Raw genomic sequence first — 57,671 nt, 5'->3', positions numbered from 1 at the left:
AAAAAGATATTACAGTTGTTGAAAATGCCGCTGTTAAATGTAGTTATTTAATGATGAATAATCAAAAAGTTGAACTTGAAAAAAGAAAATTAATTGCTCAAGCTTTAGATATTGAAAAAATAATTACTCAACTGGAATTACCAGTTAAACCTTTAAAAACTTTTATCCCCGAAGGAGAAAAAGGTCATAATCCAAATATTTCATATGCTTATAATACAAACACACAAGAAGTTAAAAACCAAGTTAGTCAACTCCCAAATAAACAAATTAAATTCGGGTTTTCTGCTAAGGAAACTCCAGAAGTAGCAAACAAAATAAAAGAACAACTACAAGAAGTAGGTTTTGAAGTAACATTAGACATACCAGAATTTAATACATTCAAAACAAATTTAAAAAAAGGAGATTATGACATTTTGTTTATGAGTGATATGCATGAAATGGCATACGGTCATAAAGTTTTAACAGATTATATGACGCCAAAAAACGAGGGGGATTCTACCCAAGGAACTTGGACTCATATTTCAGGAGACCAAACACTAAAAGATCTTTTAGAACAATCTCAAACAAATATAGATTTAGGTACTTACGTACAAAAAATTCAACAAATTCAAACTCATTTAGACCAAAATAAATATGTTGTTCCTTTTTATCAACAAAACATATATTTCTTAACAAGCAAAAAAGTCCAAGGTCTTACATGCGATCCTTTTACAAGAACTGATTTTACCCAAGTTAAAGTAAGTAAATAAAATTTTATTCATAATAAAAATAATTTTATTTTCAAAACACAAACAAAAAAGGAAATAAAAAAATGAATTTTAAACAATTATTACAAAAATATAAAAAACAATTAGTTATAGGAACAGCAGTTATTTTATTTGTTGTAATGGGTTTTGTAGTCTACAAAAAGCTTTTTAAAACAACTCCCCCAAGAAATAATTTTGTAGTAGCAATGCCAAATGATATTGTAGGTTATGACCCAGGAAATAAAGATCACACTCAAAACGCACAAGGAGATAGATTGTTTTACTGCATCCACTCTGCTTTAATTTCTACAAATGAAAATGGCGATGTTTTGCCTCAAGTAGCTACATCATGGGATAAAGTGGAAAATGAAGATGCCATTATTTTTACTCTAAGAGATGATGTTTTATTTCACAACGGTAAAAAATTAACTGCAAAAGATGTCAAATTTTCTTTTGAAAGAGCAAAAGGAAAACAACACGATGAATATGAAAATATTGAATCAGTTGAAGAATTAGAAGGCGGCACAAAAGTAAAACTAAATCTTAAAGCATTCCCTGCTTTTGCCTATGAAAGCATCGCTAAGCAAAGAATAATAAGCCAAGAAGCAGTTAAACAAGACCAAACAAAAGATCAATTAGAAGGACTTAAGGTTGGTTCAGGTCCTTATCAATTAGTTTCATGGGATTCTTCTGAAAAAGTAATAAATTTAAAACTTTTTGATAAATATTTTGACAAAGAAAAAATAAAAAACAGCCAAAAAGAAATCGTTTTTAAAACCATTTCTAATCAGGATACAGCTTTATTACAGTTAAGCGCAGGGACTGTGGATGCTGTCTTAGACTTTCCAGTAAATAAAGTAGCCGATGCAAAAAAACAAAAAGATATTACAGTTGTTGAAAATGCCGCTGTTAAATGTAGTTATTTAATGATGAATAATCAAAAAGTTGAACTTGAAAAAAGAAAATTAATTGCTCAAGCTTTAGATATTGAAAAAATAATTACTCAACTGGAATTACCAGTTAAACCTTTAAAAACTTTTATCCCCGAAGGAGAAAAAGGTCATAATCCAAATATTTCATATGCTTATAATACAAACACACAAGAAGTTAAAAACCAAGTTAGTCAACTCCCAAATAAACAAATTAAATTCGGGTTTTCTGCTAAGGAAACTCCAGAAGTAGCAAACAAAATAAAAGAACAACTACAAGAAGTAGGTTTTGAAGTAACATTAGACATACCAGAATTTAATACATTCAAAACAAATTTAAAAAAAGGAGATTATGACATTTTGTTTATGAGTGATATGCATGAAATGGCATACGGTCATAAAGTTTTAACAGATTATATGACGCCAAAAAACGAGGGGGATTCTACCCAAGGAACTTGGACTCATATTTCAGGAGACCAAACACTAAAAGATCTTTTAGAACAATCTCAAACAAATATAGATTTAGGTACTTACGTACAAAAAATTCAACAAATTCAAACTCATTTAGACCAAAATAAATATGTTGTTCCTTTTTATCAACAAAACATATATTTCTTAACAAGCAAAAAAGTCCAAGGTCTTACATGCGATCCTTTTACAAGAACTGATTTTACCCAAGTTAAAGTAAGTAAATAAAATTTTATTCATAATAAAAATAATTTTATTTTCAAAACACAAACAAAAAAGGAAATAAAAAAATGAATTTTAAACAATTATTACAAAAATATAAAAAACAATTAGTTATAGGAACAGCAGTTATTTTATTTGTTGTAATGGGTTTTGTAGTCTACAAAAAGCTTTTTAAAACAACTCCCCCAAGAAATAATTTTGTAGTAGCAATGCCAAATGATATTGTAGGTTATGACCCAGGAAATAAAGATCACACTCAAAACGCACAAGGAGATAGATTGTTTTACTGCATCCACTCTGCTTTAATTTCTACAAATGAAAATGGCGATGTTTTGCCTCAAGTAGCTACATCATGGGATAAAGTGGAAAATGAAGATGCCATTATTTTTACTCTAAGAGATGATGTTTTATTTCACAACGGTAAAAAATTAACTGCAAAAGATGTCAAATTTTCTTTTGAAAGAGCAAAAGGAAAACAACACGATGAATATGAAAATATTGAATCAGTTGAAGAATTAGAAGGCGGCACAAAAGTAAAACTAAATCTTAAAGCATTCCCTGCTTTTGCCTATGAAAGCATCGCTAAGCAAAGAATAATAAGCCAAGAAGCAGTTAAACAAGACCAAACAAAAGATCAATTAGAAGGACTTAAGGTTGGTTCAGGTCCTTATCAATTAGTTTCATGGGATTCTTCTGAAAAAGTAATAAATTTAAAACTTTTTGATAAATATTTTGACAAAGAAAAAATAAAAAACAGCCAAAAAGAAATCGTTTTTAAAACCATTTCTAATCAGGATACAGCTTTATTACAGTTAAGCGCAGGGACTGTGGATGCTGTCTTAGACTTTCCAGTAAATAAAGTAGCCGATGCAAAAAAACAAAAAGATATTACAGTTGTTGAAAATGCCGCTGTTAAATGTAGTTATTTAATGATGAATAATCAAAAAGTTGAACTTGAAAAAAGAAAATTAATTGCTCAAGCTTTAGATATTGAAAAAATAATTACTCAACTGGAATTACCAGTTAAACCTTTAAAAACTTTTATCCCCGAAGGAGAAAAAGGTCATAATCCAAATATTTCATATGCTTATAATACAAACACACAAGAAGTTAAAAACCAAGTTAGTCAACTCCCAAATAAACAAATTAAATTCGGGTTTTCTGCTAAGGAAACTCCAGAAGTAGCAAACAAAATAAAAGAACAACTACAAGAAGTAGGTTTTGAAGTAACATTAGACATACCAGAATTTAATACATTCAAAACAAATTTAAAAAAAGGAGATTATGACATTTTGTTTATGAGTGATATGCATGAAATGGCATACGGTCATAAAGTTTTAACAGATTATATGACACCAAAAAACGAGGGGGATTCTACCCAAGGAACTTGGACTCATATTTCAGGAGACCAAACACTAAAAGATCTTTTAGAACAATCTCAAACAAATATAGATTTAGGTACTTACGTACAAAAAATTCAACAAATTCAAACTCATTTAGACCAAAATAAATATGTTGTTCCTTTTTATCAACAAAACATATATTTCTTAACAAGCAAAAAAGTCCAAGGTCTTACATGCGATCCTTTTACAAGAACTGATTTTACCCAAGTTAAAGTAAGTAAATAAAATTTTATTCATAATAAAAATAATTTTATTTTCAAAACACAAACAAAAAAGGAAATAAAAAAATGAATTTTAAACAATTATTACAAAAATATAAAAAACAATTAGTTATAGGAACAGCAGTTATTTTATTTGTTGTAATGGGTTTTGTAGTCTACAAAAAGCTTTTTAAAACAACTCCCCCAAGAAATAATTTTGTAGTAGCAATGCCAAATGATATTGTAGGTTATGACCCAGGAAATAAAGATCACACTCAAAACGCACAAGGAGATAGATTGTTTTACTGCATCCACTCTGCTTTAATTTCTACAAATGAAAATGGCGATGTTTTGCCTCAAGTAGCTACATCATGGGATAAAGTGGAAAATGAAGATGCCATTATTTTTACTCTAAGAGATGATGTTTTATTTCACAACGGTAAAAAATTAACTGCAAAAGATGTCAAATTTTCTTTTGAAAGAGCAAAAGGAAAACAACACGATGAATATGAAAATATTGAATCAGTTGAAGAATTAGAAGGCGGCACAAAAGTAAAACTAAATCTTAAAGCATTCCCTGCTTTTGCCTATGAAAGCATCGCTAAGCAAAGAATAATAAGCCAAGAAGCAGTTAAACAAGACCAAACAAAAGATCAATTAGAAGGACTTAAGGTTGGTTCAGGTCCTTATCAATTAGTTTCATGGGATTCTTCTGAAAAAGTAATAAATTTAAAACTTTTTGATAAATATTTTGACAAAGAAAAAATAAAAAACAGCCAAAAAGAAATCGTTTTTAAAACCATTTCTAATCAGGATACAGCTTTATTACAGTTAAGCGCAGGGACTGTGGATGCTGTCTTAGACTTTCCAGTAAATAAAGTAGCCGATGCAAAAAAACAAAAAGATATTACAGTTGTTGAAAATGCCGCTGTTAAATGTAGTTATTTAATGATGAATAATCAAAAAGTTGAACTTGAAAAAAGAAAATTAATTGCTCAAGCTTTAGATATTGAAAAAATAATTACTCAACTGGAATTACCAGTTAAACCTTTAAAAACTTTTATCCCCGAAGGAGAAAAAGGTCATAATCCAAATATTTCATATGCTTATAATACAAACACACAAGAAGTTAAAAACCAAGTTAGTCAACTCCCAAATAAACAAATTAAATTCGGGTTTTCTGCTAAGGAAACTCCAGAAGTAGCAAACAAAATAAAAGAACAACTACAAGAAGTAGGTTTTGAAGTAACATTAGACATACCAGAATTTAATACATTCAAAACAAATTTAAAAAAAGGAGATTATGACATTTTGTTTATGAGTGATATGCATGAAATGGCATACGGTCATAAAGTTTTAACAGATTATATGACGCCAAAAAACGAGGGGGATTCTACCCAAGGAACTTGGACTCATATTTCAGGAGACCAAACACTAAAAGATCTTTTAGAACAATCTCAAACAAATATAGATTTAGGTACTTACGTACAAAAAATTCAACAAATTCAAACTCATTTAGACCAAAATAAATATGTTGTTCCTTTTTATCAACAAAACATATATTTCTTAACAAGCAAAAAAGTCCAAGGTCTTACATGCGATCCTTTTACAAGAACTGATTTTACCCAAGTTAAAGTAAGTAAATAAAATTTTATTCATAATAAAAATAATTTTATTTTCAAAACACAAACAAAAAAGGAAATAAAAAAATGAATTTTAAACAATTATTACAAAAATATAAAAAACAATTAGTTATAGGAACAGCAGTTATTTTATTTGTTGTAATGGGTTTTGTAGTCTACAAAAAGCTTTTTAAAACAACTCCCCCAAGAAATAATTTTGTAGTAGCAATGCCAAATGATATTGTAGGTTATGACCCAGGAAATAAAGATCACACTCAAAACGCACAAGGAGATAGATTGTTTTACTGCATCCACTCTGCTTTAATTTCTACAAATGAAAATGGCGATGTTTTGCCTCAAGTAGCTACATCATGGGATAAAGTGGAAAATGAAGATGCCATTATTTTTACTCTAAGAGATGATGTTTTATTTCACAACGGTAAAAAATTAACTGCAAAAGATGTCAAATTTTCTTTTGAAAGAGCAAAAGGAAAACAACACGATGAATATGAAAATATTGAATCAGTTGAAGAATTAGAAGGCGGCACAAAAGTAAAACTAAATCTTAAAGCATTCCCTGCTTTTGCCTATGAAAGCATCGCTAAGCAAAGAATAATAAGCCAAGAAGCAGTTAAACAAGACCAAACAAAAGATCAATTAGAAGGACTTAAGGTTGGTTCAGGTCCTTATCAATTAGTTTCATGGGATTCTTCTGAAAAAGTAATAAATTTAAAACTTTTTGATAAATATTTTGACAAAGAAAAAATAAAAAACAGCCAAAAAGAAATCGTTTTTAAAACCATTTCTAATCAGGATACAGCTTTATTACAGTTAAGCGCAGGGACTGTGGATGCTGTCTTAGACTTTCCAGTAAATAAAGTAGCCGATGCAAAAAAACAAAAAGATATTACAGTTGTTGAAAATGCCGCTGTTAAATGTAGTTATTTAATGATGAATAATCAAAAAGTTGAACTTGAAAAAAGAAAATTAATTGCTCAAGCTTTAGATATTGAAAAAATAATTACTCAACTGGAATTACCAGTTAAACCTTTAAAAACTTTTATCCCCGAAGGAGAAAAAGGTCATAATCCAAATATTTCATATGCTTATAATACAAACACACAAGAAGTTAAAAACCAAGTTAGTCAACTCCCAAATAAACAAATTAAATTCGGGTTTTCTGCTAAGGAAACTCCAGAAGTAGCAAACAAAATAAAAGAACAACTACAAGAAGTAGGTTTTGAAGTAACATTAGACATACCAGAATTTAATACATTCAAAACAAATTTAAAAAAAGGAGATTATGACATTTTGTTTATGAGTGATATGCATGAAATGGCATACGGTCATAAAGTTTTAACAGATTATATGACGCCAAAAAACGAGGGGGATTCTACCCAAGGAACTTGGACTCATATTTCAGGAGACCAAACACTAAAAGATCTTTTAGAACAATCTCAAACAAATATAGATTTAGGTACTTACGTACAAAAAATTCAACAAATTCAAACTCATTTAGACCAAAATAAATATGTTGTTCCTTTTTATCAACAAAACATATATTTCTTAACAAGCAAAAAAGTCCAAGGTCTTACATGCGATCCTTTTACAAGAACTGATTTTACCCAAGTTAAAGTAAGTAAATAAAATTTTATTCATAATAAAAATAATTTTATTTTCAAAACACAAACAAAAAAGGAAATAAAAAAATGAATTTTAAACAATTATTACAAAAATATAAAAAACAATTAGTTATAGGAACAGCAGTTATTTTATTTGTTGTAATGGGTTTTGTAGTCTACAAAAAGCTTTTTAAAACAACTCCCCCAAGAAATAATTTTGTAGTAGCAATGCCAAATGATATTGTAGGTTATGACCCAGGAAATAAAGATCACACTCAAAACGCACAAGGAGATAGATTGTTTTACTGCATCCACTCTGCTTTAATTTCTACAAATGAAAATGGCGATGTTTTGCCTCAAGTAGCTACATCATGGGATAAAGTGGAAAATGAAGATGCCATTATTTTTACTCTAAGAGATGATGTTTTATTTCACAACGGTAAAAAATTAACTGCAAAAGATGTCAAATTTTCTTTTGAAAGAGCAAAAGGAAAACAACACGATGAATATGAAAATATTGAATCAGTTGAAGAATTAGAAGGCGGCACAAAAGTAAAAGCATTCCCTGCTTTTGCCTATGAAAGCATCGCTAAGCAAAGAATAATAAGCCAAGAAGCAGTTAAACAAGACCAAACAAAAGATCAATTAGAAGGACTTAAGGTTGGTTCAGGTCCTTATCAATTAGTTTCATGGGATTCTTCTGAAAAAGTAATAAATTTAAAACTTTTTGATAAATATTTTGACAAAGAAAAAATAAAAAACAGCCAAAAAGAAATCGTTTTTAAAACCATTTCTAATCAGGATACAGCTTTATTACAGTTAAGCGCAGGGACTGTGGATGCTGTCTTAGACTTTCCAGTAAATAAAGTAGCCGATGCAAAAAAACAAAAAGATATTACAGTTGTTGAAAATGCCGCTGTTAAATGTAGTTATTTAATGATGAATAATCAAAAAGTTGAACTTGAAAAAAGAAAATTAATTGCTCAAGCTTTAGATATTGAAAAAATAATTACTCAACTGGAATTACCAGTTAAACCTTTAAAAACTTTTATCCCCGAAGGAGAAAAAGGTCATAATCCAAATATTTCATATGCTTATAATACAAACACACAAGAAGTTAAAAACCAAGTTAGTCAACTCCCAAATAAACAAATTAAATTCGGGTTTTCTGCTAAGGAAACTCCAGAAGTAGCAAACAAAATAAAAGAACAACTACAAGAAGTAGGTTTTGAAGTAACATTAGACATACCAGAATTTAATACATTCAAAACAAATTTAAAAAAAGGAGATTATGACATTTTGTTTATGAGTGATATGCATGAAATGGCATACGGTCATAAAGTTTTAACAGATTATATGACGCCAAAAAACGAGGGGGATTCTACCCAAGGAACTTGGACTCATATTTCAGGAGACCAAACACTAAAAGATCTTTTAGAACAATCTCAAACAAATATAGATTTAGGTACTTACGTACAAAAAATTCAACAAATTCAAACTCATTTAGACCAAAAGAAATATGTTGTTCCTTTTTATCAACAAAACATATATTTCTTAACAAGCAAAAAAGTCCAAGGTCTTACATGCGATCCTTTTACAAGAACTGATTTTACAAAAGTCCAATTAAATAAATAAAATATTCAATAAATAATAAATAGATTTATAATTAAATAATTAGGAAAGTAAAAACAAAGCAAAATGAATGAAAAAAAATAAATAAATATATATATAAGTGTTGGAGCTTTAACAGTTATAATTTTAATCATTTTGTGGTGGCAGTTATTCCCAAGCAAAAAACATCAAGACGATAAAGACACAATTAAAATAGCTGTTATATCAGATATCCAAGGATTTGATATTACTTCTCCAGAAAACACTTTTTCTACTTATTCTAATAGATATTTGCGTTTAGTTCATGACACTTTATTAGAAGAAAAAGAAGGTAAAATCATAAGTAAATTAGCTAAATTAGTTGAAAGTGATGCAAATCAAAACCAAGACAAAACTTTATTAAAGTTTGAACTTAGAGATGATATTTTATTTCACAATGGCGTAAATATAACAACTGATGATGTTATATTTACAATCGAAAGAGGACACAAAAATAAACATCCTCAGTTTGAAGAAATCAAAGCAATCAAAAGAATAAACAACATAGAATTTGAAATCGAATTAAAAGAAAAAACGCCTTATTGGCACTTTACTTTTTGTAATTTTATCAGAATCCTAAATAAAAAAGCTGTAGAAGAAAACGAAGAAAAAGGATTACAAATTGGCACTGGACCTTATAAATTAGTTGAATATAAATCAAATGATGAAATCAAAATGGAAAAATTTAATAATTATTACAATAAAGGCACAATTAAAGACAGTCCTAAAACAATCATTTTCAAAATTAATAAAAATAATGATACTAATTTACAACAAGTAGAAAATGGTTCTTTAGACGCTTGTCTGGATTATCCATCTCATAAAATTCAAATTATAAAAAATAAATTAAGCCATAGTGTTGAAGTAGTTGAAAATAAAGATGTTTCAGCTAGATATTTATACATTAATAAAGCTAAAACCTCTCTAGAAACAAGAGAAGCTATTTCTTGGTCGTTAGATATTGAAAAAATAATATCTGATTTGGAAATCCCTGCTCAAAAATTAAAAACTTTTTTGCCAGAAACCTTGAAAGGATTCGATAAAGAATTAGATGCTTATCCAACAAACTTTTTACAAGCTAAAAAATATGTCCAAAAACTAGATAAAACTGCTAAAAAACTTAAAATAGGATGCAGTACAAAATCTGAGTATCTTTTTGAACATAAAATAATAGAACAACTAAGAAAAGTTGGTTTTATAATAGAATTTGCTCCTATGGATTTTAAAGCTTTATTAACAGAAACCAAAAAAGATAACTCTTCTTACAATATGATTTTTTTAGGTGAAAACTATGAATCAAAATGGGGGCATAAAGTTTTACGTGATTATTTTTTAACTAACAACAATCCCAATAATTTTTGTCATATTGATAATGATGATAAAAGCCATATAGAAAATAAATTATTACAAGTTGAAAAAGAAACAAGTGAAGAAAAATATACTAATTTATTAAAAGAAATAAGCCAATATATACATAAAGAATTTTATGTTATTCCTTTATATAGTTATCCTAATTATGTAATTACTTCCAAAAATATCAAACAAGGTTTTAAATCAGATCTTTTCTCACATTTTGATTTTACAAAAATCATAAAAAAATAATGGGTTTTGATTAATACATTTATAAAAAAATTTAATATTAAAAAAATGGTTAATTTTGTTATAGAAAACAAATATGTTTTTTAATACATCAATTAAAAATTAACCTATAATTTTTTATATTATTTAAATCACCCAATAAAAATTCATAAATGAAATATTCTAAATTTTTGAGGTAAATTTCGTTGATAAAATATATTTTTAAAAAAAGTTTATACACTATAACATTATTTATAACAGTCATATTTATCAGTTTTTTTACTATGAAAATGATACCAGGTGATCCTGTTGATGCTATGTTTGAAAAAGGACTTACTCCTGAACTAAGAAAATTAAAGGAAAAGGAATTAGGATTAGATAAACCTTTAAAAACTCAATTTATAAATTATTTCAAAAATATTTTTATAGGAGATTTTGGAAAATCTTATTATGGCACAAAAGAGCCAGTTTTCAACCTTTTTACAAAAGCTTTTACTAATACCTTTAAATTGGCTTTTTTAAGTTGTTTTTTTGGTTCTTTATTAGGGATTTTTTTAGGAGCATTATCAGCTTTTTATGAAGGGTCCAAAAAAAGCTTTATACTAGATTTTTATTCTATTATCATCATTTCTTCTCCTAGTTTTATCATTGGCATCTTATTGCAACTTACATTAGGTCATTATTTAAGATTATTCCCAGTAGCTGATTTTGATACTCCTAAACATGTGGTTTTGCCTATTTTAACTCTTTCTTTATTAATATCGGGTTCTGTTTTTAAAACTACTAAAACAAGCATGGAAGAATGTTTGTCACAACCATATATCAAAACGGCCTATTCTAAAGGATTGTCTAAAAAAAATATTATTTTTAAGCACGCTTTAAAAAATGCTTTAATTCCTGTTGTAGCACACATCGGTTTACTTCTAAGTTTTTTAATCGGTGGTTCTATTATTACAGAAAATATTTTCGAAATAAAAGGGGTAGGTGTTTTAATAAAACATGCATTTGATAATAGAAATTATCCTGTTATTCAATGTTGTATTATTTTACTCGCTTTATTTATAGCTATTTGGAATTTATTTCTAGACTTAGTGTATGCTTGGTTAGATCCCAAAATTAAACAAAAGGGATAAATATGCAAAAAGGATACAATCATTTATTATGAAAAAAAACTTTAAACCATTTCTTTTTTTCCAAAAAAAATTAAAATATTGGGCAAAAAATAAAAATATTTTATTTGGTTCTTTATTTTTAACTATCTTATTTTTGGCTGTTTATTTAATTCCTTTTACTCCTTTATATAAAAATCCTGATGCATCATCTCATTATAAACGTTTACAAAACATTAGTTTAAAACATCTCATGGGAACAGATTCTACTGGACATGATTTATTTAATAGAATGTTAAAAGGAACTAAAAAATCTTTAACTATAGGTTTTTGTTCTATTATGATAGCTAGTATAATAGGAACGTTATTAGGAATTATTTCAGGTTATTTCAAAAATATTTTTGATAATATCATTAATTTTATATGTGATATTTTAGTAGTTTTTCCTGATGTTATTTTAGCTATTTTAATTATGTTTTTTTTGAAAGACAACAAAAAATTATCATTAATAATTGCTCTAAGTATTTCTAATGCTCCTACTTTTATTCGAATCATAAGAGCAAATACCATGAAAATTAGGCAAAAAGGTTTTATCAAAGCTTCTAAAGCTTTAGGATCAAATGAATTTTGTATAATTTTCAAACATGTTTTGCCTCATCTATGGTCTATTATTATCACAAGAATAACAATAGGTATGGCAACAGTTATTTTAACAATATCGGGGTTAAGTTTTGTTGGATTAGGTCTCGATCCTACAATTCCTGAATGGGGCAATATTTTAAATGCTAGTAGAAGTGATATTAGATTCTATCCTCATTTATTTTTTGGACCTTTTATCATTATTTTATTAACTAGTTTATCTTTTAATTTAATAGGTAAAGGTTTGATCCAAATTTTTAATCCAAAAGATGCAAATTAGAAAATAAAATATTTGCAAACTTACACACCATTAAAATCGCAATAAACAAAATAATAATTTATTAAAAATTAAAGTTTGATTTATACTTAAATCAAACTATTTTTTTCAACTTTAATAAAAAAACAAAGCTTTTTTCAAAAATTAACCTCTCATAAACCCATCGCAAAAAACATTTGTTTACAAATAATATAAATAACTAAGGAATCCTTATATGTCAATTAATTATCAAAAATTAGAACAAAGATTTGAAAAAATTGGTCGTTTAGAAAATATTATCAATATATTAAACTGGGATATGGCTTGCAACATTAAAAAGGCTCCCAAGAAAGCCGCACTTTAGAAATCATCGATTTAACCCAAATTATAAAAAAACTATTAACTTCACAAGAAACCAAAAATTTGCTTTTACAAGCACAACAAGAACAAGAAACTCTCAATTCTTGGCAACAAGCTAATCTACGAGAAATAACATCCAAAATACAATCCGAAGAAATAATCCCTGAAGAACTACAAAATAATTTAATTTTAGCAACTACCAAATCAGAAATAATGTGGAGATAAGCCAAAAAAAATAATGATTATAACAGCTTCAAACCTTATTTTCAAAAAGTACTCAATTACACCAAAGAAGTAGCAAATCTCAGATCCCAAAAATTAGGCGTATCTTTGTATGATGCTCTCATCGGATCAATATGACCCTGGAATGACTGCTACCAAAATCAAACAAATATTTAACGTCATCAAAGAAAAATTACCACCTTTAATGAAAACTATTTTGCAAAAACAAGAACAAGAAAAACACCTTTACAAAGATATTGCAATGACTTTAGAAAACCAAAAAAAATTAAATCAAATCATTATACCCAAAATAGGATTTGATTGCAATTATGGTCGCCTAGATGAATCCATCCACCCTTTTTGTGGAGGCACTCCTTATGATGTTCGCCTTACTTCCAATTATAATACAAACAAATTTTTAGATAGTTTTTTAGCCACTATACACGAAGTAGGACACGGTTTATACGCCCAAAATTTACCCCAACAATACAAAAATCAACCAGTAGGCACTCCACGAAGCTTTTCTTTTGATGAAAGCCAATCTTTATTAATGGAAAAACAAGTTGCTAAATCTCAAGAATTTTTAACTTACTTAGTAGATATTTTAAAAACAGAATTAAATTTTTACAATCCTTCATTAACTCCACAAAATTTATTTAAACAAGCCAACCAAGTAAAACCTGATTTTGTTCGTATTTATGCTGATGAAGTAACTTATCCTTTCCATGTTATTTTGCGTTTTGAAATTGAAGAATTATTAATTTCTGATCAGCTGTCTTTGGATGATTTACCTCACTTTTGGAATTGCAAAATGAAAGAATATCTAGGCATTGCCCCACCCAACGTAGGTCTTGGATGCTTGCAAGATATTCACTGGCCTCAAGGAAGTTTTGGTTATTTCCCTAGCTATTTAAATGGAGCTATTTTAGCATCTATGATAATGAAAAACGTTCAAAAAGCAAATCCTAATATTAAAGAGGGCTTTAAAACAGGCAAATTTGAAACTTTAAATCAATATTTAGATCAAAAAATAAGAAACTGGGGTTCTTTTTATACCAACCAAGAATTTGTGTTCAAAGTAACAGGCATGCCCCAAATTAACCCTGAAACCTTTTTACAATATTTAGAAAATAAATATTTGAATAATTAATTTAAGAATATAAAAAAAGACTCTTTCAAGAAGAGCCTTTTTTGTTTTTTAATATCATCTACATTTATGGCATTTACAATGACAAAATCTTTTTTTTAATTTCTACAAATAACAAAGGCAACAAAGATAGTAATAAAATGATTACAAAATCTTTTGTTGTTAAAGAAATTAATTGAAATAAATCTCTTAAAAAAGGGACAAAAATTATGATGAATTGCAAAAATACACTAATGGCAAACGTTTTAATCAAAAAGGAATTTATTTTTAACTTAAAAACAGAAGTGCAAAAACTTCGCAAATTCCATACATGAATCAATTGTGAAAACGCCAAAACCATAAAAGCAAAAGTTTGAGCATATCTTATTTTATCACTATCATGATTATAATATCCTATTAAAGAAGCCACAAAAGCCAAAAGACCAATTAAAAATCCTTCCAAAATAATTTTTTGATAAGTTTTTTTATTTAGCAAACTTCCTTTAGGATTATAAGTTTTTGGCGACATAGAATTTGTTTCTTGTGGTTCGATTCCCAAAGCCATTGCCGGCAATGAATCAGTAACTAAATTAATCCAAAGAATTTGTAAAGCAGTCAAAATTTTAAAATCACACCCAAAAAAGAAAATTCCTAAAAAATTACCAAGCAAAATCAAAATAATTTCACCAACATTACAACTCAAAAGAAAAACTAAACTTTTTTTAATATTATTAAAAATATTTCGCCCTTCTTCTAAAGCATTCGTAATAGTAGCAAAATTATCATCTGTTAAAATCATATCTGATGCCATTTTACAAACATCAGTGCCTGCAATTCCCATAGCAATCCCCACATTGGCTTGTTTAATGCTTAAAGAATCATTTATGCCATCTCCTGTCATTGCCACCACAAAACCTTTTTTTTGCCAAGCTTTCACAATTTTTAATTTATGATGAGGATTAGTTCTTGCATAAACTTTAATTTGCAATAATTTTTCCAAAAATTCTTCCTCTGGCATTTGAGCTAATTCATCTCCTGTAATGGCTAAATCTTGAGGTTGGGATAAAATATTTAATTTTTTGGCAATCACAAAAGCAGTTTTTAAATGATCCCCTGTAATCATAATCGGAGTGACGCGTGCTTGATTGCATTTAAAAATGGCTTGCATAACTTCTTTTCGAATGGGATCTTCCATCCCCACTGCCCCTAAAAAAATAAGATCTTGTTCAAAAATATCAGGATTGTTTTTAAGATTCGTCTCTAAATCAAGAGAAAATACACGATAAGCAACTCCCAAAACTCGCAAAGATTGCTCACTTAATTGACTAATTTGTTTTTCTAATATTTTTATTATTTTAGTATCTTTTGCAATGGTTTGTTCTTGATATTGAACTTGACTACATTTTTGCAACAAAACTTCTGGAGCACCTTTAGTAATGGCATAAATAAATCCGTCTTTATGATGAAAAGTAGTCATCAATTTCCTTTGGGAATCAAAGGCAATTTCTGCAAATCGAGGATATTGCTTTTGGAGTAAAAACGCATCATATTGATAAAAAAAAGCTAAATTAATAAAGGCTTTTTCAGTAGGATCAGCAATAATTTCTAAGTTGTTTGAAGTTTTATCGTTGGTTGTTTTTGCAACACTAATCAAAGCATCATTACATAAAATACCAAATAAAAGCAACTTTTCTAAATTAAAGGGTTTGGTTTCATTAATATTTTCCACACAAAAGGGACTTATTTTTTCCAAAGAATTACAAACTATAATTTTTTTAACAGTCATATTATTTTGGGTTAAAGTTCCTGTTTTATCAGTACAAATAACATTAACAGCTCCCAAAGTTTCTAAGGTTTTTAAATTTTTGACAATAGCTTTTTTAAGAGCAAGTTTTTTCATTCCCAAAGCCAAAATTAAAGTCATAATAATTAATAAACTTTCAGGAATAGCAGCAACTGCAAGAGCAATGGCATCCAAAAAAGTATGTTTCAAAATGTGAGAGCTAAAAGTTGAGTTGTAAATGTTTTTAAAAATCGTCCACAAGCCATTAAGGAAAATAATAATACCAATTATCAAAGTTAACTTTTTAGTTAATTTGGCAATATTTTGTTCTAATGGCGTTTTTTCTTGTTGGGGTTGAGAAATAAACTGGGTAATTTTTCCAATTTCAGTTTGCATTCCTGAAGCAAAAACCACTCCTTTAGCTCTTCCTTTTAAAATAACAGTATTCATAAAAGCCATGTTTTGATTAGTAAGAGCTGCATTTTGGACACAAACACAAGCACTTTTTAAAACAGCTTGTGATTCTCCTGTAAACAAAGATTCATCTACATATAAATTAAATGTTTCTAAAAGTATCATATCAGCTGGAATAATATCACCAGTTTCTAAAATGACAATATCTCCTATCACTAAATTTTGCATAGGAATTAAAAGCGGTTTGCTATCTCTTATTACTTTGGCATTAAGGGAAGCTTTTTTTGATACATTAGCTAAAACTTTTTGGGTTTTAGTTTCGTAATAAATACTTAAAAAGGCGTTAAGAAGGACAATAATCAAAATAAAACAGCCTTCCAAAAGTTCTTCTTTGTTTCCTTGTAAAATACCAATCACGAAATTAATTGTAGCTGCTAATAGAAGGACAATAACTAAAAAATCTTTAAATTGTTGTTGGAATTGATGCCAAAAAGTGGGTTTGGCAAGGGATTGAATTTGATTTTTACCGTTAATTTGAAGTCTTTGCAAGGCTTCTTGGGAAGTAAGCCCTTTTGTGATTTTGGTTTGTAACAATGCTTGCGATTGTTCAGGGTTTTTTTGACTAAATGAATGTTTCATTAAAATTCCTTTAATTTAATATAAATACAAAAAATATTTTGTGCAAAGCAAAAAGTAAAAATTTCAATTTGTTTTGCATGTATTATGAAATTGAGTTTTACAACTAATAAAAATAAGTGAAGCGTGCAAATAAAATAAAAAAAACTAAACTGTTTTAGCAGTTTAGTTTCGTTTCTTTTTGGAGAACAGAAGTTATCAATCCCATAAATAAGGCAGATAATTTAATACGTAAAACAGTATAAAAAAGTGATAAAGATATTTGTGTAGTAAGTTCTTTGAGACCTGTTTCTTTATAAAAATATTCAATAATAAAAACACCCACAGCACCAAAAATCATAAGAGTATAGCCAAACATTTCTACTACAAAAGAGATATCTTTTTTCTTATAAACAGATAAATATTTAGCAACAATATCAAGTCCCCCAGTAGAAGCACCAATTCTTACAGGAATACCATTAAAAATACCTATTAAAATACCTGCAAAAAAAACTCTGGTAAGATCGCTTAAAAAATCACTTTCAGTTTTGAATATTCCAAAAAATCGTTCAGTATGATATAAAAAACCTTGTTTAACTTGGTTTTCAATAAAAAACACTGAAACAAAAAGAAGGACAGTTGCAAATGCAGTAGTAATGGTAAAATATTTACCCAAATAACGACGAGAGATAAAAAACAATAAGAAAACATTAACAACAAAGTAAAAAGTGCCAGCAATAACTATAATATTGTTGGTTTCAATCTTTCCTGCTTTATGTAATAATTTACCTATTACATTGCCTAAACCAATAAACCCAGTAGGAAAAAGATCAGTTTTATATCCGCCATCTCGGGTGCAATCAAAAGCCCAAACAGAAACTAAAACATATACTATTAAGGATAAGGATAAAATTAATATTTTTTTAAATTCTTTAACATATTTAATTTTTTTCTTTATTGGAGGAAATTTTTCAATATTTTCCATACCATTTTTCATAATAAACCTATTTTCTTTTATTTTAATATATTTTGGCAACGCGTGCACAAAGGAGTAAGGGGTTTGGTGATTACTACATTCCAACATCTTTGACAAACATACCCAGAAGCTTTGGCAACTTTAACATCAAAAGTATCTTTTAATTGAAGTGTTACTTTAGAGACTATAAAAAGTTGATGCAATTGATCTTTAATTTGTAAAACATCCAAAGCATGCATTTCTTCTTGGGTTAATGATAACGTAATATGGGCTTGCAAAGAAGAATTAATAAGCCCACTTTGTCTTGCTTTTTCCAAATATTGTAAAACGTTTTTTCTTAATGTTAAAAATTTATGATATTCTAATAAAAGATGAGAAGTTGGACGTGCTTTGAGTTGTGGCATTTTTTCTAAATAAATATCTTTTTCCACAGCAAAAGGAAAAAAGCCGTAAACTTCTGAAGTAGTGTGAGGAATAATTGGAGTTAAAACTTGTAAAAGCGATAATAACAAATCATAGATAGTTGATTGAATCATCTTTCTTTCTTTGTGATCTTCTTTTTCGATGTATAAAATATCTTTGGCAAAATCGAGATAAAAAGCACTGATTTTATTAGTAATGAAGGGGAATAAATGCCTTAAAACACCTTCAAAGTTATAAGTATCATAAGAATGTAGTACGTTTTTTAACACTTCTTCAAAATCTAGCATCATTGCTTGATGGATAAAAGTTCTTTGTTCAAAGGCAATATAATTAGTATCTTTTTTAAAATTATCTAAATTACCTAACATAAAACGGAAGGTGTTTCTAATTTTGCGATAAAGATCTTCTACTTGTTTTAAAATGGAAGGATTAATGCGCACATCAAGATTATAATTAGTGTTTGCAACCCATAAACGAATAATATCTGCTCCTTTTTGTTCAGCAACAGTTAATGGATCGATGACATTGCCCAAAGATTTAGACATTTTTTTGCCTTCGCCATCAAAAACAAAACCATGGGTAATAACAGTTTTATAAGGAGCTTGATTTTGAGTGGCTACAGAAGTAATTAAAGAAGAATTGAACCAACCACGATATTGATCAGAGCCTTCCAAATAAACATCACTTTGTAAAACTTGATTACGTTTTTTAAAAACACTATAAGAAGTTCCTGAGTCAAACCAAACATCCATAATATCTAGTTCTTTGGTAAACAAATTGTTAGGACTTTGGGGATGAGTGTAGTTTTCAGGAAGTAGTTTTTTAACATCCCATTCATACCAAATATCCATTCCATGCTGTTCGAATAAATCAGCTACATGATTAATTAATTTTAAATCTAGAATGGGTTGATGGGTTTCGGTGTAAAAAATAGGAATGGGGACCCCCCAAGTTCTTTGACGACTAATATTCCAATCCTCACGATTATTAATCATATTAGTCATTTTTAATTCTCCCCAACGTGGAATCCACGTAACTTTTTGGGTTTCTTCTAGCAAAAGAGATTTAATTTTTTTAATAGAGACAAACCATTGAGGAAGTGCAAGAGAAATAACTGGTTTTTTAGTGCGCCAATCATGAGGATAGGAGTGCAAAATTACATCTGCTTTAAGCAAAGAATGGTCTTTTTCTAAATCAGAGATGATAGCTTCGTTGGCTTTGGTGTAAAATAGACCTTGATATTTGGAAACATCTGTCATCATACCTTTTTTATCAATACTACAAACAACATCTAAATTATATTTTTGACCTACTAAAAAATCGTCCAAACCGTGTCCTGGAGCGATGTGGACTAGTCCTGTTCCTTCTTCATCCAAAACGTGTTGTGATAAAATTATTTTTCCGAATTTGGAAACAAGGTGATTTTGGTAAGTTAAATGTTCTAAGGTTTTTCCTTCAAAAGTGGCAACAACTTTGATGTGTTCTTTATTCCAAGCAAAAACTTTTTGAAGAAAAGGAATGTTTTTAGTTCCTACCAAATAGCGTTTTTGTAAAACTTCAATTAATTGATATTCTTTTTCGGGATGCACCGCAATTGCTACATTGGCAGGCAAAGTCCAAGGAGTAGTTGTCCAAATTACCAAAGCCACATTGTCAAAAATATCTAGTTTTTTCATACTAAAAGCAACATAAACAGAAGGAGATTGGTGATTGTGGTACTCTAATTCTGCTTCTGCTAAAGCAGATTCTAAAGTAGGCGACCAATGAATGGGTTTGAGTGCTTTAAAAATTAAGCCTTTGTCAACCATTTGTCCAAAAATTCTTACCTGATCAGCAACAAAAGTTTTATCCAACGTTAAATAAGGATTTTGCCAATCTCCTAAAATACCTAATCTTTGAAATTGCTGTTTTTGATTATTAACATTTTCCAAGGCAAATTCTTGACATTTATCTAGGAAAGACTTTCTGGTAAAAGCATTTTTAGAAGTTTTTTTAAGAACTGCTGCCTCAATTGGCAAACCATGAGTATCCCAACCAGGAATTAAAGGAGTGTAAAAACCTTGCATACTACGAAAACGAACAATAAAATCTTTTAAAATTTTGTTTAAGGCGTGTCCCATATGAATATTGCCGTTAGCATAAGGAGGTCCATCGTGCAAAATAAAAGGGTTGTTGTCTTGATTTTGTTGTAATTTTTTTTGATATAAGTCAAGTGTTTGCCAATGTTTTTGAATGTTAATTTCGTTTTTGCCTAAATTTCCTTTCATAGAAAAATCAGTTTTTGGCATCAAAAGAGTTGTTTTATAATTTGTTGTCATATCTTTTTTATCTCCTTATTTTTAGGTTGTTAAATTGATAATTTGTTATTTGGGGGGGTTAAAGTTGAAAATAAAAAAAACGAATTTCAAAATTAAAAGTTTGAATATTAAACTAAACATTAAATCTAAAAGTAATAATATCACCATCTTTAACTATGTATTCTTTGCCCTCAATGCGAACTTTGCCTTTTTCTTTGCTTTTTTGAAAAGTTTGGGCTTCTAATAAATCAAGGTAAGAAACAACTTCGGCTTTAATAAAACCTTTTTGTAAATCGGTGTGAATAATGCGAGCGCATTCAGGAGCTTTAAGACCTTTTTTAAAAGACCAAGCGCGAACTTCTTTAGGTCCTGTAGTAAAATAAGTTTGGAGACCTAAAAGAGCATAACTTTCTTGAATTAATTTAGTAAGCCCTGATTCTACAAGACCATAGTCCTTTAAAAAAAGTTGCTTTTCTGCAAAGTCTAAAGACGATATTTCTTTTTCTAATTGCACACACAAAGGAATTACTTTTTTGGATTCTTTAGTAGCATACGCTAAAACTTGTTGATAAAAAACGTTGGAATCCAAAGATAATAAATCATGTTCTTTAATGTTGGCTAAATAAAGGGAAGGTTTTAAAAACAACAAATTAAAGGTTTTGACAAGCTTTAATTCTTCATCCGAAAAAACCAATTTTTTTAAATCTTGGGTAGTTAAATGGGTTTTAATTTTGGTTAATAACGCTTTTTCTTGCAATAATTCTTTGTCAAGTTTATTTTTTTGTTTACCCAGTTTAAGTAAGCGTTTTTCAATTTGTTCTAAATCTGCTAAAGCTAGTTCTGTTTGAATAATATCAATTTCTTCTACAGGATTATTCGTTTCTGTCACATGAGCAATATTTGGGTCTTCAAAACATTTAACCACATGACAAATAGCATCTACATTGCGAATATGACTTAAAAATTGATTGCCAAGCCCTTCGCCTTTGGAAGCTCCCGCCACTAAACCTGCAATATCTTTGAATTCTATCAAAGCAGAAATAGTTTTTTGAGATTGAAAAATTTGAGATAAAGTTTGGAGACGCGAATCTGAAACTTCTACAATGCCAACATTAGGTTCGATAGTGGCAAAAGGATAATTAGCTTCTAAAACTTGCATTTTAGTTAAAGCATTAAATAAGGTAGATTTGCCCACATTTGGCAAACCAATAATTCCGACTTTCATTTTTGAGTTTCCTTATGGTATTTTATTTTGTAAAAAATAATTGGTTGGTAAAAAAAGGGGGTGGTTTTTTTTTGGTTGGGGGTAAAATGCGATTTTACAATTGTGTAAAAAATAGATAAAATGCAATCTTGTAGCAATCCTTAAATTGAGTTCTAAAATGATGCTATAAAAAAATGTGCAAAAAAATAAAAAATAACTAATATTTAAGTTGGTTTTTGATTTCTTCGTAAAAGCTCACATAATTTTGATATCGAGAGGGAAGTATTTTGCCGTTTTCTAAGGCTTTTTTAACGCCACATTTTTCTTCTTGCAAATGAAGACAACTTTCAACAAAAAAACAATCACAAACATGTTCTACAAAATCAGGATAAAAATTCTTTAAAGTCCTAGGGCAAAAAGTAGTTAAGTCTAGTTTGGAAAAACCAGGAGTATCAACAATAAAACCACCATTAAACTCGTATAATTGGGCGTTTTTGGTGGTATGTTTGCCTCTGCCAAGACTTTCAGAAATTTCTTGTGTTTTGAGTTTGGCATCCGGAATTAAGGCTTTGAGTAAGGTCGATTTTCCTACTCCGGTTTGTCCTGCCAAAACTGTAATTTGATTAGCAAAAATGTGTTTAAGGGCATCTATTCCTATTTTTTGCTTGGAGTTAATATAATAAAAGGGTTGAAATTTTTGGTAATAAGATAATTGTTGTTGCATTGTTGTAAGGTTTTCGGGTTCTAACAAATCTATTTTAGAAAAAACCAAAACTACATCTAATTTTTGTTGTTCTAAAATTAATAAAAACTTATCTAATAAAAGAAATTGAAAATTGGGCTTTACTAACGAAAAAACTAGCAATACCTGGTCAATATTGGCAACATTAGGTCTTTTTAATTCATTTTTACGAGGCAAAATAGATTGAATTAAATAAGTATCACAAGAAAGTTCATAAAACACAATATCGCCTACTTTAATAATAAAGTCAGAGGCAGAACTATTTTCTTTTTGGGTAGTTTTGATATCAGGGGTTTTTAATTTGCCTCTTTTTTTAGCTTCCAAAATAATTTGAGTTTCTAAATCTTTAATATAATAAACTCCAGCCAAAAATCTTAATACTAAAGCTTTTTCCAAATAATAACTCCTTTTTATATTTTGAAATCTTTTTTAATTATTTTTTTCTTATTTTGTCTAAATTACCTTTTAAAAATTTTTAAATTGTCTGTGTGTGTGCGATAAAAAATGCTAGATACTAATTTATTCTAATTTGAGTAACTTTTTTATAATTAATTAAAAAACCATTAATTATTTTTATTATAACATATAAAAAAACAATAATTACATATAAAGATAAATTGGGTTTAAATAAGCAAAAGCAGAGTTTATTTGCTAATGTTTTTATGGGTGTGACTTTGACAAATGGGATGTTTTTTGCAAAATAAAAAAGTTTTGGGGGGGCAAAAATTGTTACATAAAAAAGGAAGGACCCCTTAATAAAAAGGAGTCTTTTGTTAATGTTTTATTAATATTTTGTTAATGGAATTAGGCAAGAAAAAATGTAGGATTACAAAATAATTATTTTTATGTTTGAAAATAGGGATGTTGTTTTTTACTTATTAAATTTACTTAATAAAGCCAAAACTTGTTGTTTAATTTGGGCTAAATAAGATTCGTCGTCCAAGTGATTGATAGCTTTGTCCATCAAATCTGCAACTAAAATAAAATCATTTTCTCTAAAACCTACTGTTGTCATAGCAGGTGTGCCAATTCTAATACCACTTGTAACAAAAGGTTTTTCTTGATCAAAAGGAATGGTATTTTTGTTGACAACAATATTTATTTTTTCTAACATGTTTGCAATTTTGGATCCTGTAAACTCAGGATTTTTATGTTTAACATCAATTAAAAATAAATGATTATCAGTGCCTCCGCTTACAATGCGATAACCTTTTTGTTGGAAGGCTTTAGCAAAGGTGTTTGCATTTTTGATAACTTGCTTTTGATATTTTTTAAAGGAAGGCATCATCGCTTCTTGAAAAGCAACAGCTTTAGCTGCAATAGTATGAATACAAGGTCCTCCTTGAATACCTGGAAAAATACCACGATTTATTTTTTTAAATACTTCTTCTTTATTGGTTAAAATCAAACCTCCACGCGGTCCTCTCAGCGTTTTGTGCATAGTAGAAGTAACAACATCAGCGTTAGCTTCAAAGGGACAAGGATGAAGCCCACAAGCAACTAAACCTGCAATATGGGCAATATCTGCCATTAAATAGGCATTAACTTCATCAGCAATTTGACGAAACTTTTTAAAATTAATAGTTTTAGAATAAGCCGAATATCCCGCAATAATTAATTTAGGTTTAACTTTTAAGGCAACTTTACGAATTTCATCATAATCAAGAATTTCAGTTTGGGGATTGACATTATAAAAATGAGCTTCATAAAAACCACCAGAAAAACTTAATTTATGACCGTGAGTAAGATGTCCTCCATCCATTAAAGATAATCCTAAAATTTTGTCACCAGGTTTTAATAAGGCTTGAAATGCTCCCATATTGGCTTGTGAACCTGAATGAGGTTGGACGTTTGCATATTTAGCACCAAACAGCTTGGTTGCTCTTTGAATGGCAATTTTTTCTATTTGATCTACATTTTTACAACCATTATAATATCTAGCTTGAGGATAACCTTCTGCATATTTGTTAGTCAAAATGCTTCCTTGGGCATCTAATACTGCTTGAGAAACAAAATTTTCCGAAGCAATTAATAAGATATTTTCTTTTTGTCTAATTTTTTCTTGTTCAATAAGATCAAAGATTTCTTGATCTTGATCTTTTAATCCTAACTTTTGATTCATTTGGGTACAACCTTTTTCTTTTTTTATTTTTGGGCATTCAATGTAATTATTGGAAAAACAAAATGTTTTATAAAAGCATTTAAAAATACGAATTTATTTGATAAACAATAGAGCAAAAATGGTAGTTATGGTTATAAAATCAAGCATTTTCCAACGATAAGTAATCATTTTGGTGCGAGGAGCTCCCAAAACATAACCTCTTACTTCCATAGCATTAGAAATTACCAAAGACCTTTTAAAAACCAACACAAAAATAGGAACCAATAAGGCTAAAAGATGATTAATTCTTTTAAAAATATTTTTTTTGTGCAAATCCATGCCTCTTGCTGTCTGAGCTTTTAAAATTTTATTGGTTTCTTGCAATAAAAAAGAATTAGCCATAAAAATTAAAGAAAGCATCAAAGTAAAAGTTTCAGTAGAAATTTTGAGTTTTTTTAAAGGAGACAAAATAATATCTAGACCATCTTGAATTTCGATAAAAGAAGTTATTTTATTGAATAAAAAAAACAACATCACAATTAAAAACAATCTTGTCATAATAAAACAAATGCTTAGAAAAGAAGTCGTTTGCAATATATAATTTTTAGGTTTGCAACCCAAAATTTCTTGTATATTGGAAGGAAAATACGAAGGAATAACAAAGACGCACAAAAGCAAAAATAAAAAATAAGATAATTTAAAGGGAATATATTTTTTAGTGAAATTATACAATAAAATAAATATTAAAAACAACCAAAAAGAATGGATGGCATCATAACTTAAAATAGGAATTTGAGCTCGCATAAAAGCATTAAAAGAAGTATCTTCCGAAGGAACTAAATTTATTACCAAAGAAATAATAAAAACAAATCTTAAATGTTTAATTCTTTGCCAAAAATAACTCCAAGTTACTCCAAAAAAGAAACAAAGGTTCATTAAAGCTACCACACAAAAAAGATAAAATAAAGTGATGCGTTTGGGGTTTGTAAAAATAAAAACTTGATTTGGAGCAATATTTTCAACATTAATGGGCAGTTTTAAAATAAAAACTAACAGCAACACAAAAGCAAGAATTTTGATAGAAGGATGGAGTTGGTACAAAAAACAACGCGATAAAGAGGGGTGGGATAAATTATTATTTGTAAAATCATTATTTTTCATCAATAATACCTTTTAACAATAAAATTCTTTTAAATATTGGGCGAGGGCGCTAAAACAATAGTGTGCTTGAAAGGGGATTCCTAAAGTTTGATTTAAATGTTTTAAAATTTTAAAAGTATCAGGAATATCTAAGTTAAATTGCTCAAATCGGGGGTGTTCAAAAAAAGTTTCTTTTGTGCCATCAAAAAGCAATTTTCCTTGAGACAAAACCAAAACACGTTTTGCATATTGGGCAACCAAATTCATATCATGAGTAATAATGATAATAGTTTTGTGAAATTTTTGATGCAAAATTTGTAAAAAATCCATAATATCAGAGCTACTTTCCAAATCAAGACCACGTGTAGGTTCATCAAGGATTAAAATATCAGGCTGCATGGCTAAAATACCTGCAATAGCGACTTTTCTTTGCTGTCCGTCACTAATTTGAAAGGGAGATTTTTGATTTAAAGCGGGAGGAATGTTGATTTGTTCTAAAGTTTTGAAAGCTTGCTTTTGGGCTTGTTGTTTGTTATTTAAAAAAACTTCAGCACCAAACATTACATCTTTTAAAACAGTTATTTCAAATAATTGATATTCAGGGAATTGGAAAACTAAACCTACTTTTTGGCGCAAGGGCACTAAGAGTTCTTTTTTTGTTTTAGAAGTTATGGTAGTGCCACAAACTGTTACTTTTCCTATATTTGTGGTAAGCAAAGCATTCATTAATTGCACTAAGGTCGATTTGCCTGAACCGGTTTTCCCCACTAAAGCAATAAATTCATTTTGAGAATTGATTTTTAAATTAATGTCAGATAAAGTGGCAGTAGTTTTTTTGGGGGGGTGGTTTTTATAATAAAAGTTTACTTTTTCAAATTGTATTGCCATAAAATATCCTTTAAATTTTCTAACATTTGATTATTTTTAATGTTTTTAGTGGTGCTGTCTTTTAAAATTTCATAGTAAATCTCTAATGATAAAGGAGGTTTCAATTTATATTGTTGCAAAAATAAAGGGTCTTGAAAAAGGTTTTGGGGTGGGGTTTGGGTAATTAATTTTCCTTGATCAAGAACAATAATTTCATCACTTTTGGCAGCAAACTCTAAATCATGAGTAATGGTAATCAAAATTTTATTTTTAATGGTTTGAATAATTTTTTGCACTTCCAAAGCGCCTTGAGGATCTAAAAAAGAAGTTACTTCATCAAAGATAATAATTTCGGGCTCCATCGCTAAAATGGAGGCAATTGCTACACGTTGTTTTTGTCCCCCTGAAAGTTGATTCACGTTTGTGTCCAATAAATCATCTATTTTTACCATTTTGGCATATTGCCAAACTTTGACTATAATTTCTTCTCTACAAACATTATAATTTTCCAATCCAAACGCAATATCTTCTCTTACAGTAAGTCCTGTAAACTGATAATCAGGATTTTGGAAAACCATACCTATTTTAGGTCGCAAAAGGGGCAAATTTTTTTCATTTAAAACGATATTGTCAATTAAAATTTGTCCTTTGGTACAAGAAAGCAGCCCTACTAAAATTTTGGCTAAAGTAGATTTTCCCGAGCCATTATGACCAACAATAGAAACCCAAGAATTATTTTGAATGGCTAAATTAAGGTCTTTGAGAATAGGATTACAACCGTAATAAAAAGTTAAATTTTGAATAGATATCATAACTTTAAATTTTTCTTTCTTTGTTTGTTTGTTTGTTTGGTAGTTTTGATGGGGCATTTTTGAGGTAGTTGATTTATTTCGAGGGGAGGTTAGTTTGAAAAAAGGCAAAACCACTTTTGCAACGAATCGCAAATCGTAATATAAGATATAAAATAAGATTGAGTTTTTGTGGAAGGAGTGAAAAATTGTTATAAAATGGTGTAATTAAAATTTAGTATCATCAATTTTTTGCAAATAACAAGTTACAAAAGAAACAATGTTTTTTAAGTGATTAGGTTCAAAAGGATTAGTAAGTCCTGTAGTTTGTAAAAGGTTTAAAAAAGTTTGTGAACCGCCTAATTGACATAATGTTAAGTACTTTTGCCAAGTATTGGAATAATCTTGCTTGCTTAAAAGCCAAATTTCTAAAGCACAAACTTGGGCTAAAGTATAGTCAATGTAGTAAAAAGGAGTAGAAAAAATGTGGCTTTGACGGAACCAAAAAGTACCTTTTTCTAAAAAAGGATCGCCTTCATAAGTTTCTAACAACAAATATTTTTTTTCCAAATTACGCCAACACTCTTTTCTTTGAGCAGGAGTCATTTGAGGATTTTGATAAACTTCATGTTGAAAATGATCCACTAAAGCACCATAAAGTAAGAAATTAAGGGATTGGGATAAATGTAGAAATTGATATTTGTCTACATCTTGGGCAAAAAAATCTTTTACCCACGGATAAGCTAAAAATTCCATTCCCATAGAACTAATTTCAGCTGCTTCAAAAGTAGGCCAACGATACTCAGGAATTAAATGACGACTTTGATAAACTTGGAAGGCGTGTCCTATTTCATGAGTCAAAACATCTACATCATGACTTGTGCCATTAAAATTAGCAAAAACAAAAGGAGCGCTATATTTAGGAAGGTAAGTACAGTATCCACCGCCTGTTTTGTTGGGTTTGCTATCTAGGTCTAATAGATTTTTTTCTAAGAGAAAATCAAAAAATAATTTGGTTTGGAGAGACATTGCATGATACATTTTTTTTGCTTGGGTTAACTGAAAATCAACTCCTCTTTGAGGTTTGGGATTGCCACTTGAAAAATTAAAACTTTTGTCATAACTTTCCAATTTAGCAATACCTAAACGTTTGGATTTACGTTTTTGAGTCATGGTATAAAACGGCAAAACATATTTTAAAATGTTGGTGCGATAATCTGCAATTTGGTTAGCATCATAATCAGTGCGTCCTAAAAGATCATAACCTAAGGCAACGAAATTGGAATATCCCAATATTTGAGCCATCTTGGTTCGTGTTTGGACTAATTGGTCATAAATAAGGTCATATTCTTGCTCATTTTTAGCAAAAAATTGCGAAACAGCTAATTGGGCATTTTTTCTAGTTTGCCTTTGGGACGATTCCAAAAAAGGAGCCATTTGACTTAAATTATAAAGTTTGCCTTCAAAAGCAACAGAAGGATCAGAAATTAATTTTTGATATTTGGTTGTTAAAGTATTTTCTTCTTGTAAATAAGGAATAATTTTAGGGTCAAATGTTTTTAAAAATAGTTTGGTTTGATTAAATAACAGGGGCCCAAATTCTTGTACTAAGGCGTCATAATGTTTACTTTTTACCATAGTTTGGCTAAATTGATGTTGTAATTCGGTTATCAAAGGGGCATTTTGGTCACAAAAATGTTTTTCTTGTTGATAAAAAGTATCTTTTACATCTAGGCTATGCCTAATTTCTGCCAAAGTAAACATGGAATTAATTTCATCCATTAATGAATTAAGACGGTTAATAATTTTAATTTGTTCTGGTAAAGAAGCACCCAAAAAAGCCTCTATCATAGGCAAAATAGTTTGTTTGTTTTGAGCAATATCCACTCTTTGATATTCAAAATCTTGAAATTTCACTTTGGTTTAATCCTATCTTTTTAATTTTTATGAAAAATATCTAAATAGCAACGGTGTGGCAAGTTTAATTTTATTTATGTTAGTTTGAAAAAATATTTTATTGTCGAATAACTACATTTTAATTATAAACTAATAAATTTGATTATTTCTTATAAAATTCGTAAGCATCTGCTAAAAATTGCAATCTTTTAAACAACTCTTTTAAAAGGATAACTACAAAAAAGGAAGTCACAAAGACAAGGGGCAAAGCAATAAAGAGCCCTTTATTTACCATAGTTGTTGCAATTTGTTGGATGGTAATATCTTGGGAAAAAATATTTATTTCGGCTGTCCACCACCATTTTAACATTACATGCCAATATAATGTTTGATATAAAGCTGATAACAGGACAACAACTAAATACATTTTTAAAAAATTATCTTGGGGTCTTAACAAAAAACCAGGTAATAATCCAAACGATAAAACACAAGCTAAATTAGCAATCAGTTCAAACTGATAACCAAATTCATAACCATATCCTACAAAATATCCAATTGTTTCAGCCAAACAAGCACCCAGGCAAGAAAGATGCCAAGGAACATAAAAAGACATTACAATTAAAGGTAAAAAACGCACATAGACAAGAATATTTACATCTATATGAATAAAATGAAACCCTGGAAAAGATGTTGTTTTATCTGGGAATATAATTTGTAGTATTTTAGATAAAATAATAGATAAGGAAGTTAAAAAAGAAGTTAGGATAATTTGTCTTAAAAGTTTTTGATTTCGATTAAAATTATTATTCATAGTTTTTCTCTTTTCTTTGTGTGTGTAATTTTATTATTTATATTAAATTAATAAAATGTTCTTTGACAACATTGAGGAAAAAAGAGGAGGGGGTAAAAATTATCTATAATAGTTAAGGTAAGTTTTAATTCTAGGATTTAAGAAAAATAAAAAAATAAAAATAAAGATAAAAGTAGCAAAAACGGGGATTAAATTATAACAAAAACACCAAATAATAGGGTAGTTGATTAGGGGAGCTAAAAAGGGGAAATAATTTTGTTTATTTGCAATAAGAGGCAACCAAATAAAATAAGAAGTCAAACATTTAAAAGCAAAAACAGAGGTAAAAACTATTAATAAATTAAGTAAAATGCTTTTATAATTATCAAAATATTTTAAATTAGGGGTATAAAAAACAAAAGAAAGACTATAAGATAAATCAACTAAAAGATAATCCAAAAGTAAAACTGCAATTTGTTGTAAGGAGCGCATTTGTTGGGCTTGCATATAAGCTAAAATATTGGTGGATTCACTTAAAAAAATAGCTTTAAATAGATGAAATAAGGCATAAAGAGTACAAAAAAGAAAGCTATGTTTTTTGCCCAATAAAAAACCAATTAAAATTAAGGGAAGGAGAGAAACTTTAATAAAAGAGCCAATATTTGCTCCCATTTTGGCAATCCCTAACTTATCATAAGCAAATTCTAACACAATTGTGAATCCTAACAAAGTAGAAGCAATAATGTGTTTTTGCAAGGGGGAGAAAAAAACTTTTGTTTCTTTGTTGTTGGTTTTTAGCATATGAGATTAATTTCTTTCTAAAGGAATATCAAAATTACTTTTCATCAGGCAAAGTAATAATGGGGGTAAAAAAATAAAATAAAGGTGAAGGGGGTATTTTTAGCAAGGGAATAATTATTGGTTTTGATAATATTTTATAATAATATAATATTGCAAATAAAAATATAAACTAAGGGGAAAAAGTGGAGAAAAAATAGTGGGATGATCGCCAATAGAAAATCATTAATAAAAGATATTGATAATAAATTTAATTAATAATAAGGTGATAACAATATTTTTGAAGGTTTGCAAAGGAGAGAATAAAGAAAATAGACCACTTTCAAAAAAATGGTCTAAGGAGTTTTATTTGTAATAAAGATAGATTCAAAAAGGATTAAACTAAAGTTGCTACTTTGTGAAGCAATCTTACTAATTGACTAACATAACTCATTTCATTGTCATACCAAGACATTAATTTAATAAATTTAGGTTTTTCTTTGAGGACTTGCAAAGTGTGAGAATCATATAAAGAACCATAACTTGTTCCAATAACATCTGAGGAAACAATAGGATCTGTAACGTAGGCTAGGGTTTCATTAGCAGCTTTTTTGAAAGCTTCATTGATGGCTTCTGGAGTAGCTTCTTGAGTCAGTTCTGCGGTAAGGTCAACTAAAGAACCTGTAATTGTAGGAACTCTAATTGCTGTACCATCCAGTTTCCCTTTTAATTCAGGAATAACTAAGCTAATAGCTTTGGCAGCTCCAGTAGAACTTGGCACCATATTAAAGGCTGCAGCTCTACCGCGACGTGTCCAAATGCCTTTGGGATGGTTTTGATCAATTAAATTTTGGTCACTAGTGTAACTATGAACGGTAGTCATAAAAGCTTGGTTGATGCCGAAGTTGTCATTTAAGACTTTAACAACGGGCGCCAAACAGTTAGTAGTGCAAGAAGCCCCGCTTACAATGGCATCTTCTTTAGTAAGTATTTGGTCATTAACATTGTAAACAACTGTTTTTACATCCCCAGTAGCAGGAGCACTAATTAACACTTTTTTAGCTCCAGCTTCTAAATGAAGAGCTGCTTTTTCTTTGCTAGTAAAAAAACCTGTACATTCTAAAACAATATCTACTCCTAGTTTTTTCCAAGGCAAATCTTGAGGATTTTTTTCTTGAAACACAGGAATTTTTTGTCCTTCAACTACTAAATAGTTGTCTTCAAAACTAACAGCGTCTAATTTGTAAGGTTTTTGAATGCTGTCGTATTTTAATAAATAAGAAATAGTTTCTAAAGTTGCTAAATCATTGATAGCTACTACTTCAAATTTAGGATTTCCAAAAACAAGACGAAAGGCTAATTTACCGATACGCCCAAAACCATTAATTGCTACTTTAACTTTCATAATTAATTAAACCTCTTTTTCTTTTTTTATCCTTTTTTAATGTAAATGATGGATCTATTTGTTGGTTGTGTGAATTGTTTTATTTTGTGATGTTTGTAATATTTGGTAATTTGAAGAATAATAATGATCAAAAAATAAAATAAAATAGGGGAGTTGTGATTACAGTTTCTCCATACATGCAAGCCCTGGCATTGGTTTTCCTTCTAAAAATTCTAAAAAAGCGCCTCCACCCGTAGAAATATGGCTGAAATTTTGATCTAGACCGAATTTAAAGACTGCAGCAGCGCTATCGCCACCACCAATAATGGTAGTTGTATTGGGCGAAAGATTACTTATTGTTTGGGCTAAAGCTTTGGTTCCTTTAGAAAATTGTTCAAATTCAAACACTCCTACAGGACCATTCCAAACAACTGTTTGAGCCGTTTGTAAATACGTTTTGAAAAGTTCAATTGTTTGAGGCCCGATATCAAGTCCCATTACATCATCAGAAATATTATCATAACTATAAACAGCTGCTTGTGTTGTTGGCAAAAATTCTTTGCCACAAACAAAATCTTTAGGTAAAACGATTTTTTTGCCTTCTGGAGAAGCTAATAATTCTTTTACTAAAGGGATTTTGTCTGCTTCTAACAAGCTAGTTCCTATGTTAAAACATTTGGCTTTAAGACAAGTATAGCTCATTCCTCCACCTATCAAAAGAACATCAACTTTTTGCAAAAGACTACGAATAACTCCAATTTTGTCAGATACTTTGGAGCCACCCAAAACAGCAACCAAAGGTCTTTGAGGAGTTTGGACAATTTTTTTGAGAAAAGATATTTCTTTTTCGACCAAAAAACCAAAGCATTTTTCTTTGATATATGTTGCAATACCTACATTAGAAGCGTGGGTGCGATGGCATGTACCAAAAGCATCATTGACAAAAACATCACCTAAAGATGCCCAATATTTGCCTAATTCGGGGTCGTTTTTACTTTCTTTTTTGAAAGGAACATCTTCAAAACGAGTATTTTGGACTACTAAAACATCCCCTGGAAGCATCTGGCCAACAGCTTGATTTAAGGTGTTGCCTTGAGTTTCTGGAACAAACTTTACTTTTTGTTGCAAATAAAAAGCAATTTTTTCAGCTACCACTTGCAAGCTAAAATGGGCTTTATCAGCTTCAGTTTTAACGCGTCCCAAATGAGAAAAAATAATAACTTTAGCTTTTTGCTGAACTAAATATTTTAAAGTAGGTAAAATAGCCTTAATTCTGTTGTCATCTGTGATAACGCTGTTTTCTAAAGGAACATTTAGGTCTGCTCGCAATAAAACTTTTTTATTTGTAATATTCATATTAGTTAAGGATTTTGTCATGCATTTATGCCTTTCACTTACGAAATATTAATTATTTTTAAGTTATTTTTAATCTAAATTAGTAAATAGTTTGTTTGAATGGTTAATTTTATTTTTTTATTGTTTTATTTTATTTATTTTATCCATCGTTTAGAGGAATAATAATTTTTAAATATTGGTATTATTTTATCGTTTATGTTTTTTAATTTTTTCAATTGTTGATTCTGGCAATTCGTCTTTAATGGCATTTAGTTCTTCTAAGTATTGGTCAAGTTCGCCTTCTATAAGGTTGTATTTGCGATTGGTAAAAGCTCCTATTACAAAAGTTAAAAACATTTCGCCTCCCATTAACCGTTGCTTTTCAAAATCATCAATTCTTTCCACAATAAATTGAATTTTTAAAGAAAACTGTTCTTTTAGTTTAAAATTATCGCATTCAGTTAACCTAATTTTAATATCTTTAATTAACCACTTAATAAAACAACGTTTAGTTTCAATTTTTTTGCCTTTAAAATAACTGCGCAAGGCTAAAATACCCACAACACAATAGGTACAAGTGTTTTAATTGCTAATAACACAATAACTATGGTATTGTTGGTGTTCATATTTGTATTAGAACTTGCCATATTTTGGACCTTTCTTCTCTAAAATGTAAAAAAGAAATTTTTTATAATTGTAGCTATATTTTCTTAAGGGAAAGATTTAAAATTGGGAAATATTGATATTCAATAATTAAGCTTTGTTGATTGAACCAAAAAGAGCTAATTTATGTCTCATTAATTCTTTAATAGCTAAAAAGCCGGGATTTAATAACTTACGCGGATCAAAGCCTTTGTCTGTTAAATCTTTTTTTTCTTCAATGTATTGTCTAGTAGCTTGGGCAAAAACTAATTGAAATTCAGTGTTGACGTTGATTTTTACTACTCCCAAAGAAATAGCTTTTTTAATCATTTCTTCAGGAATACCAGTGCCTCCGTGCAGTACTAGGGGCGTTTGTTTGTTGGTAAGTTCTCTAATTTTGGCAAAAACACTAAAATCAAGTCCTGTCCAATTATCAGGATATTTACCGTGCACATTACCAATTCCAGCAGCAAGCATATCAACACCTAAATCAGCAATTTGTTTGCATTCTTGAGGATCTGCAATTTCTCCTTGACCAATAATGCCGTCTTCTTCGCCGCCGATGCCCCCAACTTCTGCTTCTATTAAAAGTCCTTTTTGGTGACATATCTCGGTGATTTCTTTGGTTTTGCTTAAATTTTGGGCAAAATCATAATGACTGCCATCAAACATAACAGAAGTGAATCCTGCCTCCATTGCTTGTTTGGCACCTTCATAAGAACCGTGATCTAAATGCAAAATAACAGGGACAGAAACCTTATAAAAGGCGTCTAGTTCTCTTACCATTGCAAAGACTGTTTTAAGCCCTCCCATATATTTCGCAGCTCCTTCGGATACTCCTAAAATAACAGGTGATTTTAGTTCTTCGGCAGTTTGTAAAGCAGCTTTGGTCCATTCTAAATTATTAATATTTACTTGAGCTATAGCGTATTCTTGTTGATGCGCTTTTAAAAGAACATTTTTATCGGAAGTTAACATTTAACTTAATCCTTTCTTTGGTTTTAGATTTGCATCTAAATTGTAATTAATGAGGTTTGTTAATTGGCTTTTGGACTAAAATTCTGGGTAGTTTTGCAAGTATAAGTGCAAAAAACAAAATATATTATTGTTGGTCAAAAGGAATGCAAATTAACAGTTTTAAAATCACAAAACAGAGAAAAAAATATAAAAATTATAAAAGTAAGTAAAAATGCATGCTGTTTTAAAATCAAAATCCAAAAGAAAAAATTAAACTAAATGATGTAGTTTTAAAAAATCATAGAATTTATCATCGTCGATATGAGGAGCTAAAAGATTGCAATTATCTTTTATTTCTTGGCAATTGGTGTTTTCCAGTCCGATGCCTACATCAGCTAATTTAAGCATTTCAACATCATTATAGCCGTCCCCTACACAAACTAATTGATGATGGGGGTAAAGTTCTTTTAATTTTTTAATACCACAAGTTTTATTCACACTTTGAGGCACCAAATCAACACCACCATTAGTTCTCCAATAATACGCTTGCAAATCTTTCAAATCTTTAAGAAAATTTTGCAATTTTTCTTTGTTGGGTTCGAATAACCACACTTGATAAACATTGTTGTGCAGATGAAATTCAGGGTCCACTACAGATTTTTTATTAGTGCAGTAAAGTTCTCCTAATGAAGGCGGAATTAAGTCTTGTGGGCTTGGTACAATTTCTTGTGTCATTCCTGTAAGACCTATGTGAATTTTGGCTTGATGGGCTTTTGCGATTAGTTCTTTGACTACTTCTTTTTTAAAAGGTCTATCATCAATTACTTTATCAAAATATTTAGTAAGACCGCCGTTAAAAAAGACAAAATGTTTGAAATAAGGTAGCAAATTGACTAAAACATCTATTCTTTTAATGTTTCTTCCTGTGGCAACTGCTAAAACATTATCAGGGTTTTGGGCTAAAGTTTGGATGGCTTTGATTGTTTGGGGAAAGATTTTTTTATATTTAGAACTTAAAAGGGTGCCATCAATATCAAAAATAAATAAAGATTCTTTTTTTTGTTTCATTTGAAACTCCTATTATCCTATCGTATTTGAGAAACACAAAAAATGATGAAATGCAAAAATGAAAGAAAAAATGCAAAAATGAAATTGGAAAAAAAGGGGATGAATTAATTAATTGTAGCAAATTAAAATAAAAACTTTTGCTAAATGTTTGTCTTATTTTCCTAATTGTAAATTGGAATTAACAGCAAAAAGGACAATCATTTTTTTGAAAAATATCTTTAGTGGAAGCTAAGGCTTGTTTGCTTGCTATTTGAGCAAAAAATAAAAAATCCTCAGTTTGGAGGGAAGCTTTTCCTGCTAAAATGCCATCAATAGCGGGTTGTTCTAAAATGGTTTTAATGTTGGCAACAGACACTGAACCGCCGTAAATAATTCTTATGGCACAAGATGCTTGGGAAGAATAAAGTGCAGTGACTTTGTCTCTGGTTTGTTCAATGACTTTGTTAGCATCTTGGGGAGTTGCACTTTTGCCTGTACCAATTGCCCAAACCGGTTCATAAGCGATGATGATGTTTTGTAATGCTTCTTCTGGAACACCTGCAAAAATGTTGGTTAATTGTTGATCTAAAAACACTTGGGTTTGGTTATTTTCCTTGGTAAGAAGCGATTCACCCACACAAACAGTAGGAACTAATTTGTGTTTGAGAGCTGATAAAAGTTTTAGATTAACTGTTTGATCGGTTTCTCCAAAAAAAGTTCTTCTTTCGCTGTGTCCTAATAAAACGTGCTTGACACCTAATGAAAGCAAATTTTGTGGTGAAACTTCGCCAGTAAAAGCACCTTCGGATTCATAAAACATATTTTGGGCCCCTACTTGTAAATTAGTGCCTTGGAGTTGTGCTAAGGAATCCAATAAGGTAAGTTGGGGGAAAATTAAAGTTTGGACTTGGGTTTGGTCAGGAACTTGCAAGCTTACTTTTTGGATGAATTCCAGGGCTTCGTCTTTGCATTTGTACATTTTCCAATTACCTGCAATCACTTTTGTTCTTGGTTTGTAATTCATAAATTACTCCTTTAATATTTTTTTACAAAAAATAGATGGTGGACAAATTTGAACTAATTTTTTAAATCAATATTTTTGAAATGGAAATTGTTAAAAAGTTTTAAAATATTGAATTTAAATTTGTGATAAAGAGAAAGGAAAAACGCGAAAAGAGTTATTATTTTATATTAACATTTACAAATAAAATTATATCATAACAAGGCAAGGGCAAAAAAATTAAATGTTGAAAAAATATAAATAAATATGGTAGTTTGGATTTGTTTAAAAAGGTAAATTAAAGAGTATGAGAGCAAAAAAAGAACTCAAAAGCCAAGAATCAAACCTATCTAAAAAACCACCATGACCTGGAAGGAAACTTCCAAAGTCTTTGATGCCATAATCTCTTTTAAATTTGGAAGCTAACAAATCGCTAATTTGAGAAATAATAGAAATTAAAAAAGCATAGATGGGGAAACTAATGCAAGAGTTGCAATCAATAAATAAAAAGACCATCAAAACTGTTATAGTAGAGCCAAAAGTGCCTAAAATAGCACCTTTTTGAGTTTTTTTAGGACTTAGGTGAAAAGCTAGGGGTCTTGTTCCTAAAAAGGGGCAAAAACGCGGGAAACGTGCTAAAAAAGCAGAAGAATCAGTGAGCATAACTGCTAAAAAAAACAAAAGCAAATAATGCCAATGCAGGAAAAACAAAGAAAAAAGACAAGCCATCAAAAAACCAATATAAAAGGTGATAAGAAAGGTTTTGCTTACATCTTTAGTTTGCAAAAAAGGTAAAAAAACTAGCATTATTAAAACTAACACAAAAGGCAAAAATAAAAGAAGGAAAAAATTTAGGTTCGAGGGAGTTGATTTTGTTAGGGATACAAATGTGTCTTTATTAAGGAATAAAAAGTTTAATTGTTTTGCGTCTTTTATTAAGTTTTGATTTTGACAAATATTTGGATACAACATCAAACAAACAACTGTAAAAAATAATAAAGTAGAAGTGGCAACTAACCCAAATTTAATAAAGGTCTGTTTTTGGGTATCTTTGGGATGTTTGAGTATAAAAAACATTTCTTGCACTGCTTTTATCGCTAAAAGGGCAAAAACTACAAATTTGATTTCTAAAGGGGCATAATAATAAAAGAAAAAAGAAAATAAAACTAAGGTGGCCCCTGTTATTATTCTCTTTTTTATCATATAAACCTCCATTTTTTTAAAGCGAAAGGTAAAAATTGGGTAAAATTGTTGTATTTGGAAAACGAAATCATTTTAAGCTTTTAATAATTCAGTGTTTTTAGTGGTGGTGTGTTTTTCAATAAGTTTAATGTTTTTATCAGTTAATGTTTGAATTTGATTTAAATAAAAAGTTTCTAAATCTTTAGTAAGTTCCACTTTTTTGATTTTGTCATTGCCTTCGCGACGCACGTTTCTAATAGCTACTTTGGTCTTTTCTGCTAGTTGCTCTACTTCTTTCATTAAAGCTTTTCTTCTCTCTTCGGTTGGTTTGGGGAAAACAAGTCTTACAACTACACCATCAGTTTGAGGAGTGATTCCTAGATTAGATGCCAAAAGAACTTTTTTAATATTAGGAATTAAAGTGCTATCGTAAGGTTTGATGTTTAGTTGGTTACCTTCAGAAACGCTAATAGAGGCTAACGTTTTTAAAAAAGTGGGTGCTCCATAATAATTAACAGTAATTTTATCTAAAATATTAGGATTAGCAGTTCCAGTGCGAATATCGCAAAAGTTTTTTAACATTACTTCTTGGGCTTGAGTCATTTTAGTTTCTAACGACGCAAGAATATCTTTGGCAAGTTGTTGCATATTTATTCTCCTTTTGAACTAATAACAGTGCCTATGTTGCCTTCTTTGAGTACAACTTTTTTGATATTACCTTTTTTTAACATATTAAAAACTAAAATATCGATGTTATTTTCTAAACAAAGAGAAGCGGCTGTAATATCCATAACTGCCAGTCTTTGAGATAAGATTTGTTGGTGTTTCATGTGTTTGATTAAAACGGCATCTTGATGTTTTTTGGGATCTTTATTGTAAACACCTTCAATATTATTTTTAGCCATTAAAATAATATCAATGTTTAGTTCAGCAGCTCTTAGGGCAGCAGCAGTGTCGGTGGAAAAGTAAGGAGAACCAGCCCCTGCACCTAAAATAACTATTCTATCTTTTTCCAAATGACGAATAGCTTTACGGCGAATATAGGGTTCGGCTACCGAAGAAACAGGAAAGGCAGTCATCACGCGTGTGATGGTATTTGTTTGTTCTAAGGCATCTTGCAAAGCTAAAGAATTCATGATAGTTCCAAGCATTCCCATATAATCTGCCTGAGAACGATCCATGCCCAGTTCTTCACCAGTGCGTCCACGCCAAAGGTTACCTGCTCCTACAATGATGGCAATTTTGACTCCTAAATCTTTGATTTCTTTGATTTCCCAAGCAATTTTTTTAATGGTGCGAGGGTCAATTCCGTATGAAGATTCGCCTTTAAGGGATTCACCACTTAATTTTAAAAGAATTTTTTTATGCATCCACAAAACCTTTCTTCATAAACATCTGCAACATCTTTAAAAGAGTCTAAATTTGAGTTTGTTAAATAAAGTATGAAATAAAGATTTTTGAATTATTAGTTGCCCATTTCCCAACGCACATAAGAAACTACATCAGTGTTGTTGGCTTTAAGATAATCTTTTACTTTTTGATCTGCATTTTTGACAAAAGGTTGTTCTGATAAACACATGTCTTTTAACATTTTGCCTAAACGATTTTCAACAATTTTTTCTATCATTTGTGCGGGTTTGTCGGATAATTCTTTGGCAGTTTGTTTATGTAAAATCTTTTTTTCTTCTGCTAAAAATGTAGGATCTACTTTGTCAGGAGTTAAAAATTGCGGTTTGGAAGCAGCTATATGCATCGCTATGTCTTCCGATACAGAAGGGCAGTCGTTTTTTAAAACTACCAAAACAGAAATACGTCCGCCTTGGTGTTTGTAAGTTCCAAAAGATTCTTGAGGCTTTTTAGTAACTTTTAAAACACGTTTAAGAGTAATGTTTTCGCCCAAAACTGAGGTTTTTTCTAACAATAATTCTTGAACGGTTTTATTTTGGTAATTAAAGGCTAAAAGGTCTTTGGCGTTAGATAATTGGTTTTTTAAAATAATTTCTCCAAGCACTTTTACTAATTGTTGAAAATGTTCGTTTTTGGAAACAAAATCAGTCTCAGAATTGATTTCATATAAAAAAGCGTTATTGCCAGCAAAAACAATATTAGTGATGCCTTCAGAAGTTGCACGTCCTTGTTTTTGAGCTGCTTTAATGATGCCTTTTTCTCTTAAAAACACGATGGCTTTTTCGATGTTGCCTTCAGTTTGTTGTAAAGCTTTGTGACATTCCTTCATTCCAGCATGCGTTTTTTGACGCAAATCCTTAATCATTTCGGCTGTAATTTTCATTTGTTGCTCCATTCTAAATTTTAATGATTTAATTACTTTTAATTATAAATTGTAAAAATAAAAATTGCGTATTGGTTAGTTAAGGACCAAAAAAGTTTAATTATCTTTGGTTTTGATTTTGATTTTGGTAAGATGGTTTTCTTGGTGAATCTTGGTAAGGATGTTTGGGAGGGGTATTGTAATTTTGAGGTTTTAATGGGTTTTTAGCATCAAAAGTTTCTGCTTTTTCAGCAACGCCACCAGTGCCTTCAACACAAGCATTAGCCATTAACCAAATAATTAATTTCACTCCTCTAATAGCGTCGTCATTAGCAGGAATAATGTAGTCTACTAAATCAGGATCGCAGTTAGTGTCTACAATTCCAAAAACTTTGATTCTTAATTTGCGCGCTTCGGCAACTGCGATGCTTTCTTTTTCTGGGTCAACAACAAAAATAGCTTGAGGCAAGTCTTTCATGTCTTTGATGCCGCCTAAGAATTTTTCTAATTTGTCTCTTTTACGCTTTAATTGCACTACTTCTTTTTTAGGAAGTTTTTTCCAAAGCCCTTCTTCTTCTTGTTTGTGGAGCAAATGAAGTAATTCGATTCTTTTTAAAATAGTTTTGAAATTGGTTAATGTGCCACCTAACCAACGATGATCCACGTAGTATTGTTGTGAACGTTGCGCTTCTTCTCTAATCGCTGATTGAATTTGTTTTTTAGTGACTAAAAATAAAGCTTTGCCGCCTGAAGTAATGATGTTTAGCAATTCTTGATAAGCTTTTTCAATTTCTTCTGAGGTTTTTTTCAAGTTGATGATGTGAATACCATTTCTAGAAGTAAAAATGTAGGGTTTCATTTTGGGATTCCATTTGCGAGTGGCATGACCAAAATATACTCCTGATTCTAATAATTGTTTTGTTGTAACTACTGCCATTTTTATTAAAAACTCCTTTTTATTTTAATTGATATTTTTGAAATATTGTGTTATATTATGATAAAAAATAAATAAATAAATGATAATTTTGTTTGTGTTTGGGCTTTTGCATTTTAACTATTTAATACATTTTTTAATTGTGAATTGTGTATCAAAATTGATCCAAAATGATGATGCATCATCAAGTTTTTATTTCTATTTGCAAATATTGTGCCAAATTGCTAAATTGCTAAATTTTTTTAATTGTGTCAAAAATGTTTGAGCAATGCATTTATACATCCCTTATAATTAAATAAAAGCTTTTTTTGCAAGTTTGTTTGGGGAAGGAAAATGGCGTTTTAATAATTATTTGGTAATTATAAATTTATAAATCACAAATATAACAATTAAAAAAATAATTAAATAATCAAAATTGACGGGCAAAATGGTTTGCCTAGTAGCAAAAACGGCAACAAACAAACAAATGCATCAAAAACCAAGAACAAAGAACAAAGAACAAACAATAAAATGTTTTTGAAATAATAAAAATAAATAACTTTTTTCCTAAAATATTTTACCATATTTAAAACCATTTAACAATGTTTTTGTTGATTTGGTTACAATTTTGTTACTTTGTGCTACCAAAACCGCCTTTTCTGGCAAAATTATTTTCTTTTTCTTGGGTAATTTGAAAAAAGGGTTGAAAAATTCCTTGTGCAATTCTTTCGCCTTTACAAACTTGAACTGGGTTTTTAGAAAAATTATACAAGGCAATAAAAATATGACCTTCATTTTGCAAATTATTATAATAATCACTATCGACTACTCCCACGCCGTTGGCAAGGGTTAGTTGTTTTTTCAAGGGCAAAGAAGATCTTACATAAATTAATAAAATTTCGTTCCAAGGAAAAGATGCTTTAATTCCTGTGGGAACCAAAATGACTGTTTGCGGTGGGATTCCCATGCTTTGAGCTGCTTCAAAATCATAACCAGCGCTGAATTTGGTTTGACGTTGGGGAAGGTTGATTCCTTGTTTTTGATAACTGCTTACTTTTTCAAAAAAACGGTTTGTTTTATTCATAAAAATGAAACCTTGGCTTTCTTTTGGGGTAGTTAGTAATTTTACTTTTAAATTAATAAATGAAAATCACAAAATAAAAATAATACAAAACGAGAGACAAAAAATAATTAAAAAGATGGCAAAAATAAAAATTTTCAACAAAATAGGTTTAAATATTATAAAATTCAAAATATTATAAAAAAGTTAAAGATTCCAATCAACAACTTTAATTCCACAAGTTTGTAAATAAGTATTAGCGCGAGAAAAAGGTTTAGATCCAAAAAAGCCTCTATGAGCGGAAAAAGGGGAAGGATGGGGGCTTTTAATTATGCAATTTTGGGATTGACAAATATATGGTTCGTAGGTTTGAGCAAATTTTCCCCACAAAATATAGACTATATTTGGTTTAGCTTGCAAAGCTTGAAAAATAGTTTTGGTAAATTCTTGCCAACCAATTTGATGGTGACTTAAAGGTTTATCTTTTTCAACAGTCAAAATAGCATTAATCATCAAAACGCCTTCTAGCGCCCATTTAGTTAAATTATTGGTGCGAGCAGTAATTTGTAAATCATTTTGTAATTCTTTAAAAATATTGGATAAACTAGGTGGTTTTTGGAAGGTTTTTACACTAAAAGACAACCCGTGAGCTTGATTTTTGCCATGATAAGGATCTTGCCCCAAAATAACTACTTTCACTTTTTCAAAAGGAGTTAAATTAAAAGCTGCAAAAATATCTTCTTGATTGGGATAAATAATTTTGTGATTGGTTTTTTCTTCTTGCAAAAAAGTAAATATTTTTTTAAAATAAAGTTTAGTTTTTTGATTATTAATGATTTGTTGCCACATTAATTGTTTGCCTTTTGGTTTGTTATTGTAAAATTGTTGTATTATTTTGTAATTTGGTGTTATTTGATTGCATTTTTGTAATTATTTGGCTGCTTTTAATTCTTTAATTAAGGAATATAAGAGATACGCCATAATCATTAAATAAACGATTATTAAAAACAAATATAAGGGGTTTCCGCATAAAAAAGCAAAGAAAGAACCAATATAAGCAAACAGATCAGAAAAGAAATTTTTGATGGATGGAAAAATATAACGGTCTTTACAAACATATTTGCCTACAATTTTGTGATAAGGAATTTTTTGTTCGTATTTGTGTTGGGTATCATTTGCATCACCCCAAGTGCCAATTAATTCGTTTTTTGAATCATTATAAACGACTCTATGAATAATAAAACGATGTTTTTGGGCTGCTTGTCTTTCTTGTTCAGAAACATTAGGATTATTATAATTAGGGTTTTCAAAAATTACAACATCGCCGTTTTTGGGATGAGTTGTGCCTACTTTATAAGGTTTGGTTGTAGGATTTTTGGTGATTTGTTTCCCATCAACAGCACCAACAGGCATAAGTTTGGAAGCGTCCCAAACACCTCTAATAAAAACTAAATCCCCTATTTGTCCTGAATCCTCATTTTTAGGACCATGTAAAAAAGGTTCCATACTACCAGAAGCCACAGGAAAAGCAGCAATGCCTAGATATTTGGCTGAATATTTAGGAAAAAAAGCATTGCCCAAAGAAACAATAAAGAGGTAGATTAGAAAAAAATCTAAAATAATAATCATACTTTTTTTTAAAATTAAAAGGATAGATTTGGTTTTTTGACTTTGTAGCGGAGTTTTTGTTTTATTTTTGAACATAAATAATTACCATAATAATCATTGTTTCCTTTTTTATTTATTAACTATTAATTATTTTCAACTATACAAATTAATTATAGCATAGAACAAGATTTTTTTTTGATGAATCAATTATAAGTGCTAAAAAAATATTATTATTATAAAATAAATGTTATAATATTATTGAAAATACCATATAATCCAAAGTATTATAAAAATGCTTAATCTCACAATAAATAAATTAAATGAAAGATAAATTACATCTAAGAATTTCCCAATAATAAATTAAAAAATATGAAAATTATAAAATTAAGAACTAGGTTCGCAACTATTACAACTACTTTTACATTATTGTTGTTAGTGGTGCTAATTTTTAAATCTTTTGACAATATTGATAATATAATTAGTATCGATAATATAAGCCCAACAAAATAAACCTAATCATAATGTGGATGTTATTCAAGAAAAAATCTATAACATGAATGGAAACATTGACCATATTTTGGATTATGATAGCAAAACAAATAAAAAAATTAAACTCACAGCGTTTAATGGTGATGAAAAGTGTGTTTGGTATATCATAGAATATGATTTGCAAACTGCCAATAAAATGAAACATACTGTCTTTGAAAATGACAGAAATATCTTAGATATTAAAGAATACGATCCGCATACGCAAAAATTAATTAAAAAAATAAGTTTTGCAGAAGACAAATCAAATATTTTATATATGTATGAATATGATGCTAAAAGAGGAAATGTTATAAAAGAAACTCACCATAATAGTAAAAATGGCAAAGTAGAATATGTTTTAGAATGTGATCCTCAAACCCAAAATAAAATCAAACATACAAAATATTTCCCTAATGGAAATATTGATTATATAAATAAATAAATATGACCCCAAAACAGAAATAAGAATTTGGCGTGCAAAATACAAATATCAAAGCAAAAATGATTATAAAGAGGTTTGTAATTATGATCCTAATAGTGGTGATGCCATAAAAAATAATGGTAATTAGAATTGTTTGGAAAGATGTTGCAAGGAAAAATCAGGTAATCTGTTTACAGGTAAAATCAAAACTAGTTTAAAAAAGGTAGTTTTTTCGAAATGATAAAAAGAAAAAGCATGCAAAAAGGGCTTTTAAATACTTTCATCCTAATATTTTTATTTAATTTTTTAATTGTTGTTGTTTTTTATGTCCTAAAGCTTTATTGATGTGCAAAAAGTCTTCTGGATGAACGTACAAAACTCTATCATCAGAACTGTAATAAGTTTTTTTAGTGTAATCTTGTAAAATTTCGAACTGCATTTCTTCGATGTTATTTAATTTTTCTAAAACTTGTTTTAAAGTTTCTGGGATTTCATCCCAAAAATTCTTTTGTGAGTTAAAAGTTTGGGCATTATTAGGAATGGTATCAGCTTTGGATTGCTGTTGTTTTTCTTCTAATTCTTTAATTTTTTGTTTCATTTCTAATTCAAAAATCTTTTGATTAAAATAAGTTTCAAGCATTTCATGCTTTAATTCTAAAAGATCGGTTTGCGAACGGTTGTTATCTTTTTTGTCCATCATCTCCATGAATTTTAAATTAATTAAACAATTAGAATCAAAGTCTTTGTTATTAATCAAAACATTGGGAATTTGAGGTTGTTCGTTTTTATTGTTGTTGTTTTTGCTCTCTTTAGACGGTTTGGAAGGACTAAAAAAAGCTGCAATACGAAAATTAACAACATAAATGAAAATTAGCGTTTTAATCACTAATTTTACTAAAAGAAATATCAATACAGGGAACAAAAAAGCGCCAACAACCCAAATCCAAGGATTATTGGAAACCCAAGTTACCAATTCTTCAAATCTCAAAAAAACCAACCTCCTAATAAAAGCGTTTGTAAAAGTTTTATACTTTATTTGTTAGCTTTATAAAAAAATTAAATATAGCTTATATTTATTTTATCATAAAACTTTATATCTACACCTTTATTTAATCAAAAAAAGAAACAATTGTCAATTGATTTTGGTGGTTTTTTAAGATAAAGTTGTTTTTTTGGGTAGTTTAAAAAAGATAAATAAGGTTTTTTAGATTTTACAGAGCAAAATGATTAAAAAATGCGTTTTAAAATATCTTAATAAAGCAAAAAAATGATTGTCAAAAAAATTAATTGTTTTTTTATTTTATTAAAATATTTTTATTGGGGTAATTTTTTTGGCAGGGATATCAGGATTCGAACCCGAACGAGCGGTTTTGGAGACCGTTATGCTACCATTGACATCATATCCCTTCATTTACAAGTAGGTTGCATGGTACGGGTGACAGGATTTGAACCTGCACGCCTAAGCGCTAGATCCTAAGTCTAGTGCGTCTTCCATTCCGCCACACCCGCGTTTACCTTTGTTATTTTCGTTCGTTAATCACTCATAAACACTTATAAAATGGCAGACCCAGCTGGATTTGAACCAACGAATCACGGAGTCAAAGTCCGTTGCCTTACCACTTGGCTATGGGCCTCAATATAACTTTATAATCTGGATATTTTATTATTAAATAATGTTTATAATAATTTTTGTATTTTTATATTTTGTGAAATATATTCTGGGGCGGCTAGTGGGAATCGAACCCACGCATATCGGCGCCACAAGCCGCCGCGTTAACCACTTCGCCATAACCGCCAAATAATTTTAATAATTAAAATTCCATAACATAGAATATTATACCTTGATTTTGTTAATTTGTAAAGTAAAAAAGTTAGGTGGGTTGTTTTTTTAATGATAATTGAGTGTTTTTATAAGTTTTTTGCAGTCAATATTTTTGGTGGCGATGTTTAAAAAAGATTTGAGGGAATAAATTGAGATAAAAAATGTGCATTCCAAAAACCTCAAAAGAAAAAAAGATAAGTCTAAAAAGTTCCAAAAACAAATGCCAAAAAAACGCAAAAAACAAATGCAAAAAAACAAATTACCAAAACATTTCCCAACAACAAACCCTTAAAAACAAATTCTTAAAAAACAAGTTCTTAAAAAAATAATATGAGCAATGAAATTATGGAAATTATTTTTATCAAAATGAAACTGACTTTGCAAACTAACAAAAAATAGCTAATTTTAGTTGGCGGAGGAAGAGGGATTCGAACCCTCGCATCTTTTGGATCTACACGCTTTCCAAGCGTGCCTCTTCGGCCACTTGAGTATTCCTCCAAAAAGCCCAAAAACTATAAAAGTGATTGGGTTTGTGATTTAATTATTAGCCGCAACAGCAAAAACATTCTTGCTGATCGTCTTTATCTTGATTAGTTTGATTTTGTTGTAAACGCAAAACATCTTGAGCAATAGCAAGTTCTTCATTGGTAGGAACAACAAAAGCTTTGATTGCAGAATCAAAAGTTGTAATAAGTTCTTGTTTGCCTTGAACTTTGTTTTTTTCTTCGTCTAACTTAATTCCTAAAATTGATAAACGTTTAATAATTTCAGAACGGAAAAAAGAAGAATTTTCGCCAATGCCAGCTGTAAATACTAAAGCATCAACGCCTTTTAATAATACGTAATAACTAGCAATATAATCAACTATGCGCTTAACTTGGATGTCGTGTGACAAAATGGCTTGCTGGTTGCCTTCTTTAATGCTTGCCAAAATATCACGAGTGTCATTAGAAATACCTGATACTCCTAAATAACCTGATTTTTTATTCAAATCATCGATAACACAAGCAACAGTTTTGTTTTCTTTTTCAGCTATAAATTTCACTACTGCAGGATCAATATTGCCACTACGAGTTCCCATAGGAACCCCTTCTAACGGAGTAAAACCCATAGAAGTATCAACTGATTTACCAGAATCAACTGCACATAAAGAAACGCCGTTGCCAGCATGACAAATAATGATTTTGGCATTTTTTTTACCCAAAATTTGTTGCATTTGCTCAGTTATATATTTATAAGATGTACCATGAGCTCCGTATTTTCTAATTTGGTATTTTTGGTACCAGTAATAAGGAGTGGCGTATAAAAAATTAACTGCGGGCATACTTTGATGAAAAGTAGTATCAAAAACAGCTACTTGAAAAACTTGGGGAAGTACTTTTTGAAAAGCTTTAATACTTATGATGTTTGCAGGATTGTGTAAGGGAGCTAGGTCGCATAAACTTTCAATTTGAGCAAGAGTTTTTTCAGTTAAAACAGCAGAATCGCTAAATATTTCTCCACCTTGAACTACGCGGTGCCCTACTCCTTCGATTTCTTCCAAAGTATTAATAACTTTTTTTTGAATCAAAGCATCTAGCAATAACTCTACTGCTGTTTGATGATTTAGCACTTCTAACACTTGTTTGTTTTTTTTGTCTTTGGTCTTCATTGTAAAAACAGCCTGATTGCTACCGATTCTTTCAACTAAACCTGAAACAATTACTTCTTGTTGTGGCATTTCTAATAATTGAAATTTTAAAGAAGAACTACCAGAATTTACCGACATAATTTTCATATATTTTTCTCCGTTTTTTGATATGTAATAATTTATTTGTTGTTTGTATATTAATTTTAATTGTTGTTTGACTTAATTTTTTGGGTTGAGTTTGGGATTGGGATTTTAATTATTTGTTATTTGATTTATTTTTATTTTTAATTAATAATTTCTTTTAATGAGTGGAATTATTTTTGGGTTTGTAATTATTTGTTTGCAAGTTTGATTTCTTTTTATTGTTGGAAATTTTTCAATTTGTTATTAATTGTTTGGCAAAATTTCAAGCAAACGATATATGCCCCAAGCATGAAAACAAGTTCCTGCCATAACAAAAAGATGCCAAATAAAATGAAAATATTTTTTATTATCTTTAACATAAAAATAGATGCCTAAACTGTAAAAAACACCGCCCAGTAAAACAAAATGAAAAATATTGGCTTTCCACATTGCAGGCACTAACAAAAGCCCACTCCATCCAAGCAAAGCATAAAAGATTAAATGAATGATTTTTCCTTTATTCATCCAAAAAACTTTACATATAATACCTGAAAAAGCCAAAATACATTGGCAAACAAAAAAGCATTGTCCTTGGGAAATTGGCACATTTGATTGAGGAAATAAGGGTTTTTGCAATTCTGGCAAAAGTAACAAAATAGGGGCAAAAGTTCCCCAAATTAATAAATAAATACTAATGTGATCGGTCTTTTGAAAAAAATTATGAGCTTTGGTAAAGGATAAAGAATGATACAAAGTACTCATCAAATAAAGAATAATCATCGATATGCTAAAAACAAGTACAATATAACCGTTAGGATTTGACATTACAGAGGCTTTAAGACAAAAACAAACAAGAATAAAAACTCCTAAAGGAATCATTAAACCATGGGAAATGGCATTGGCAATTTCTTCGCCCAAAGTTTGTTTATCACTTGGTTTAGTAGCCCATTTCACAATAAAACTCCCTTCTTGCTTGGAATATGTAGCAATTACTGAGATTATAAAAAGTTTAGAAATTAAATAAGTTATAAGGAAACATTTAAAAATAATAATTAACTTTATTAAATAATTTATAAATTAGATTAAGTTGTAATAAAAACTAATTCTTATATATTTTACCACATAAAAGTAGTTGCTAAACTAAATTTGTAAATTGACAAAAGATAAAATATGAATTTTTCAACATTTCCAAATATAATAATGTATAGTCAGTAAATAATAGTATAATATTTAAGGAAACTAGTTTTCCATAGAAAGGATTTTGTTATTTTTCATGAAATCTATTCAAACTAAATACTACAAGTATTTAATAATTATCACATTTATTATCGCACTAATAATTTTGTTATCTGCAATTATTTTTATTAAACAAAAAAATAAATCTGTTCCTAATGCAAAATTAAGCCACATCCTTCCTGAAATCAAAACCGATACCAAGACAAACATTATTGAACATTATTTAGGTCTCAACCCTAATTTAGAAAATTTAAAAACCGAATTTAGAAAAATAAACCCTGATTGGAACCAAGAAGTTTTTGCTTATAATTATCATATGCTTTCTAAAAGTAATGCAAATCAAAAAATTACTGATGCTATCCAACACAAAATTTTTGCTATTTTTTTAAACTTTAATGATGAAAAAATGAAATCATACCAAACCCAAAATAATCTTTTAGATGCCTTAAATCAAAATCAAAACAATAAAATGCATATTTTTTGGACAAAAGAAAAAACAAATACCGAACTTATATTAGCTTTAAAAGACCAATTATTGCATAACACAAATAAATGGCAACAAACAGCAACAAATATTTTGGATAAAATACAAACCTATATTAATAATGATATAGATCAAATATTAAAAAATCAACTAAGCTTGCTTGAAAAAAATAAAATTATAATTGATATGAATGCAGGCAAACTCAAAATCACAGACATTAAAGATTTTATAAAACAAAATTTGATGGCTAATACAAATGCCAAACTTGAATCTAATCCAGAACAAAATATTTTAATAAAACAATTAAGAAAACAATCTTTTAATTTGATGGAGTTAAGAAACAAATTCCAAACTCTCCAAAAAATAATTCAAAAAATAGCTCAAAATGGTAATATAACTACCATATTTCAAAAAGATATGCAAGAATTAGAAACTCTTATAAAAACAACTATATTAGAAATTATAAATGAATCTGATAAATTAAATATATAATTTGGTAAATGACTAATTATTTTTCAAATCCATTTTTTTCCTCAATTCTTCCAAAACTTGATCTACAATAACTTTCACTTGAGGATTGACAAAAAGAATCTGATTTTTAACTTCAAAATGAGTTTTTTTACTACAATTTTTCAAAATCACAATTTTTAATTTATCAATATTAACTTTTTTCAACATTCTTCTAATTTTTTGTTCTTTAGCTTGTCTTTTTAACATGAATATCGCCTTTTCGTTTTATTTTTATTAATAAATTATTTTTAGTTCATCAAATAAAATAATATAAGTTAGTTTTTTAATGCCGTTTTTGCATTTCAGCTTTTATTTTAATCTTTTAGACATAAATTTTGGCTTGATTTTATCTTTACCATATTTGGTTTGCTTTTTTACCTTTATAAAGATATTATATAACTTTTAAAATAACTTTTTTATATTTTGTCATTATTGTCATTATTTTTTAATATATTGCATCATTTCATTATTCCTATCATTTAAATTATTCCCATTTTGGATATATTTAAATATTTTTAATCACAAAGGAGCCAAACTTCATTAATCATTTTCAAAATCAAAAAAACTATAAAAAAACTCACCCAAACAAAATCAAGGAAAAAAGTGGGATAAAACTTTAAATAAGGAAATAGAATTTGTATCTATAATCCACAAACCTACTTTAATGACTCACAACAAATACATTTTTGATGGCATTAACGGATTTAGATATTATCAAAAGAATTATCACGTATGCAAAATATTTTAACCCAAGAGCTCAAAAAACCAACTATTACAAATTTATAATCTATTTCCAAATTAACTGATGCTCAAATATTAGAAAAAATAATAAATCCCCAAAAAATTACTCAAATCCAAAAAGAACTTGATTTGCTTCAACAAAGAAATAACCATTTTCAAGAACCTTTAGATTCGCACTGGATTAAATTATTGCAAAATCCTTTTAATAAATGGCAAAGCCAAACTTTAAATAAGATAGATATTTTTGCTCAAAACCAAATAATACAAGATAACAATACTATTTTTAACCAAAATATGGCAATTACCTTAGATAAAATAAATAAGATTATAATTATGGAATATAACGGTCCTCAAAAATTATTAATTCAAGACAAAGAGAATTTTTTAGGTAATTTAATATTAAACATTTGCCAAAACCAATTTAACTGCAAAGAAAGTTTAATTTATAACTTTAATCCTGTAAGAAAAACTTTATCTATTTATAACAACAAATAAATTTCCATAATAAACGCCCATAATTATTCTAAAACTTTCAAAAAATCAAATATTTGCTACATTAAATAAGATCAACTCTAAAAAGTTGGTCTTTTTTTTATATACAAAATTGCAAGGAAAACACTCATGATATACAGATTAGTGAGCAAAAAAATTGTTTTTTTTGTGATAAAATGATGTTAATAGCAATATTTTATTTTTTTAAATTGCTGTAAACTTAAATTTAACTATTTAGGGTTTTTATTTTATATAACAAAAAACCAAATTAAGGAGAAAAGAAATGAAAAACGACACTAGCCAAGAAATTAGAATCGGAGGTTGGAACGCGAAAACCACCCCTAATGATTTAACTCAAATTAAAAACTTTTTAAAAATATTAAAAGAAGATTTAATCAATCTCATTATTATCTCTCATTCCAAAAAGAAAAATACTTACCAAGAAGCTAATTACCGTCCCAAAAACCAAACTCTCTTCGTCGATCCTCAAATCTTAGAAGAAATGAAACAAACCAAAATCACCTTAATTAATGATAATTTCTCTTCTAGTAATAGTAAACTATTACTTTCTGATTTAACCCCTCTTAAAAGCCAAAATAACCCCCTTAACCATCTATTTAATATCTTCCAAATCAATTATAAAAACGAATTCAAAAATATCATCAAAGAATTAATTGGAAAAATTGATGTCAATAAATTAGAAACTTTACAATTATATCAATTAGACCCTCAAAAGCTAGATAAATATCATAAACCAATGAAAAATAACTATAAGAAGAGTTTAAACATCATCTATTATCGAAAAGAAGATTTAAAATATCTTCAATTCTTTTTGACAAAAGATAAACAAGGTTATCGGGTGAAAAAACTACATCCTATGTATAAATATTTAATAAAAAAAGAAAACTAACAACTTTATAAAACTTTACTAACAGTTTTATAACACTTTACTAACAACTTTATAACAGTTTGACTTTGAAAATAATCTATATAAACATTAACTCATTTAAGGAGTGATATTTGATATTTTATATCGATAATGATAATGATACTCGATATTTGATATTATCGCATTATCATTTTTCATATCATTATTATATCGATATCATAAAACCTCTTTTGAGGTAATTTTATTTTTTTAATTTATTTCAATCATTAAATCAACTTTAATTTTTAAATTAACTGCCTTACCAAGTATTTTGATTATTATATATGAAACAAAAAGATGAACGCGCTGAAGCACTTATTGATCAAATAAAAAATCTTTTAGAGTTATAATAGTTGATATATTTAAAATAATTTATAAAGATAATTGGTGTTAAGATGCAAAAATTAAAACAAAAAATTAAATTATTACAAAAAATGATTGAAAAGATTAAAAAAACTGATAAAAAGATTGTTTTTCATTTAGTCAACCAATTCAATCAAACCCTGAATTTAACCACCATTTTAAAAACAATTCAAATTAAAAGAAGTACTTATTATTATTGGTTGAAAATAAAAGCTAAACTAAAAGAAAAAGAAGAAAAACACCTGTTACAACAAAAAAGAATTAAAGCTTTATGCCTTCATTATCAATATTTTTACGGTCATCGAAAAATCACTGATTTATACCAAAAAACCTTTAATGAATTCATCACCAAGAAAAAAGTTTATCTCATCATGAAAAAAAATGACATTAGTTGTCGTTTAAGAATCAAAAAAAATTTTACTTATCATAATTTAAAAAATAATCTCCAAATAATTCCTAATTTAATCAATCAAGATTTTATGGCAACCAAACCTCTTCAAAAACTCTTTACTGATATTACTTATTTTAAAACGAATCAAGGTTTTCTCTATTTTTCTTGTATCATCGACTCTTTTAACAATCAAATAATTGCTTCACATGTTTCAAACCAACAAAATAAAGAATTAGTTTTAAAAACTATTAAAAAATTACCTTCATTAAAAGAACCTTGTATCATTCACTCCGATCAAGGAACCGTTTATCAATCACAAAAAGTCCAACAAACTTTAACAAAAAAAGGTTTTTTAATCAGCATGTCCCGAAAAGCCACCCCTCGTGATAACGCGGTCATGGAGAACTTTTTCGGCCAAATGAAAACGATCTTACAACATCAAAATCCTTTTTTATTTCAAAAATCTCCTAACAAAATGAAAAAATTAATCAATCAATTTCCTCAATTTTGGAATAATAAGTGGATTTTAAGCAAATTAAACCATTCAACCCCATCTCAATATATTCAAAATTTGAGATAAATTTTTAGTTGAATTAATATAAAATTAATATAACCTTGAAAAGGGTTACTTTAGTGCGCTTTTTTTACCTAAAAATAGTAAAATTTAAAAAAAATATCATTTTCTTTCATTTTGTTGACGAGTTTTAAACTTTTTTTACCTAACTATATAGTGAAGGGTTAAAATATTAAAAAAATATCTTTTGAAACTAAAGAATTATCAAAAAAAAGTTTAGACACTTTTTAATTCAACAAAATATTTCCTTAGTTTGAAAAGATAGGAAATTATCTATTAATTTTTAGTCTTAAAGAACAATTTTAAAAATTAAATTTGTTTAAAAAAAGGAAACAGCTCAGACACAACAACCAAAAGCACAAAAAGAAAATTCTGAAAAAACTAAAACCAAAGTAGGTAATAAACCTAACAAAAAATAAATTAGCTACTGTAAAAAAATAAATTAAAATCGTTTACACACATTAATTACAATCAAACAAATCCCAAAGAGGCTTTTTAAAGTCTCTTTTTTTATTAATCCCAAATGATTTATAATTTTGTTATAATTGAAGTATCAAACCCTCAAAAACTAAAGCAATAAGGAAAGCAAGGATAAAAAATTGATAGCTGAAATAATTATAGATATAAAAACTACATATCAAGGAATTAACAAACCTTTTGATTATTTGGTACCACCCCATTTTGAAAAGATAATCAAAAAAGCAATGAGAGTTGTAGTTCCTTTTGGTAATGCTAATTCGCAACGCTTAGGCTATATTATCAATTTAAAAGAAAATAGCAAGTTCAATAAGAACTTAAAAGAAATAATAACTATTTTAGATGAAACTCCTTATTTTGATCAAGAATTTTTTTTATTATCCCAAGAAATGTTAAAAACTCCTTTCATTATTAAAGCCTTAGTTTATGAAACTATTTTCCCCAAAGAATTTGTAAAATCTTTTTTAAAAGAAATTAAAATTATAAATAAGGAGTTATTTCCTGAAAATCTCAAAGGTTTTTTCGCAAACAAAAAGGAACTTTTTTTAAATCCCAAAAACAAATCCCAAGAAAAACTATTAGAACATTTTACAAAACTATCTAAGAAAAAAATTGTCATAATCAAAGATATTTTACAACTCAAAGAAAAAAACACTGAAAAAAAAATATGCATTTACCACCTTAATCCGCAATTAAGTGAACAAAAAGATATAAAATTAACACCCAAGCAAAAAGATTTTATTGCAAAATTAAAAGAATTAAAACCTTTAAAACCTTTAAAAATGTTAGATAAAACAAGCTCAAATGAAATCAAACATAGCAAACCAAAAATAAAAACTCAAGAAATCACAAGAAAAAAAGCCTTAGAATTGACTTCAAACAGCATTATTCAATCCTTAATCCGCAAAAAGATTCTTTTACAAACAGAACAAAAAATAAGTATAGTTCTAAATCACAACTTTGATTTACTTGCAGAAGACAAAAAAATAATTTTGAATGAAGAACAACAACAAATAGCACAAAAAATAAATCTTAACTACCACAAAACTTATCTTTTACACGGAAAAACAGGCTCAGGCAAAACTGAAATTTATCTCCATTTAATTACCAAAGTTCTCAATCAAAATAAACAAGTTTTATTATTGGTACCTGAAGTAATGTTAATAGCTCCTTTAATGCAACGCCTCCAAGCCAAATTCACAAACAAAAATATAGCTATTTTACACAGTTATTTAAGCCCTAAAGAACATTTAGACCAATTTTTAAAAATCAAAGAACAACAAGCCTGCATTGTTTTAGGCACTCGTAGTGCTATTTTTGCTCCTTTAAATAATTTAGGAATTGTCATCATTGACGAAGAACACGACGAGGCTTTAATAGAAAAAGAGCACGCCACTTATGATGCAAGAACCTTGGCACAAATAAGGGCTAAATACCACAAAATTCCTTTAATTTTAGGAAGCGCTACTCCTTCTTTGGAAAGTCATTATCAAGTTTTACAACAAAATTATCAACTTTTAAGCCTTACCAAAAGAGCTTTAATTGATGCTTTACCTACCATCGAACTTGTAGACATGAAAGAAGAATTAAAAAAAGGCAATTTAGAACCTTTTTCCCAACCCCTCAAACATGCATTAAGGGAAGTTCTAGCCAAACAACAACAAGCAATTTTATTTATCAACACTAAAGGTTTTGCACCATTTGTTTTATGTCGTTTTTGCGGCTTTGTCCCCAAATGCCATAAATGCAACAATAGCCTTACTTTTTATCAAAAACAAGAACTATTAAAATGTAGTCATTGCAACTATAAAGAGCAATTTACACCAAAATGCATGCGCTGCTCCAAAGAACAAATAAAAGAAGTAGGCGTTGGTATCGAATACATCGAAGCTTATCTCCAAAAAGAATTTTTGCAAGCAAGACTTATCAAATTTGATTCAGATACTATCACAAAAATTAGTCAATACGAAAAATTATGGAACGATTTTAATCAAGAAAAAGCAGATATTTTGTTAGGAACTCAAATGATTGCCAAAGGACTTGACTTTCACAAAGTTACTTTAGTAGGTATTTTAATGGCAGATTCTTTACTCAAAATTCCTAGTTTTAAAGGCTCAGAAAAAACCTTTCAATTACTCATTCAAGCAGCAGGACGTTGTGGCAGAAAAGAACAAGGCAAAGTAATTGTGCAAAGCTATAATATAGACCATTTTGCAATTAATGCGGCAGTCAAATATGAAGAAAAGGAGTTTTTGAGACAACTTTTAGAAGAAAGAAAAATGTCAAAAAACCCTCCATTTGGATACCTGAGCCAAATTTTAATCTCTCATAAAGATTTTAAAAAAACTTTTGATATTACTTACCGCATCAAAGCAGTATTGGCCAATCGCTTTTCACACAAAATAACTGTTTTAGGTCCTATTTTATCACTTATTCCTAAAAAAAATAACCGTTATCGCTGTTTATTGACACTAAAATATAGCGTTTGGCCTTTGGATCTAGATTTTATTTTGGAAAACAACATTCACCAAGATGCTTTAATTATTTTTGATAGGTTTGCTAATTTATTGTAAACAAATTATAAAATCC

The 57,671-nt window shown here is 28.9% G+C and carries 47 protein-coding genes, 5 tRNA genes and 1 pseudogene (1 of these 53 cut by a window edge); 18 read left to right on the top strand and 35 right to left on the bottom strand.

Translation table 11 applies throughout. The features are described 5' to 3' along the window. The 12 genes and pseudogenes from HGD80_RS04540 to HGD80_RS04495 all read left to right on the top strand — a co-directional run. On the top strand, nt 1-749 hold the 3' end of the coding sequence (locus tag HGD80_RS04540; protein WP_219474828.1) for an ABC transporter substrate-binding protein. 811 nt of this gene lie to the left of the window's left edge; the window shows 749 of its 1,560 coding nt (coding positions 812-1,560); the start codon falls outside the window, past its left edge; its stop codon occupies nt 747-749. A 62-nt stretch (nt 750-811) separates the two neighbouring features. Continuing rightward, a complete protein-coding gene (locus HGD80_RS04535; protein ID WP_219474828.1) occupies nt 812-2,371 on the top strand; it encodes an ABC transporter substrate-binding protein in 1,560 nt (519 codons plus the stop codon). A 62-nt stretch (nt 2,372-2,433) separates the two neighbouring features. Further along, entirely contained in the window at nt 2,434-3,993 is a 1,560-nt protein-coding gene (locus tag HGD80_RS04530) for an ABC transporter substrate-binding protein (protein ID WP_219474828.1), read from the top strand. A 62-nt stretch (nt 3,994-4,055) separates the two neighbouring features. Beyond that, a complete protein-coding gene (locus tag HGD80_RS04525) occupies nt 4,056-5,615 on the top strand; it encodes an ABC transporter substrate-binding protein (protein ID WP_219474828.1) in 1,560 nt (519 codons plus the stop codon). Nucleotides 5,616-5,677: 62 nt separating this feature from the next. Then, the gene (locus HGD80_RS04520) at nt 5,678-7,237 is read left to right on the top strand and encodes an ABC transporter substrate-binding protein (RefSeq protein ID WP_219474828.1); all 1,560 of its coding nucleotides are present in this window, start codon (nt 5,678-5,680) and stop codon (nt 7,235-7,237) included. 62 nt (nt 7,238-7,299) lie between these two features. Further along, on the top strand, nt 7,300-8,847 hold the full coding sequence (locus tag HGD80_RS04515; protein ID WP_219474825.1) for an ABC transporter substrate-binding protein: 1,548 nt from the start codon (nt 7,300-7,302) through the stop codon (nt 8,845-8,847). Between the two features lie 132 nt (nt 8,848-8,979). Beyond that, the gene (locus HGD80_RS04510) at nt 8,980-10,464 is read left to right on the top strand and encodes an ABC transporter substrate-binding protein (RefSeq protein ID WP_219474823.1); all 1,485 of its coding nucleotides are present in this window, start codon (nt 8,980-8,982) and stop codon (nt 10,462-10,464) included. Nucleotides 10,465-10,646: 182 nt separating this feature from the next. Then, nucleotides 10,647-11,573: an ABC transporter permease gene (locus HGD80_RS04505; RefSeq protein ID WP_011160565.1), complete on the top strand. Its 927-nt coding sequence runs from the start codon at nt 10,647-10,649 to the stop codon at nt 11,571-11,573. A 28-nt stretch (nt 11,574-11,601) separates the two neighbouring features. Beyond that, nucleotides 11,602-12,468: an ABC transporter permease gene (locus tag HGD80_RS04500; protein WP_219474821.1), complete on the top strand. Its 867-nt coding sequence runs from the start codon at nt 11,602-11,604 to the stop codon at nt 12,466-12,468. Between the two features lie 211 nt (nt 12,469-12,679). Continuing rightward, entirely contained in the window at nt 12,680-12,808 is a 129-nt protein-coding gene (locus HGD80_RS05565; RefSeq protein ID WP_264081088.1) for a hypothetical protein, read from the top strand. A gap of 2 nt (nt 12,809-12,810) precedes the next feature. Beyond that, a pseudogene (locus HGD80_RS05760) lies at nt 12,811-13,164 on the top strand (hypothetical protein). Continuing rightward, the gene (locus HGD80_RS04495) at nt 13,139-14,176 is read left to right on the top strand and encodes a carboxypeptidase M32 (protein WP_264081087.1); all 1,038 of its coding nucleotides are present in this window, start codon (nt 13,139-13,141) and stop codon (nt 14,174-14,176) included. The pseudogene HGD80_RS05760 and the gene HGD80_RS04495 overlap by 26 nt, the downstream one beginning before the upstream one ends. A 73-nt stretch (nt 14,177-14,249) precedes the next feature. Here HGD80_RS04495 and HGD80_RS04490 read toward each other — a convergent pair whose 3' ends face one another. The 26 genes from HGD80_RS04490 to HGD80_RS04365 form a co-directional block, all read right to left on the bottom strand. Continuing rightward, nucleotides 14,250-16,988: a cation-translocating P-type ATPase gene (locus HGD80_RS04490; RefSeq protein WP_219474819.1), complete on the bottom strand. Its 2,739-nt coding sequence runs from the start codon at nt 16,986-16,988 to the stop codon at nt 14,250-14,252. Between the two features lie 154 nt (nt 16,989-17,142). Continuing rightward, nucleotides 17,143-17,961 carry a YitT family protein gene (locus tag HGD80_RS04485; protein ID WP_219474817.1) on the bottom strand — a complete coding sequence of 273 codons (819 nt, stop codon included), beginning with the start codon at nt 17,959-17,961 and terminating at the stop codon, nt 17,143-17,145. A 17-nt stretch (nt 17,962-17,978) separates the two neighbouring features. Further along, nucleotides 17,979-20,681: an isoleucine--tRNA ligase gene (gene ileS, locus HGD80_RS04480; RefSeq protein ID WP_219474814.1), complete on the bottom strand. Its 2,703-nt coding sequence runs from the start codon at nt 20,679-20,681 to the stop codon at nt 17,979-17,981. A gap of 112 nt (nt 20,682-20,793) precedes the next feature. Further along, nucleotides 20,794-21,885 (bottom strand): redox-regulated ATPase YchF, encoded by a 1,092-nt coding sequence (gene ychF, locus HGD80_RS04475; RefSeq protein ID WP_219474812.1) that lies wholly within the window; start codon nt 21,883-21,885, stop codon nt 20,794-20,796. Nucleotides 21,886-22,081: 196 nt separating this feature from the next. Continuing rightward, nucleotides 22,082-23,002, bottom strand: coding sequence for a ribosome small subunit-dependent GTPase A (gene rsgA, locus HGD80_RS04470; RefSeq protein ID WP_219474809.1), 921 nt, complete (start codon nt 23,000-23,002; stop codon nt 22,082-22,084). A gap of 475 nt (nt 23,003-23,477) precedes the next feature. Further along, the gene (gene glyA / locus HGD80_RS04465; RefSeq protein WP_219474807.1) at nt 23,478-24,728 is read right to left on the bottom strand and encodes a serine hydroxymethyltransferase; all 1,251 of its coding nucleotides are present in this window, start codon (nt 24,726-24,728) and stop codon (nt 23,478-23,480) included. Nucleotides 24,729-24,821: 93 nt separating this feature from the next. After that, complete coding sequence (locus tag HGD80_RS04460) at nt 24,822-25,868, bottom strand: energy-coupling factor transporter transmembrane component T (RefSeq protein ID WP_225904357.1); 1,047 nt, start codon at nt 25,866-25,868, stop codon at nt 24,822-24,824. A 12-nt stretch (nt 25,869-25,880) separates the two neighbouring features. After that, complete coding sequence (locus tag HGD80_RS04455) at nt 25,881-26,735, bottom strand: ATP-binding cassette domain-containing protein (protein WP_219474802.1); 855 nt, start codon at nt 26,733-26,735, stop codon at nt 25,881-25,883. After that, on the bottom strand, nt 26,711-27,526 hold the full coding sequence (locus HGD80_RS04450; protein ID WP_219475638.1) for an ATP-binding cassette domain-containing protein: 816 nt from the start codon (nt 27,524-27,526) through the stop codon (nt 26,711-26,713). Before HGD80_RS04450 ends, HGD80_RS04455 begins: the two co-directional genes overlap by 25 nt. Nucleotides 27,527-27,730: 204 nt before the next feature. Continuing rightward, a complete protein-coding gene (locus HGD80_RS04445) occupies nt 27,731-29,419 on the bottom strand; it encodes a M3 family oligoendopeptidase (protein ID WP_219474799.1) in 1,689 nt (562 codons plus the stop codon). A 142-nt stretch (nt 29,420-29,561) separates the two neighbouring features. After that, on the bottom strand, nt 29,562-30,209 hold the full coding sequence (locus tag HGD80_RS04440) for a hypothetical protein (RefSeq protein ID WP_219474796.1): 648 nt from the start codon (nt 30,207-30,209) through the stop codon (nt 29,562-29,564). Between the two features lie 99 nt (nt 30,210-30,308). Beyond that, nucleotides 30,309-30,989: a hypothetical protein gene (locus HGD80_RS04435; RefSeq protein WP_219474793.1), complete on the bottom strand. Its 681-nt coding sequence runs from the start codon at nt 30,987-30,989 to the stop codon at nt 30,309-30,311. Between the two features lie 373 nt (nt 30,990-31,362). After that, nucleotides 31,363-32,370, bottom strand: a complete 1,008-nt coding sequence (gene gap, locus HGD80_RS04430) for a type I glyceraldehyde-3-phosphate dehydrogenase (protein ID WP_219474791.1) — start codon at nt 32,368-32,370, stop codon at nt 31,363-31,365. Nucleotides 32,371-32,529: 159 nt separating this feature from the next. Next, nucleotides 32,530-33,726, bottom strand: a complete 1,197-nt coding sequence (locus HGD80_RS04425; protein WP_219474788.1) for a phosphoglycerate kinase — start codon at nt 33,724-33,726, stop codon at nt 32,530-32,532. A 165-nt stretch (nt 33,727-33,891) separates the two neighbouring features. After that, nucleotides 33,892-34,245 carry a hypothetical protein gene (locus HGD80_RS04420; RefSeq protein WP_219474786.1) on the bottom strand — a complete coding sequence of 118 codons (354 nt, stop codon included), beginning with the start codon at nt 34,243-34,245 and terminating at the stop codon, nt 33,892-33,894. Between the two features lie 192 nt (nt 34,246-34,437). Continuing rightward, nucleotides 34,438-35,304: a class II fructose-1,6-bisphosphate aldolase gene (fba, locus tag HGD80_RS04415; RefSeq protein WP_219474784.1), complete on the bottom strand. Its 867-nt coding sequence runs from the start codon at nt 35,302-35,304 to the stop codon at nt 34,438-34,440. 249 nt (nt 35,305-35,553) lie between these two features. Beyond that, nucleotides 35,554-36,351, bottom strand: a complete 798-nt coding sequence (locus HGD80_RS04410) for an HAD-IIB family hydrolase (RefSeq protein WP_219474782.1) — start codon at nt 36,349-36,351, stop codon at nt 35,554-35,556. A 178-nt stretch (nt 36,352-36,529) separates the two neighbouring features. After that, nucleotides 36,530-37,354 (bottom strand): triose-phosphate isomerase, encoded by an 825-nt coding sequence (tpiA, locus tag HGD80_RS04405; protein WP_219474779.1) that lies wholly within the window; start codon nt 37,352-37,354, stop codon nt 36,530-36,532. A gap of 261 nt (nt 37,355-37,615) precedes the next feature. Further along, nucleotides 37,616-38,533, bottom strand: a complete 918-nt coding sequence (locus tag HGD80_RS04400; protein WP_219474777.1) for a phosphatidate cytidylyltransferase — start codon at nt 38,531-38,533, stop codon at nt 37,616-37,618. A gap of 72 nt (nt 38,534-38,605) precedes the next feature. Beyond that, nucleotides 38,606-39,160, bottom strand: coding sequence for a ribosome recycling factor (gene frr, locus HGD80_RS04395; RefSeq protein WP_219474775.1), 555 nt, complete (start codon nt 39,158-39,160; stop codon nt 38,606-38,608). Nucleotides 39,161-39,162: 2 nt separating this feature from the next. Next, on the bottom strand, nt 39,163-39,888 hold the full coding sequence (gene pyrH / locus HGD80_RS04390; RefSeq protein WP_219474773.1) for a UMP kinase: 726 nt from the start codon (nt 39,886-39,888) through the stop codon (nt 39,163-39,165). Nucleotides 39,889-39,977: 89 nt separating this feature from the next. After that, the gene (gene tsf / locus HGD80_RS04385; protein ID WP_212508939.1) at nt 39,978-40,802 is read right to left on the bottom strand and encodes a translation elongation factor Ts; all 825 of its coding nucleotides are present in this window, start codon (nt 40,800-40,802) and stop codon (nt 39,978-39,980) included. A 100-nt stretch (nt 40,803-40,902) separates the two neighbouring features. Continuing rightward, a complete protein-coding gene (gene rpsB / locus HGD80_RS04380; protein ID WP_219474770.1) occupies nt 40,903-41,718 on the bottom strand; it encodes a 30S ribosomal protein S2 in 816 nt (271 codons plus the stop codon). A gap of 607 nt (nt 41,719-42,325) precedes the next feature. Beyond that, nucleotides 42,326-42,778 (bottom strand): dUTP diphosphatase, encoded by a 453-nt coding sequence (dut, locus tag HGD80_RS04375; RefSeq protein WP_219474768.1) that lies wholly within the window; start codon nt 42,776-42,778, stop codon nt 42,326-42,328. A gap of 183 nt (nt 42,779-42,961) precedes the next feature. Further along, nucleotides 42,962-43,603 carry a uracil-DNA glycosylase gene (locus HGD80_RS04370; protein WP_219474765.1) on the bottom strand — a complete coding sequence of 214 codons (642 nt, stop codon included), beginning with the start codon at nt 43,601-43,603 and terminating at the stop codon, nt 42,962-42,964. An 81-nt stretch (nt 43,604-43,684) separates the two neighbouring features. Then, nucleotides 43,685-44,458 (bottom strand): S26 family signal peptidase, encoded by a 774-nt coding sequence (locus HGD80_RS04365; RefSeq protein ID WP_219474763.1) that lies wholly within the window; start codon nt 44,456-44,458, stop codon nt 43,685-43,687. 457 nt (nt 44,459-44,915) lie between these two features. Between HGD80_RS04365 and HGD80_RS05275 the strand changes: the two genes are divergently transcribed. Then, the gene (locus HGD80_RS05275; RefSeq protein WP_225904356.1) at nt 44,916-45,332 is read left to right on the top strand and encodes a DUF2963 domain-containing protein; all 417 of its coding nucleotides are present in this window, start codon (nt 44,916-44,918) and stop codon (nt 45,330-45,332) included. Between the two features lie 277 nt (nt 45,333-45,609). On the opposite strand, the gene HGD80_RS04355 is transcribed toward HGD80_RS05275, so the two are convergent. From HGD80_RS04355 to trhA, 8 genes are all read right to left on the bottom strand, one after another. Beyond that, nucleotides 45,610-46,299: a hypothetical protein gene (locus HGD80_RS04355; RefSeq protein WP_225904355.1), complete on the bottom strand. Its 690-nt coding sequence runs from the start codon at nt 46,297-46,299 to the stop codon at nt 45,610-45,612. A 344-nt stretch (nt 46,300-46,643) separates the two neighbouring features. Beyond that, nucleotides 46,644-46,718, bottom strand: a tRNA-Trp gene (locus HGD80_RS04350). A 20-nt stretch (nt 46,719-46,738) separates the two neighbouring features. Further along, nucleotides 46,739-46,820, bottom strand: a tRNA-Leu gene (locus HGD80_RS04345). A 50-nt stretch (nt 46,821-46,870) separates the two neighbouring features. Beyond that, nucleotides 46,871-46,945 (bottom strand) — tRNA-Gln (locus tag HGD80_RS04340). 85 nt (nt 46,946-47,030) lie between these two features. Continuing rightward, a tRNA-His gene (locus tag HGD80_RS04335) sits at nt 47,031-47,106 on the bottom strand. 437 nt (nt 47,107-47,543) lie between these two features. Further along, a tRNA-Ser gene (locus tag HGD80_RS04330) sits at nt 47,544-47,631 on the bottom strand. Nucleotides 47,632-47,677: 46 nt separating this feature from the next. Continuing rightward, complete coding sequence (locus HGD80_RS04325) at nt 47,678-48,910, bottom strand: acetate kinase (protein WP_219474762.1); 1,233 nt, start codon at nt 48,908-48,910, stop codon at nt 47,678-47,680. Between the two features lie 240 nt (nt 48,911-49,150). Next, nucleotides 49,151-49,840, bottom strand: coding sequence for a PAQR family membrane homeostasis protein TrhA (gene trhA, locus HGD80_RS04320; RefSeq protein WP_219474759.1), 690 nt, complete (start codon nt 49,838-49,840; stop codon nt 49,151-49,153). Nucleotides 49,841-50,159: 319 nt separating this feature from the next. Here trhA and HGD80_RS04315 point away from each other — a divergent pair, with 319 nt between their 5' ends. Beyond that, nucleotides 50,160-51,098 carry a hypothetical protein gene (locus HGD80_RS04315; protein WP_219474757.1) on the top strand — a complete coding sequence of 313 codons (939 nt, stop codon included), beginning with the start codon at nt 50,160-50,162 and terminating at the stop codon, nt 51,096-51,098. 12 nt (nt 51,099-51,110) lie between these two features. On the opposite strand, the gene HGD80_RS04310 is transcribed toward HGD80_RS04315, so the two are convergent. Beyond that, nucleotides 51,111-51,323: a hypothetical protein gene (locus HGD80_RS04310; RefSeq protein ID WP_034172241.1), complete on the bottom strand. Its 213-nt coding sequence runs from the start codon at nt 51,321-51,323 to the stop codon at nt 51,111-51,113. 663 nt (nt 51,324-51,986) lie between these two features. On the opposite strand from HGD80_RS04310, the gene HGD80_RS04305 reads away from it, so the two are divergent. From HGD80_RS04305 to priA, 4 genes are all read left to right on the top strand, one after another. Next, nucleotides 51,987-52,352, top strand: a complete 366-nt coding sequence (locus tag HGD80_RS04305) for a hypothetical protein (RefSeq protein ID WP_219474755.1) — start codon at nt 51,987-51,989, stop codon at nt 52,350-52,352. 280 nt (nt 52,353-52,632) lie between these two features. Beyond that, the gene (locus HGD80_RS04300; RefSeq protein WP_219474753.1) at nt 52,633-53,259 is read left to right on the top strand and encodes a phase variable surface lipoprotein; all 627 of its coding nucleotides are present in this window, start codon (nt 52,633-52,635) and stop codon (nt 53,257-53,259) included. A 413-nt stretch (nt 53,260-53,672) separates the two neighbouring features. Next, nucleotides 53,673-54,611, top strand: coding sequence for an IS3 family transposase (locus HGD80_RS04295; RefSeq protein ID WP_219474751.1), 939 nt, complete (start codon nt 53,673-53,675; stop codon nt 54,609-54,611). Between the two features lie 593 nt (nt 54,612-55,204). Further along, complete coding sequence (gene priA, locus HGD80_RS04290) at nt 55,205-57,655, top strand: replication restart helicase PriA (protein WP_219474749.1); 2,451 nt, start codon at nt 55,205-55,207, stop codon at nt 57,653-57,655. Nucleotides 57,656-57,671: the final 16 nt, after the last annotated feature.

The sequence above is a fragment of the Paulownia witches'-broom phytoplasma genome, assembly GCF_019396865.1.
Classification (GTDB): Bacteria; Bacillota_I; Bacilli_A; order Acholeplasmatales; family Acholeplasmataceae; genus Phytoplasma; species Phytoplasma asteris.
The sequence above is the reverse complement of the archived record's forward strand: the minus strand, read 5'-3'. Positions and strand labels throughout refer to the sequence as shown.

Excerpts from the sequence above, each read along its gene's own strand:
- HGD80_RS04535 (WP_219474828.1), top strand. The coding sequence starts at position 812 with ATGAATTTTAAACAATTATTACAAAAATATAAAAAACAATTAGTTATA.
- HGD80_RS04530 (WP_219474828.1), top strand. The coding sequence starts at position 2,434 with ATGAATTTTAAACAATTATTACAAAAATATAAAAAACAATTAGTTATA.
- HGD80_RS04525 (WP_219474828.1), top strand. The coding sequence starts at position 4,056 with ATGAATTTTAAACAATTATTACAAAAATATAAAAAACAATTAGTTATA.
- HGD80_RS04520 (WP_219474828.1), top strand. The coding sequence starts at position 5,678 with ATGAATTTTAAACAATTATTACAAAAATATAAAAAACAATTAGTTATA.
- HGD80_RS04515 (WP_219474825.1), top strand. The coding sequence starts at position 7,300 with ATGAATTTTAAACAATTATTACAAAAATATAAAAAACAATTAGTTATA.
- HGD80_RS04500 (WP_219474821.1), top strand. The coding sequence starts at position 11,602 with ATGAAAAAAAACTTTAAACCATTTCTTTTTTTCCAAAAAAAATTAAAA.
- HGD80_RS05565 (WP_264081088.1), top strand. The coding sequence starts at position 12,680 with ATGTCAATTAATTATCAAAAATTAGAACAAAGATTTGAAAAAATTGGT.
- HGD80_RS04495 (WP_264081087.1), top strand. The coding sequence starts at position 13,139 with ATGATGCTCTCATCGGATCAATATGACCCTGGAATGACTGCTACCAAA.
- HGD80_RS04490 (WP_219474819.1), bottom strand. The coding sequence starts at position 16,988 with ATGAAACATTCATTTAGTCAAAAAAACCCTGAACAATCGCAAGCATTG.
- HGD80_RS04485 (WP_219474817.1), bottom strand. The coding sequence starts at position 17,961 with ATGAAAAATGGTATGGAAAATATTGAAAAATTTCCTCCAATAAAGAAA.
- ileS (WP_219474814.1), bottom strand. The coding sequence starts at position 20,681 with ATGACAACAAATTATAAAACAACTCTTTTGATGCCAAAAACTGATTTT.
- ychF (WP_219474812.1), bottom strand. The coding sequence starts at position 21,885 with ATGAAAGTCGGAATTATTGGTTTGCCAAATGTGGGCAAATCTACCTTA.
- glyA (WP_219474807.1), bottom strand. The coding sequence starts at position 24,728 with ATGAATCAAAAGTTAGGATTAAAAGATCAAGATCAAGAAATCTTTGAT.
- HGD80_RS04460 (WP_225904357.1), bottom strand. The coding sequence starts at position 25,868 with ATGAAAAATAATGATTTTACAAATAATAATTTATCCCACCCCTCTTTA.
- HGD80_RS04455 (WP_219474802.1), bottom strand. The coding sequence starts at position 26,735 with ATGGCAATACAATTTGAAAAAGTAAACTTTTATTATAAAAACCACCCC.
- HGD80_RS04450 (WP_219475638.1), bottom strand. The coding sequence starts at position 27,526 with ATGATATCTATTCAAAATTTAACTTTTTATTACGGTTGTAATCCTATT.
- HGD80_RS04440 (WP_219474796.1), bottom strand. The coding sequence starts at position 30,209 with ATGAATAATAATTTTAATCGAAATCAAAAACTTTTAAGACAAATTATC.
- HGD80_RS04435 (WP_219474793.1), bottom strand. The coding sequence starts at position 30,989 with ATGCTAAAAACCAACAACAAAGAAACAAAAGTTTTTTTCTCCCCCTTG.
- gap (WP_219474791.1), bottom strand. The coding sequence starts at position 32,370 with ATGAAAGTTAAAGTAGCAATTAATGGTTTTGGGCGTATCGGTAAATTA.
- HGD80_RS04425 (WP_219474788.1), bottom strand. The coding sequence starts at position 33,726 with ATGACAAAATCCTTAACTAATATGAATATTACAAATAAAAAAGTTTTA.
- fba (WP_219474784.1), bottom strand. The coding sequence starts at position 35,304 with ATGTTAACTTCCGATAAAAATGTTCTTTTAAAAGCGCATCAACAAGAA.
- HGD80_RS04410 (WP_219474782.1), bottom strand. The coding sequence starts at position 36,351 with ATGAAACAAAAAAAAGAATCTTTATTTATTTTTGATATTGATGGCACC.
- tpiA (WP_219474779.1), bottom strand. The coding sequence starts at position 37,354 with ATGAATTACAAACCAAGAACAAAAGTGATTGCAGGTAATTGGAAAATG.
- HGD80_RS04400 (WP_219474777.1), bottom strand. The coding sequence starts at position 38,533 with ATGATAAAAAAGAGAATAATAACAGGGGCCACCTTAGTTTTATTTTCT.
- frr (WP_219474775.1), bottom strand. The coding sequence starts at position 39,160 with ATGCAACAACTTGCCAAAGATATTCTTGCGTCGTTAGAAACTAAAATG.
- tsf (WP_212508939.1), bottom strand. The coding sequence starts at position 40,802 with ATGAAAATTACAGCCGAAATGATTAAGGATTTGCGTCAAAAAACGCAT.
- rpsB (WP_219474770.1), bottom strand. The coding sequence starts at position 41,718 with ATGGCAGTAGTTACAACAAAACAATTATTAGAATCAGGAGTATATTTT.
- dut (WP_219474768.1), bottom strand. The coding sequence starts at position 42,778 with ATGAATAAAACAAACCGTTTTTTTGAAAAAGTAAGCAGTTATCAAAAA.
- HGD80_RS04370 (WP_219474765.1), bottom strand. The coding sequence starts at position 43,603 with ATGTGGCAACAAATCATTAATAATCAAAAAACTAAACTTTATTTTAAA.
- HGD80_RS04365 (WP_219474763.1), bottom strand. The coding sequence starts at position 44,458 with ATGTTCAAAAATAAAACAAAAACTCCGCTACAAAGTCAAAAAACCAAA.
- HGD80_RS05275 (WP_225904356.1), top strand. The coding sequence starts at position 44,916 with ATGAATGGAAACATTGACCATATTTTGGATTATGATAGCAAAACAAAT.
- HGD80_RS04325 (WP_219474762.1), bottom strand. The coding sequence starts at position 48,910 with ATGAAAATTATGTCGGTAAATTCTGGTAGTTCTTCTTTAAAATTTCAA.
- HGD80_RS04315 (WP_219474757.1), top strand. The coding sequence starts at position 50,160 with ATGAAATCTATTCAAACTAAATACTACAAGTATTTAATAATTATCACA.
- HGD80_RS04310 (WP_034172241.1), bottom strand. The coding sequence starts at position 51,323 with ATGTTAAAAAGACAAGCTAAAGAACAAAAAATTAGAAGAATGTTGAAA.
- HGD80_RS04300 (WP_219474753.1), top strand. The coding sequence starts at position 52,633 with ATGAAAAACGACACTAGCCAAGAAATTAGAATCGGAGGTTGGAACGCG.
- HGD80_RS04295 (WP_219474751.1), top strand. The coding sequence starts at position 53,673 with ATGCAAAAATTAAAACAAAAAATTAAATTATTACAAAAAATGATTGAA.